The sequence below is a fragment of the Clostridium sp. CTA-1 genome, assembly GCF_054768215.1.
Genome location: NZ_BAAAAP010000006.1, coordinates 1 through 57,671, shown reverse-complemented (window position 1 = coordinate 57,671; position 57,671 = coordinate 1). Strand labels below are relative to the sequence as shown.

Here is a 57,671-nt window from a genome sequence, read left to right as displayed (position 1 = left end):
CCTTTTTAAAAATCATTACAGTTTTTTATCCATAATCAATAATATATTATCGAATTACAATAATATATTATTGACATACAATAAAATTTATTGTATGTTATAATTAATAAATACAAATATTTCCAATTTATCCATATAAGAATATAGATAGGAGTGATTCATTCATGAAAGAAAATTTTTCATTAAATTTCATTAAAATACTTTTAGTTCTTATAGTATTTGTTTGTGGAATTATGCTCTTCCACTTTGTCCTTATGGTATTATTTGCTCCAAAAGAACTCTTCCATAATATTAGTAGTATTCTAGCTTCTCTACTTATAATTGCAGTTTATCTTGTTATTGCATGGAATCTTCTAAAAATAGTATACAGCATAGAATCTAATCCCTTTACTTTAAAAAATGTTAAAAGTTTTAAAATAATAGGTTATTTTATGATATTCTTATCAATTATAGATGGTATCGTTAATTTAAAAAAACCAAGTAATTTTATAATTATGGGTACGGAAAACATCTCCATTAAACCAAGTTGTATTTTATATTTAGTATTAGGTCTTATGGCCTTAGTTTTAGCTGAAATTTTTAAAAAAGCTGTCCAGATAAAAGATGAAAATGATCTAACGATATAACATAGAATAGGAGTTTTATTATGTCAATTGTAGTTAATTTAGATGTTATGATGGCAAAACGAAAAATGTCTCTTAAAGAATTAGCTGAAAAAATTAATTTAACTAATGCTAATTTATCAATTCTAAAAAATAATAAAGCAAAGGCTATAAGATTTTCCACTTTAGAAGCAATATGCAAGGAATTGAATTGTCAACCTGGAGATATTTTAGAATACAAAGAAGATCAAAGGGGAAATGAAAAAGAGGATGAATTAAATTAAATAAGAGTGTAGAGTAAAAATATAAAATTTACTCCACACTCTTATTTTGGTTAATCATGCATAAAATTTATCTAATCAAATTATTTGTTTCTTGCACCTATATAAATATAATATTCTTCATTATCCTCTGTATATATAGTTTTAAAATTATGTTTTTCCATTAATTCTGCAGTATATTTCACCTTAGGTAATATGTGAGACTTTATCTTATGATCTACATCTTTATGTCTAGAGTTTATCTTCTCCTTACTTTCACTATGAGCTATAACTAATCTACCACCTTCTTCAAGTAGTTCATAAGCTCTATCTGCTAACTTATCCTTGTCCTTAAAATGAGGATAACAGGAATATGCTGTTATACAATCAAAAGTTTTTTTAGATTTATACCCTAAAAAATCTCCTACTATAAAATCTAAATTAGAGTATGTATTTTTTCCTTTTGATACCTTTAACATATTTTCTGCTATATCCATAGCAGTTATATGCCCAATATTACAAATTATATTTTCTAAATAAGGTATAAGCACCCCTGTACCACTACCTATATCTAAAACTTTATCTCCTTCTTTCAAATTTGCTTTTGAAAGAATATATTCTATTTTTTCTTTAGGGTGGGAACACATACTATCCCACTTTTCTGCTAAATTATTAAAAAACTCTTTATCATCCATATTATACAGCCTTTCCTAATTCTACTTTCCCTAGTGATTTAACTAATATAGGTATAAGTATTAATTGAATAATTATACCCGGCAAACCTTTTACAAATAATCCTGCTAATACAACTGGAAATTTAAAAGGTTTTGTCATTATTAAATGTAAAACTAAATAATTACATAATATATTAGCCAATCTTCCACTTAACATTCCAATTATTAATGATGGGTATATTCCCATTTTCTTTTTATTATATAATATTGATATAACCACTCCATAAGTTAATAATTCAACTACCATTACATAAACAAATGGGAATGGTGGCATACCTGTAAATAAATGACTTAATAAAGGGGTTAATACTCCTACTGCTAAAGCAAAATAAGGACTTAATATAAAACCTCCTATAAGAATAGGAATATGCATTGGTAAAAATATTGATCCTGCATTTTTTATTCCATGAAACAAATAAGGCAATAATAACCCTATTGCTATTAATAATGCACCTCTAACTAATTGTTTATTTTTTGATTGTACCATATAAATACCTCCTGCTAAAAATAATGCCTATTATTAAATAATAGCAAGAAGTATACCATGGCTTTAAAACAGGAAAATAGATATCCCTTAAATTAAGATTCTCAAATTTATACATATTAATGTTTTATTTTGAAACCTAATCTCAAATTAATACTATCTTGTAATGTCTATATTCCTTAAGAAACCTGAGCTATCTTTTTATTTATTATTTTAAAAACTTGTTCTTGTTCCTCTTTTTTGATCCTTAGTTTTATAGTATTAAATCTTCTTAAATAATCCACATCTTCCTTTCCCCTTATTATTAAAGTATGATCTAGTCTCTCATGCCATTTACATGATTCTATATCTTCCCATTTTTTAAAGTTTCCCTCTACAAAAATTCCATTTTCCATTATTTCAAATCTTTCTACACCATTATATAATATAACTATACCTATTATTATTTCTATATAAGTATTAGGATTATCATTTAAAAGAGAAAATAAGATTATTATTAAAGACATAAGTATCATAATATTTCGCTCTATACCTCGTTTTATATTTAAAACAACTTTTCCACCTTCTTTACTCTTATACCAAAGATTTATAAAAGTTAACACAATCCAAAATATAAAGGTTACCCCTACTAATATTAATAATATCCCTTCTAACACATCCATTTAATTACCTCCTAATTACTTTAAATTGCTTTCCCTTAAATTCTTCTATAAAAAAAGGCTTTTTCCTTTTTATGGAATAGCATCTTTAATATGTGTTTTTCCCCATCATTAATATTAGTTTTACAAACTTATTTATATATTATCCTTGATAAATGTAAATATTCTAACTAAATCTTCTGAATTTTTTTCTTTTAATACATCTTCTTCTTTTATAAAACTGTGTTCTTTATAAATTTTTTCTTCTTTTTTCAACGGAATCAGGGTAATATTTCTTTTGAAAAAATTATTATTTTTTTTATACAAAAATATGCCTAATTTTTTTTGCCCTATTACATTTTTTAATTTAATACCTAATATTTCTTGTAAATATACTTCTGCACTACAGCGTTTTGAATTTAAACTACAATTATCTCCACAGAAAGTATATTCATTGTCTTTATTTAAACATAAGAATTTTATTTTATTATCACTTACACTTTTATTTATATTGGATGAGATACACTGCTCCTTTATGCTATTAATATTATTTAAAACTAGATACTCCCTTATACTATCCTTCTGTCTATATATTAAAAAAATTTTTTCCTCTTTTATATCTTCTATTTCAAACTTATCTAATATCCCCTCTACATCTCTTATAGTTACATCTGTTAATCCTTCTTTATCTCCTAAGTCTTGCCACTTTATATCTACTAATCCATAAAGATTTTTTAGCTCTTCCTCTGGATCATATCCTACCTTTGCTTCTCCCTTTACTGGATATCCAATAAAAGTTACCATATTTTTATACATAGAATTTTTTATTGGTGGTAACGATTCATATGTTAAGGGGAAAAGCTCTATATCTAATCCTGTTTCTTCTTTAGCTTCCCTTATAGCTGCTTCTTCTAAGCTTTCACCCTTTTCTCTTCCGCCACCAGGTAAAGCCCAAAAATATCTATTTTCTAATTTAACCCAGTGCTTTATTAGTATATACTTACCATTCTCCACAATAACGATTTGAACTCTAGTATCTCTTTTAAGCATATTGTCATCTCCTATTTTCCTAAAAAATTAGTATTATTCTTTATTATAAAATTAAAGAGTCTTTGCCCTAAAGCAAAAACTCCTTATTAAAACTATACTTTTGTAATCTATAAAATGCAGGCTACCATCCGCCAGAAGAACCTCCTCCACCGGAACTTCCGCCGCCAAAACCGCCAAAACCTCCGCCACCAGAGGATCCTCCACCGCCGAAGCCTCCAAAACCTCCAAAGCCTCCGCCGCCGAATGGGTCATCATCATCGTCATCCCATCTATTTCTTCTATTAGAGAAAAGTGAATTTAGGAATATAAGATCCCAAATGGAAGTTCTTCTTCCTCGTCTTCCACCTCTTCCACCAAAAATACTTAATAAAATTATAATGAAAATTATAGCGGGTATAACGCCTCCTCCGCTCTTCTTCTTTTGTGGCACTTTAACTTTTTCATTCTTTTCTAAAGTAACATTGTATTCTTTAGCTACATCATCTGCAAATACAGAATAGACCTTCTTCATGGCTTCACCATATTTTTCTTCTTTAAGTAAAGGTTTAGCTACTTCTTCCATTACTCTAGAAGAATAAATATCCGTTATTCTTCCTTCTAAGCCTCTTCCTACTTCTACTCTCCACTTTTTATCCTTTACAGATAGAAGTATCATAACTCCATTATCTTTACCTTTTTGTCCTAGTCCCCACTGTCTAAACAAAGTATTAGCATAGGATTCTACATCAGATCCTTCCAGTGAATCTATTACAACCACTGACATTTGTGCTCCGGTTTTTTTCTCTAACTCATTTCCTACTGAAACAATATACTCTTTAGTTTCACCATCTATAACTCCAACATAATCATTTACATATTTTAAATTTGTAGGTTTAGGAAAATTCTTTTCCGCCTTTACTAATACTGGTGAAGATATAATTAAGGTTATTATTAATATAAAAGCTAAACCTAGTTTATTGAAATTTCTATTTATAAATTTTTTCATATTTTTTCACCTACTTTAAAAATCTATTTTAGGTGTTTCTCCTATAAAATTAAAGAGTTTTTGCAAAAAACAAAAACTCCTAATTAAACTATCAAGCATCAATCTAAAACTCTAAAATCTACCATTCACCTGAAGATCCTCCTCCACCGGAACTTCCACCGCCAAAGCCGCCAGAGTCTCCACCAGAAGAACCACCTCCGCCGAATCCTCCAAAGCCTCCGCCATGGTGGAAGTGATCATCGTCCCAATGGTCTCTTCTATAACGATCCCTTCCATAGTAGTCTCTTCTATTGCTTCCGCTAGCTGCTACAGCAATAATAACCACTATAACTATAATAAAAATTATAAAACACATTATAAGCCCAAACCAACTAATCCCTTCTGAATCTTGTTGTGAAACCTGAATTGCATCATTTTGTTCTAAGGTAACATTACGCTCCGTACCAATATCACCTGCAAACGTAGAATACGCAGCTCTAATAGCTTCTCCATATTTTCCTTCTTTAAGTAAAGGCTTAGCTACATCATCCATTACTCTAGAAGAGTAGGTATCTGTTATTACCCCTTCTAATCCTTTTCCTACCTCTACTCTCCATTTTTTATCATTTACAGACAAAAGTATCATAAGTCCATTATTTTTATTCTTTTCCCCTATTCCCCACTGTCTAAACAAATTATTAGCATAAGATTCTATATCTGATCCTTCTAGTGAATTTATTACAACAACTGTAGCTTGTGCTCCTGTCTTTTTCTCTAGCTCATTTCCTATTGTAACAATTTCACCTCTAGTTGCATCATCCATAACTCCAACATAATCATTAACATATTTTAAATTTGTAGGCTGAGGAAAATTTTTTTGTGCCTTTGTAAGCATTGGGAAGGATATAATTAAGGTCATTATTAATATAAAAGTTAATCCCATCTTACTTAGATTTTTTTTCAAAAATTTTTCCACTTTTTTCACCTACTTTGAGAAATCTACTTTGGGTGCTTTACTTGCTCCTGCTTCTGCTTTAAAATATGGTTTTTCACTAAATCTAAACATACCAGCTATAATAGAATTTGGAAACTTCCTTATACCAGTATTATAATTATTTACTGATTCATTATAATCTTGCCTTGCAATAGCTATTCTATTTTCAGTTCCTTCTATAGCTACTGATAAATCTTTAAAATTTTGACTAGATTTTAAGTCTGGATATCTTTCTACTACCACTAATAATCTTGATAAAGCTCCTGATAACTCTTCATTAGCTTGAGCTTTTTCATCTATTTTTTGTGCTCCTGCCAATTTTGATCTTGCATCTGCTACACCTTTAAAAATATCTTTTTCCTGTGCAGCATAACCTTTAACTGTTTCTACTAAATTTGATATAAGATCAGATCTTCTTTGAAGATTAGTATCAATATTAGAAGCTGCTCTGTTAACATTTTGCTCCATAGATACTAATTTGTTATATGTTCCTATTAAAGGAAATAGTATTAATAAAATTATCCCTACTACTATAAGGGTATTTCTCAATCCTTTTTTCATAAAATCACCACCATTTTAATATTTTTATTAATATTATACATTAATTTAACAAAATTTTCACTAAATATAATTATTTATAAGTTTTTTTGCTGAATTTCCTATAATTTTAAAACCTTTTTCTATTTCTTCTAAAGAAACTCTAGATATACCTAATCTAAAAGTGTCTTCTCCTTTGTTATCTACATAAAATATGTCTCCTGGAGTAAAAATTACTCCTCTTTTGCAACACTCTTTTAATAATTCTCTTGATTTTATATTTTTTAATTTTACAAATATATGAAGACCACCTTCTCCTGTTATATATTGTGCAGGTATATATTTTTTAGCACATTTTAAAGCAAATTCATATTTTTCTTTATATATTTTCCTAGCTTTTTTAATATATTTTTCAAAATTTCCACTCTTTAAATATTCATATAATATAGCCTGATCTAAAAAGGATGTATGGATATTTCTACTTCTTTTTACACTTTCTAAATAGTCTATGAGCTTTTCATCTCCTAATACCCAACCTATTCTTATTCCAGGGAAAAGTACCTTTGAAAAGCTTCCTATATAGATAATACTATTACCCTTACCAGAAAAAGCAATCATAGGAGATACATGATCACCAGAATATCTTAGTTCTTCGTTAAAACCATCCTCTACTATAGGTATGTTATTATCTTTTAATATATTGTATATTTTTATTCTTTTTTCTGGACTCATAACTATACCTGTAGGGTTATGATAAGAGGGTACCAAATAAGCTAATTTTATATTGTTTTTACATATAGTCTCTTTTAATTTATCTATATTTATACCGTCTTTGTCCATATCAATACCTACAATTTCAATATCATGCATTTTCATTATTTTTATAGCTGTATTATGAGTAGGATTTTCACATAATACTTTATCTCCTTTTTGTATTAGAGAAGATAATACGATATCAAAGCCTTCTGTAAAACCATTAGTTATCAATATCTTTTTATTTGATGTATCCACTCCTTTATTTTTCATATATTTCATAATATAATTTATTAAATCCCTATATCCTATAGCATAACCGTAATTTAATATTTTTTCTCCTTCTAAAGAAAATCTATTTAAAAAAGCTTTTTTAAATTCCTCTAAATCAAATAAATTCTCATCTGGAGAAATACTTTTAAAAGATATCATTCCCTTTTCCCAGGGGATTTCATGTTTTATAATATCTAAACTTTCAGCTTTCTTAGCATAATCGTTTATATTCTTTTCCCAATTAACTGTCCATTTTTCTTCAACATGAATGTTAACATTGGAAACAAAAGCGCCCTTTCCCTTTTTTATATATATAAATCCATCATCCTCTAAAAACTCATAAGCAGATATAATAGTATTCCTACTAACCTTAAGCATAGAAGCTAACTCTCTAGTAGATGGCAATTTTTCATCTTTTCTTATCATTCCCTTTAGTATCATAGATTTTATATAATCACTTATCTGAATATATACTGGTGAATTTTTATCTAATTTTATATCAAATAACATAAAATTCCTCCCAAAAGCTTATTGTACAGATCAAATCTGAAAATATATTTAATTTTAATTCCACAAATATAAAAATTCCCTTATAAATCAACTCATTTCGCTAAGAAATTCTAAATTGGGCTACATTAAAAATTTTCTACCCGCTAGAGGCGCCATCCGTAGCTTCACCATCGGCTCCTCACGTCCTGTGAGGAATTACGCAAATTTTAAATTCCGCCAAATTAAGAACTTCTAAAGCTTATTCGCATGGTTTATTGCGCATATTTTTTATATTTGTTACATTAAAATTAAATATGCTTTATTTCACTCTTTTAGTTTGTGTTATTTTCGTAATAAACCTAACAGTAGTGGAAGAAAGCATTATGCCAAAAGCAATTGCTCCACCTACAGCTACAGTTTGAAATCCCTTAGAATAGGCTAAAGAATAATTTTGCTCAACTATAGAATTTATAGCATAATAAGCAGTAATTCCTGGTACCAATGGGAATATACCTGGTATAGAAAACTGCATAGCAGGTGTTTTAAGCTTTCTTGCCATAAATTCACTATATAACCCTACCATAAAAGCTCCAACAAAGGATGCCATAACAGGGCTATATATATAATTATATACTATAAGATATGCCGTCCAACCAATGGAACCTGCAAAACCAGTCCATATTATTTTTTTTCTATCAATATTAAAGAGTACAACGGGAAACACACTTCCGAAAAACGCTAATATAATTTGTTTTATCACCACTTAACACCTACTCCCAATGTCAATGCTGTAGCAATTCCTGCTCCCATAGCAGTTACTACTAGCATTGCCTCTCCAAACTTTACTATACCAGACATAAAATCATCATAGATAATATCTTTTATACCATTTGTAAGTGGCACTCCTGGAACTAATATCATTATTCCTCCAGTTATAATGTTTCCTCTACTTACAAGTGGGAATATATTTTCCGCAACTAAACTTGATATTCCTATGATAAAGCCTGCAAAGAAAAATTGAAAAAATTGAAAAAATCCAACCTTAGATACCCTATCTAACATGTAATAAATCCCCATACTAATAAAAGTTGAAACAATGGCATCGTAAATTGTACCATTAAAAAATAAGGAATAAACAAAAGAAGTCATGCCTGCAGCTACAATCCTTACTGGCAAACTGAAAAATGGCAGAGAATCTATTTCTTTTAAAGTTTCTTTAGCCTCATTATAAGAAATAGGATTATCTTGAAGGCTTCTAGAAAAAGAATTAAGGCGATCTATTCTAGCTAAGTCTACTCCTCTTGTTTTTACTTTTTTAAGTGAAGTTACCTTTTCATTATTATCATCTATAATAGACAAAAAAACACCCTTAGCAGTAACCATACACTCACATTGTAAATTATATGCCCTGCAAATTCTCTCAATTGTCTCTTCAACTCTATAGGATTCTGCTCCATTACTTAGAAGCATTTTTCCTACAGAAAGTGAAATCTCTAAAACCTGCTTAGCTTCCATATTTATACCCCTTCACCTATTTATTTTACACACCCACTTCAAATAAATAATGTATTTAATACCATATTCTATTTATAAATAATATATCAAATTTTTTGTACAATTGTAATATGTTTAATTAAATAATTTCTAATTACATTAAATACTATAAAAATTCTACTTATTATCATTAAAAATGATGAAATTCCTACTATTTAAACACAATAAAACATTACAAAATAAATATAATAAAAGCTTAACTATACTTATTATAATCTACAATTTATAATCTACAATAAATATAAAATAAGCACTATATAAATTATTCACTCTAAAATAATCTACATAGTGCTTTATGTTATGCAATACTAATTCTTTAATAAAAATTTTAAAATAAAGCCAATATAATGAAAATTTATTTTTTAAGTTTAATTCTAGCATTATTTATAATTAACAAAATAGTTTTCATTATACTTTACATCAATATTATTCTCTATATTTTTAGTCTTTAATTCTATCTCTTTTTTCTTATGATTTGGCTCGGTTGGATTTAATGTTTTTAATATTCCATTTTCAATGTCTTTAAGCTTATTAAATGGAAATCCTACCCCCATATCACTTTCATCCCATTTACAAAAAAATCTTGTTCCAGAACACAAAGTTGATATATTAATATCATTGTTTTCGTAAGGAACTGCTGTACATTCAGAACATATTCCTTGATTGCCGCCTAAAGTTATATTTTTATGTACTCCATATTTATAAGTATATGCCTGAACTATTCTCATTACACTATATGGATTAGTTATAATAACAACTACATCTGGCTCTTCTACAAAATTTTCTAAAGGTCTAATTTCTATACCATATATTGAATGATTTATAAATGTAATATCCTTTTGTACCTTTTTAGCCGTAGCTAAGCTATCATATAGGCCATGTTTTCCATAGTGCTGTCCTGAGTCTACATAATTATTACTAGAAATTATACCTAAAGCTCTTGCAGAGGCTAAACATTTAAAATTTTCTTCATTAGCTTTAAATTCTCTTCCATTAGAAGCCATTTTAACCATGTAGCAATAATTCACTTTGCTATTTAATTTAGGAATGTCTAATTTTTCAAAATGCTCTTTTGTAAATATAAATTTAATCCCTACCATTTTTCTCTCTAAATTTAATGTAGCATATAAATTCTGGCATATGTTTTTTATATCCATAAAACTAACCTCTCTTTTAATATGAACTCTATCTTCCAAGATAAATTTTTTTAATAAAATTGCTTTTAATCAACTCTTCTGTACTACCCTCTAATACTATTTTCCCGTTTTCTAAAGCATATCCTCTATTACATACTTTTAAAGCCATAGAAGCATTTTGCTCAATTAAAAGTATAGATGTTCCTTCCTTATTTATAGATTTTATAGTTTCAAAAACTTCCTCCACCATAATAGGAGCTAATCCCATAGAAGGTTCATCTAGTAATATCAACTTAGCGCTAGATAGGATAGCTCGTCCTATAGCAAGCATTTGTTGTTCTCCTCCACTTAAACTACCTGCCAATTGGGTTCTTCTTTCTTTTAATCTTGGAAATCTTGTATAAACCTCTTGTAATTTTTCATCTTTAGTACCTTTATTTATCTTGTTACAAAAGGCCAAAAGTAAATTTTCCTCTACTGTAATCAAAGGAAATATGCCTCTACCTTCCGGAACTAAGCATATCCCCTTTTGAGCTATTTTATGAGTGCTCATCCCTTTTAAAGATTCCCCATAAAAAGAAATATCTCCAGTATATTTTAATTGTGCTGTTAATGCTTTTAATAATGTAGATTTTCCAGAACCATTATTACCTATTATAGTTACTATTTCCCCTTCATTAACGTTTATAGATATTTGCTTTAGAGCAGGAATAACCCCATAATTTACATTAATATCTTTAACTATTAACATGTTAAATCTCCTTTATACCTTTACCCATATAAGCTTTTATTACATTATCATCATTGCTTATTTCCTCTGGGCTACCTTCAGCAATTTTTTTCCCGTAATCTAATACTAGAATTCTGTCACATAACTCCATTATAACTCCCATGTCATGCTCTATGATAAGTACTGTTATATTCAAATCTTCTCTAAGTATATTGATTAAATTTTTCAAATCCCGTTTTTCATAATTATTCATACCCGCGGCTGGTTCATCTAAAAGTAATACCTTAGGTGAAATAGCCAAAGCCCTAGCTATTTCTACCTTTCTTTGCTGTCCATAGGGTAAATCAGAAGCCATATTGTTAATTACGTTTTCTAATCCTACAACTTTTAAAATATCACAGGTTTCTTCCATATAAGGATTTAATTTAACAAGTTTTTTTAATTCACTTACCCTACCTACTAAAATATTCTCAAGAACCGTTAAAGAATTAAATAGCCTTATATTTTGAAAGGTTCTTGCAATACCTAATCTACTTATTTTATAAGGTTTCATTCCCGTTATTTTTTTATTATTTAAAAATATATCCCCTTTACTTGGTTTATATATTCCTGTAATAGTATTATATAATGTAGTTTTACCAGCTCCATTTGGACCTATAACCCCTAATATCTCTCCTTTTTTCACTGAAAAATTCAAATTATCTACTGCAGTTATTCCCCCAAAATTTATATTTAAATCTTTTACTTCTAATATGTTCATATATACCCCTTCTATGATTTATACGTAAATTTCTTTCTATATTTCAATCCATAAATTCCATCAGGTCTAAATACAATCATCAATACTAAACCTAACCCATAAAATAACATTCTGTAATCATTAAATTCTCTTAAAAACTCTGGAATAATAGCTAGCACTATGGCTCCAATAATTGATCCAACTATATTTCCTTTTCCTCCTATTATAACCATAGCTAAAATAGTTATAGATTCTTTAAACATAAAAGACTCTGGACTTATAAAGGAAACATAAGTTGCATAAAATCCTCCAGCTATACCTGCTATAAAGGAGCTTATTATAAAAGCAAAAAATTTTATGCTAGTTATATTTACTCCTAATGATGTAGCCGCTATTTCATTTTCTCTAACAGCTAACATAAGCAATCCATAATTAGAATAAGTTAATTTATATAATATAACAAAGAAAATCACAAATAAAAATAATATTAGATAATAAAATCCTAAGTTTTTATCCTTAAATATGTTTAAAAATTCTGGATTAGGTATAGAGGAAATACCCATAGGTCCACCGGTTACTTTATCCCAATTTAACAATATTAATTTTACTATTTCTCCAAATCCAAGAGTTATTATGCAAAGGTAGTTCCCTTTTACACGTAAAGATGGTATCCCTAAAAATATTCCACATATGCCTGCTAGCACTCCACCTAATAACATAGCATTTATAAAAGAGAGGTGAGCATTAATCATAAGTATACTAGTTGTATAAGCTCCTATCCCATAGAAAGCGGCATGTCCTACAGAAATTTGCCCTGCATTACCACTAACAAAATTAAGACTCATACTTAATATGCTATATAAAAGTATAGTTATAATAATATGTAGAATATATTGATTTGTAATCATAAAAGGTACTATAAACAATATTGCCAAAATTATTAAAAATATAATTTTGTTATTATTAAATAACTTCATCTATACTTTCTCCTTAATTTCTTCACCAAATATTCCATTAGGTTTAATAATTAATACTAGAACTAATATTATAAAGGCTATTCCATCTACATAGGATGTAGAAATATAAGCTCCAACTAAACTCTCAGATACTCCTAATATATATCCTCCAACCAAGGCTCCTGGAATACTCCCAATACCACCTAAAATAGCAGCAGCAAAAGCTTTAATCATTACGCCACTTCCCATAGTGACATAAAGGGCATCGTAATACATACTACTTAATATTCCTGAAACCATAGCTAATATAGTAGCTAAAGAAAAAACTATCATAGTAATTTTATCTGTTTCTATTCCCATAAGTTCTGCATATTTTCTATTATAAGACAGTGCTCTTATCTGTAATCCAATATTACTTTTCATTATAAATTTGTATAAAATTATCATTAAAGTTATAGAAAATAAGAAAATAAATATTTGTATATTAGACAGCTTTATTGAAGCAATAGAATATGTTCCTTTAGGTATATTTATTGGAAAAGGTATTATTTCCGTTCCCCATATAAGTTGTCCTAAAGCTTCTAACATTATAGAAACTCCTAATGAACTTAAAAGGGGAGCCATTGTATCTCCTTTTAATACTGGTTTATAAGCTATAAAATATAATAAAACCCCTATAAGTCCAGTAATAACTATAGTTAAAATAATAGCTAAAATTAATGGTATTTTAAATATGCTTACCATGGTAAAAAAAACAAAAGTTCCAAACATTAATATTTCACCATGAGCAAAGTTTAACATTTTTAATACACCAAAAATCATATTAAAACCCAGGGCAGCCAAACAATATATGCTGCCTAGGGTAATTCCATTTACTAATACTTCTATAATCATATGTTATTTCTTCCATTCAACAAATTTTCCATCTTTAACTATGAATCTTATTAGATTCTTTTCTGCATCTCCACTTTTTTCAAACTTAGTATTTCCTGTCACTCCAGTATAAGTTCCCATATTTTTTAATGCCTCATTGATTTTTTCTCTATCATTTCCACCCTTTTTAATTCCTTCTATTAATATCTTAGTTGCATCATAAGAATAAGCTGCAAAACTACTTGGAGCTTGGTTATATTTCTTTTTATATTTTTCTGTAAATTCTTTTACTTTTTCATTTTCAAGATTAGTAGAAAAAGATCCTATAGTAAATATTCCTTCTGCATCTTTACCTGCTAAATCTACTAATGATTTTGAAAGTAATGGAGTAGGGCCTGCTACTTTAGGATTGTATCCTACATTATGAGCTTGTTTAAGAAAAGCACCTGCATCACCATAAAAAGATCCCATTATAATTATATCTGGATTTTTACTTTTTACTTTTGTTATTATACTTCCAAAGTCTTGAGTTTTAGGCATGTAACTTTCTTTAGCTACAACTTGTCCTCCATTTTCTTTATAAAAATTATCTACACTTTCCGCAACACCTTTACCATAATCGTTGTTTACATATATAATAGCAACTTTTTTATAATTCATATCTTTTAACATCCATTTTGATAATTCTTTTCCTGTTGTTAAATCTGATGGAGTTACTTTTCTATAATATTCACTGCTACCACTTAAAGCTGGTGCTGAACCACAAGGTCCCATCATTGGAATTTTAGCTTTAGTATAAATAGGTATTCCAGCTAAAGTACATGGTGCAGAAAAGCTTCCCATAACCGCCATAATATCTTTATCTGATGAATATTTATTTGCAATGGATGCAGCCTCCTTTGGCTCTCCCTTATCATCTTCGTAAACTAATTCTATTTTTTTCTTGTTAATTCCCCCTTCTTTATTAACTTCATCAACTGCTAATTGAGCTGCATTTAATATACTTTTACCATCCTGTGCCATAGCTCCAGATAATGGTGCTACTAATCCAATCTTTATAGTTCCATCTTTCTCACTTGAGTTTGATTGGCAACCAACTAAACTACTTAATACTAATATGCTAGATAGTGCAATTAAAGATTTTTTCTTAAATTTTGCAAATTTCACTATAATTCTCTCCCCTTTTTATTGTTTTTTAACTATTTTTTAATTATTTTTTAATTATTCTTTAACAGAATATCATGTAAAAAAACTTCATTCAAATAAAAAATACTTATAGATCACTTACCATCTATAAGTATTTTTTATCCTAATTTATTTTATTATCTTTCTACTTCTAATGAATATTTAACTATTAAATCTAATAATTCTGCAAAGGATATTCCTACTGCATTAGCACTCTTAGGGAACAAACTATTTTTTGTCATACCAGGTAATGTATTTAATTCTAATACATAAGGTACTCCCTCTTTAACTATCATATCTACCCTTACATATACTTCACATTTCAATTCTTTCCAACAAGCTAAGGCCATTTCTTCTACCTTTTTATGAAGATTTTCTTCTAATTCTATAACCACTTCATCTGATCCACCATCTGCATATTTTGCTGTGTAGTCAAAGAATTCTGCATGTGGTCTTATAGCTAATACTGGTAGCATTTTGCCATTTAGCATACAGCAAGTTATTTCTTCACCTTTTGTATAATTTTCTATCATAACTTCTTTATCATATTTTAATGCAAGTTCTACTGCTTCTTTTATTCCCTCTTTATTTTTTACTAAGTTTGTAGCTACACTAGAACCACCGCTATTAGGTTTTACGAACACTGGATACCCTATTTTTTCTATAGCTTCGTAATCTATATTCTCTACACTAGATACATTTACCCAATCTGCTGTATTTATATTAGCATATTTTAAAATTTTCTTAGTCATATCTTTATCCATACATATAGCACTTGTTAAAGGACCACATCCTGAATAAGGTATATCTAAAGTTTGAAGAACTGATTGAACTGTTCCATCTTCACCAAACTCACCATGCAATGCTAGGAAAGCAAAATCTATACCCTTAGCTTTTTCCATAACATCTTCTTTTTTATCTATAATAATAGGAATAATTTCATGTTCTAAAAGCTCTAAATATTTTATAACTTCTCTACCAGAATTTAAGGAAACCTCTCTTTCTGTAGATATTCCACCCATTATAACTCCAATTTTCATTATTTACTCCTCCAATATCTATATATTAATGTTATTGATATTAACTTTAAGATAAATATTTTTTATGTTTACTATTTCTTTATTTATAATAAATCCTATCATCCTAATCTTATTAATTAAGAGTATATACAATATATAATAAACTTTTATTATATATTACCACAGATTTTATTTACCCTCTTACTATATTCTATACATTTTTTAAGTATAATAAAGTACCACCTAACTTGTTTTTTACTTTGCAGGTGGTCCCTCAGGATGAACACCTTGCCGCTAAGCAGTGATTCCCACTACCAAGGCTATAACGGACTTTCACTCTCAAGTTGCTACCCATGCTGGGCACACCAACAAAAATATACTGTCTAATGGAGCATTACTTTTAATAATTTAATTAATTCTTATATTAAAAATTTTAGGACTGTTACATAATGATTAAAAATCACCATGTAACAGTCCCTAGCTTTTTAATTAACCTGTATAAATATTATCTATATAATACTTATCTTTATATTTTACTATATCAATGTATTGAAATTTACCTATTATCCAATTATTTTCTCTATCTTGTCCATTACCTGCACGCCAATAATTACTTTCATCTGTACATTTAATATCATATGTCATTAAAAATGTGAATCTATTTCCTTCTTGTTTTTCAAACTTTGCCTCTGTTATCCTATAATCAGTAAGGGTTAGTACAACTGTACCTCCACCATTATTTTTAACATACTGCCAGTTCGTTCTCATACTGTTTATATATTCATCAAATAAACTTATAGCAATCTTTTTTTTCTCTTTTTCAGGAATATTACGAACAGAATATATTTCGCTAACAAGTTTGTCTTTTTCATCTTTATTTAGCTTATCTATCATATTATATATTTTACTATTATCCTCTTCTTGTTTTTCTGATTGTTTTATAAAATATTGATACGGAGATTTATTTTCATTTTTATAAAATAAATATATTATTAGACATGTAGCGAAAATAGTAATAATTATTAATAATCTTTTTTTATTTTTCATAATTTCTCCTAATAAATAATATAAAACTAATTATAATTTTATTATAGATTTAGTATTAAATCAACAAATATTGGAAAGAACCATTTTTATTCTAGCATTAATATTTAAATATTGAAAATTAAACCTATTAAGTATAAAATGAAACTATAAAATCAAATGTCCTTTATGTTGTGGGGGTGCCTTGGGGCTGAGAAGATTTAAACATCTAACTCTAATAACCTGATCCAGATAATACTGGCGTAGGGAAGCAACTTATCTAATAATAGATTTTTATAAGATTTATTAAAAAGATGTATTGCTTTTCAATACATCTTTTTTTATTTATTACATAGGAGGTTTTTTATTATGAAAAAAGTTTTAACTATAGCTGGCTCTGATAGTTGTGGAGGAGCTGGTATTCAAGCAGACATAAAAACTATGAGTTCCTTAGGGGTATACGCTATGAGCATTATAACTGCTGTAACTGCTCAGAATTCCATAGGTGTACAAGATGTTCATGAAGTACCAAAGAATATGGTTGAAGCCCAAATCAAATCTATATTTGATGATATAGATGTAGACGCTATAAAAATAGGCATGCTTTCCAATTCTGAAACTATAAAATCTATAAAAAAATACTTAGAAAAATATAAGGCTAAAAACATAGTTTTAGATCCAGTTATGGTTTCTAAAAGTGGTTATTTTCTCCTGAAACCAGAGGCTGTAGAAGAACTTAAAAATTTAATTTCTATATCTTACATTGTAACTCCTAATATACCAGAGGCTGAAGTTCTAAGTGGAATGAAAATCAATTCAGAAGATGATATGAAAAAAGCCGCCACTATAATCCAATCCATGGGAGTTAAAAACGTTTTAGTTAAAGGTGGCCATAGATGTAATGATGCAAATGACATACTTCTTTATAAAGATAACTTCATAACAATTCCTGGCAACAGAATAGAAACTAAAAATACTCATGGTACTGGTTGTACATTATCCTCTGCTATAGCTTCTTATCTAGCTAAAGGATTTAATATAGAAAAATCAGTATCTCTATCTAAAGAATATATTACAAAAGCTATTGAAAATTCCTTCCCTATTGGTGAAGGGGTAGGTCCTGTTGGGCATTTTATAGATCTTTATAAAAAATCTCACTTAGATTATTAAAAAATCCTGCTGTGCTATTATTAAATGTTAACTATAATAATCTATAAATTAAATAAAAGGAGCGATCTATATGAAAAATAAAAATGTTATACAAAAAATGAGAGAAAAAACCCCACTTATTCACTGCATAACTAACTATGTTACTATAAACGATTGTGCTAATATACTTCTTTCCTTTGGGGCTTCCCCTGCTATGTGTGAAGCCTATGATGAAGTTTATGAATTTGCATCTATATCATCAGCCTTATATATAAATTTAGGAACTCTAACTAAAGAACAAGAAACCTCAGCGGTACTTGCTTCCATATCTGCCAAAAATCATAATGTACCTGTGGTTATAGACCCTGTAGGATGCCCTGCTATAAAAAGAAAAATTCAAGTTATAAATAGAATAGCTGAAGTTGGCAAAATAGATATTATCAAAGGAAACATAGGAGAAATTAAATTTTTAGCAGGAATGAATTCTGAAACTAGAGGTGTGGATTCTTTAGATAATGGTGAAAATGCTTTAGAAGCTTGTACACAATTAGCAAAAAAATATAATTGTGTTGTGGCTGCTACTGGTGAAAAAGATTTTGTATCCGATGGAAAAAGCGGTGCTATAATAAAAAATGGTACAGAAATGCTAACTAAAGTAACTGGAGCTGGTTGTATGCTTGGTGCCCTATGTGCTGCTACCTGTGCAAATTTTGAAGATAAATTAGTATCTACTACAGCCGCCATATTATCTATGAATATTGCTGGAGAAAAAGCATACGAAAAAGCACAGCTACCAGGTAGTTTTAGAATTGCTTTAATAGATAATATATATACACTATCTGATGAAGAAATTTGGAAAAGAGGTAATGTAGAATGGATTTAAATTATGAACTTTATTTAATTACAGATAGAAGATTTTTAAAGGGACGTGAATTAAAAAAAGTTGTAGAAGACGCTATCCTCGGAGGAGTAACTATAGTACAGGTTAGAGAAAAAGACGTATCTACTAGAGAATTTTATAATGTAGCTAAAGAAGTAAAAGAAGTAACAGACCATTACAAAGTTCCTATAATTATAAATGATAGATTAGATATTGCTCAAGCTATAAATGCTCATGGTGTTCATTTAGGTCAAAAAGATATGCATCTTAATATAGCTAGAAGAATTTTAGGTAAGGATAAAATAATAGGCATATCTGTAGGAAATATTAAAGAAGCCTTAGAAGCTGAAAATAATGGTGCAGATTATCTAGGAATAGGAACTATATTCCCTACAGGTAGTAAGAAAGATGTGGATGCAATTATTGGTATTGATGGATTATCAAAAATAAAAAATAATATATCTATCCCTTCTGTAGCCATAGGTGGCATAAATAAAACTAACTTTAAAGATGTTTTAAACACTGGTATAGAAGGAATTTCTGTAATTTCAGCCATATTAGATGAAGATGATATAAACATTGCTGCAAATAATCTTTTAATAAATAAATAACTTCCTTAATTTAATACTGTAACTTAAAATAGATTTAATTTTAATACATTAATGATAAAATATCAGCATACTTTTTATCTTAGTAGTATTAGAATTAAATCTATTATTTTTTAGCATGTCCATTTTTCTACTCTAATATATTTAATATAAAAAATTAAGTTTTTACACTAAAATTAAAGTTTACCCTTAGTATTTACTTAATTTAGTAGACTTCTGTTTATTATATATATTAGAATATACTTAAAATAAACTTTTATTGGGGGAATTTTTTTGGATACATTTGTTGCTAGACAACCTATTTTTGACATAAATGAAAATGTAGTAGCCTATGAATTGTTATTTAGAACTAATAATGAAGATAATAAATTTAATAATATAGATGGAGATATAGCAACCTCTAAAGTAATAATTAACAGTTTTCTATTAATAGGAATAAAAAACTTAACTGATGGCAAAAAAGCTTTTATCAATTTTACAGAAAATCTTATTTTAAATGATATAGCCTCACTTCTCCCAAAAGAATACGTAACAATAGAAATCTTAGAAAATGTAACTCCCTCTAAAGCTATAATATGCTCCTGTAAAAAATTAAAACAAGAAGGATATACTATAGCATTAGATGATTTTGTTTTAATGGATAATTTAAAAGAACTAATAAGATTAGCAGATATTATAAAAATAGATTTTACTATTACTAAAGGTGCTGAAAGAAAAAAAATTATAGATAAGATACTTAAAATAAATAACAAAATAAAATTTCTAGCTGAAAAGATTGAGACTAGAGAAGAATTTACTGCCGCTGCCTCTATGGGATATTCTCTATTTCAAGGATATTTTTTTAGCAAGCCTACCATATTTAACGAAAAGGATATTCCTATACATAGCACTACTAAATATAAAATCTTAAAAGAAATAAATAAGGAAAGTATAGATTTTAACTATCTAGAAGAATTAATTAAAACAGACTTATCCTTATATTACAAACTACTTAAATTTATAAATTCATCTTTTTCTTTTAAGAAAAATATAACCTCTGTAAAAAAAGCTATAGCTTTAATTGGTGAAAAACAAACTATAAGATTTATTTCATTTATATTAGTATACGATATAACAAGTAACAACAAAGAATATGTAAAGACAACCTTAGTAAGGGCAAAATTTCTAGATCTTCTATCTAAGAAAACAAATTATATAAACAAATCAGATGAATTATTTTTTATGGGATTATTTTATGGAATAGAAGACTTTTTAAATAAACCCTTAAAAGATATTTTACATGATCTTCCTATATCTGAAGATACCAAATCCGCTCTTCTTGGTAAAAAAAATAGGCTAAATTATATACTTAATCTTGTATTAAACTATGAAAAAGGTAAATGGAAAAAAGTTAATGCTATATGTAAACATCTGAATTTATCTCCTAATGAATTAACTACTATTTATATAAATGCTCTAAATTGGACAAATAAATTCAATCTTTAAATAATCTATATAATTTAATTTTATAAATAAAAAGTATAAGATAGAATCTTTGTAATGAAATTTTTATCTTATACTTTTTTATATTAATCTATTATACTGTTTTATATAAATTAACATTAACCCTATTTTTAAAATAAATTTTAAAATATAATAGTTACTTTTTAGTAACTTCTAATATACTTGAGGCAGGATAGGTATCTAAAAAATACTTTGGAGATATATTTACCTTCAATCCTTTGTCCAACAATATTTTTTCATATTCATCTATATACATAGAATCTGAAATTATTAATTTCCCACCTGATTTTAAAACTCTTAACATTTCTTCTATGGCCATTTTTCTCTCTTGTACATCTTCTATATTGTGAATACATTGTTTGCTTACAATTACATCAAAAGTTTCATCTTTAAAGGATAATGCTGAGGCATTTTGAGTTTTTGTTTTAACCTTATCTGCTACACCTTCTAATTCTATATTTTGATTCACATAATATTTAGTTTTATCCAATATACCTTCACTATTCCATATATCTATACCAGTTACTTTTCCTGATCCATTCTTTAGTTTTTTAGCCACCGCTATAGCTAAAATACCTTTTCCAATACCTACATCTAATACATTTTCATTCCCTGTCCAATTAACCTTAGAAATTATTCTATTTATGTGTTTAAATCTTCCTACAAATATAAAATTTATTATTCTTAAACCATTAACTATAAATAATATGGATATGAATAATATAAAATAAGCTATATAACTTTTTATTTCTTTATGTTGAAGAAGAAACATAAAAGTTATCAAACCTAGAATTCCTGCAGAGAAAAACTTAATAGCACTAAAATAATTATTTGGACCATAATATGGCTTTGTATATTTCTTCATATTATATAACACTCCCTTCTTAATTTTCTCCCATTGATAATTGTAGATTTTATCATTAATAAAAAAAATTTTCAAGAAAAAATTTTTAGTTTATTTCTGTTACAACTATTATATATATGAAAAACTATAAATTATGTTACAATCTTTAATTTTATTACTTTACAAATTCATCATGCTAAAGTATAATATAATAAAATAAAACAAGGGGGATTTTTTATATGAAGAAAAAGAATATATTATTTTCAATTTTAATAATGGGGTTAATCTTTATGCTAACAGGCTGTGGTAACAAATCAAAAGAAGATACTTCCCTTAAGGATATCAAAAACAAAGGTGAATTTGTTGTAGGTTTAGATGATAGCTTCCCTCCTATGGGATTTAAAAATGATAAAGGTGAAATAGTTGGATTCGATATTGATTTAGCTAAAGAAGTAGCTAAAAAAATGGGAGTTAAAGTGGTATTTAAGCCAGTTCAATGGGATGGTGTAGTTCTTAGTTTAAATAATAAAGATATTGATGTTATTTGGAATGGACTTACTATAACTGAAAAAAGAAAAGAACAAATAAATTTTTCAAAACCTTATGTAGAAAATAAACAAATAATAGTTGTTAATAATGACTCTAATATAAAGTCAAAAAAGGATTTAAATAAAAAAACTGTAGCTATACAATTAGGTAGTAGTAGTGAAGTTGCTTTAGACTCAGATAAAGACTTTGTAAAATCATTAAAAGAATTAAAAAAATACTCAAATAACACTGAAGCACTTATGGATTTACAAGCAAAAAGAGTTGATGCTGTTGTAGTAGATGAAGTAGTTGGTAGATATTATATTAGTAAAAAGCCTAATGTATTCAAAGTATTAGATGAAGACTTTGGAGGAGAATCTTATGGAGTAGGTTTTAGAAAAACCGACAATAGCTTTAGAGAAGCAGTAGATAAAGCTTTAGATGAGGTTATAAAAGATGGAACCGCAGATAAAATATCTAAAAAATGGTTTGGTAAAGGAATCTTAAAAAAATAGGATGTGATGAATGTGTCTAATTTCTCAGATATAACTATATTTATATTAAAAGGCAGTATTATTTCTTTTAAATTATTCATAGTAACAATAATATTTTCTATTCCACTAGGTATTTTAGTAGCTATGGGAAAAAACTCTAAAATGAAACTTCTAAAAATCATACTAAGTCTTTATACTTGGGTATTTAGAGGAACTCCTTTAATGCTACAATTGTTCTTTGCTTATTTTGGTCTTCCTGTAATAGGAATAAGATTAGAACCATTAACCGCAGCTTATTTAACATTTATAATTAACTACGGAGCATATCTAGCAGAAACCTTTAGAGCAGGTATAGAATCCATTGATAAGGGTCAAGTAGAAGCTGCTAAAGTATTAGGATTTACTTACAATCAAACTATGTTCAAAATAGTTATACCGCAGGCTATAAGAAATGTTATCCCACCAATATGTAACGAAAGTATAAATTTAATTAAAGATTCTGCATTAGTAGCTGCCATAGGAATAGGAGATATGCTAAGAGCTGCAAAAGAAGTAGTAACTAGAGATTTCACTATAACACCTTTCTTTATAGCTGCAGCTATATATTTACTAATAACCGCACTTTTAGTACTCATATTTAGGACTTTAGAAAAAAAATGTGCATATTAAGGAAATTATAGCTTAAAAGGTAGTTATACCAACAGCCTATTAAAAAGGGATATGTGTCTAGAAAGGCGCCTCAATTCACTAAAAGATTCTAATTTGTTTTTCATAAAATATATTGGTAAAAAATGAAACTCGCTAAACGCTCAAACAATCATTTTTTACCTAATATATTTTCAAAAAACGAATAAGAATCTCTAAACTTTTTCGAATGCCTTTTACGACACATATCCCTCTTTTTAATAGGCTGAAGTTAGCATAACTCTTTAAAGATAATTTCCTATAGACAAGAGAGGTATAAAAGGGATGAGTTTTAATTAGTATTATATTAAATTTATAACCAAGATAATAACTCTATTATTGCTGGAATTAAATCTTTTTTTATCTTCTTAATATCTGTTTCAGGGCCACTAACTTCTAATGCTTTTAAATTATCTATTAATTTTTTAATTACACCTTTTTTATCGCTATCTTTATCATATTTATTCTCTAATTCTTCAAGTTTTTCTAATACTTCTTTATCTTGATCATTGCTACTGTTATGTGAAGAATTCAGAATTATTACCCCCTTAAACTTTCAATTATACCTTTTAAAACTATTGAACAATATAAAAAATATATAATTATACTTACTTCCCATAAACAAGAGATTGCTGTTTTTATTTCTTTCTCCATACTCCACCATGGCATGGATTAAAGCCACAACTCATATAAAAAGGCATATTTTTTTCCTCAAATGTTACTGTTACAATAGAAATCCCTCGCTTCTGAGATTCTTTTAATAACTTTTGTACTAAAGCCCTTCCGATGCCTTCCCCTTGATAATTGGGATGTACAATAATATCCTCCATATATCCATGCTCTATACCTGAGCCTACAATATACCCAAATGCAATCAAACTACCATTCTTATCGCGTAAACCTGCCCAAAACAAACAGTGCTTAAACAAAGCTGGATAATCGTTATCTCTCCGCTCCCACCCTACTGATTGACGGAGGTTTGGAACCTCATGATTTAGAATTTTAGGATTAATTAAAATATGATATACATTCCTCATTTAATTACCTTCCTTTTATTATACAATATCATACTAATACTCATTATCCTTATTTACACATTTCAACAAATTCAATAGGATGTTGAATAATTTTTGACGTTTCCTCTATGGAATACCCCTCATCAAGATAACGCTTTGCTATAATCGACATAGATTCACCTATCTCTATAATATGATGATCTGGGTCATAAATACGAACGACTCGTTGTTGCCACTCATATTTCTTAGGCTGATGAACGTATTCAATATTTCCATACTCTTGTATCTTTTGCATAAATGCTTCAAAGTCATCTACCTCAAAATATAATTCCATATTATTTGACTTCTCTATAACAGAATCACTAGGCAAGTCTGTAAGCCATGCAAAATCCTCTTGTATTGCAAATCCACCACTAAATGTTACATTTTTACCTAAATCAAGAATAACTTTTTGGTCAAACAATTCTTCATAGAACTGTTTAGAAACATTAACATTTTTAACTGCTAATAATGCCAATTTAAATTCCATATAAAATTCCCCTTTATATAAATAATATTTTATGATAATCTATATTTTTTTCATATTTAAGCAGAAAATCAGAATCTTTGATCTTGTATTAGTTGCTTACTCCACCTATGTAAAAAAGCAGAGTTTCATTAAATATTGTTTCTTCATAAGCCGAATAAATCTTTAAAGTATGTTCCATATATCAAGCTTTCCATTCTATTCCATAAATGTAACTATAAATATACACATCTACTCTATTTTAAATTTCTGTAAGCTTTCCTTGTAAATACTCTAATAATTCAGCTTTGTCTGTATGCTCATTATGACCTTCTATAACAATACCAAATTTAATTTCTGATAAAATACTAATAACCTTTTTTAGCTTATCTTTATCATAACTTTCTCCATGGTATAAATCTTCACATACAGCATCTCCAATAAATAATATCTTTTCTTCTGGCAAATAAAAAATTGTTGAATCATCACTATGACATCCACCTATTTTTATCATCTGGCAAGTAATTCCACCTAAATCAAGCATAAGATAATCATTAAATATCATGTCTGCACTAATAACTTCAATTTTATCTTTTTCAGGATATTCTTTCTTAATCATACTATTACAAAATTCAATTTCTTCACCTATCTCCACCCGCTTGTCCATAGATTCTTCATCCCATTTCCATCCTCTCATCTTACATAGCTGCTTATTTGTTAATGAATTTGCAATAATAACAGCATTTGTTGCTGAAAGACCAAAGGTGTGATCCCAATGCCAATGCGTAATAGCCACAAATTTAGGATGTGATAATTGCCTTTTATCCAGCTCCTCCATATAAATTGTCACATGATTAGCTGAATTACCTCCATCTATCATTAGAGAAAATTTATCTCCCTTAATATATCCCAAAACAGGCCTATCTGTATCTTCATTATGTTCCAAATAATAAACTCTTTCAGTTAATTGTTTAAACATATATTCACCCCATTTTTTATCTTTATTATTTTTTATTGCGATATAATTATTTTATATTTATAAAAATTACCTATGTTTATTTATATTTTTCGTTTTGAAATTTCTTTTTCCGTGCATATTTTCTAAATCCCAATATATTCCCTATAATATTTGTGATACTTTACTATTATTAACAAATAAACTTTTACAAATATATACTAAATAATAATTTAATTTTATACATTTTAAGGATTAAATTCAATACAATATATATTTTTACTTATGTACTTTATTTTTATAGCTATCTATTGAACAAAAGTATTTCTTGGTTTAATTCTCCACCTTTAAATGTGTTAAATCATAATTTCCTTATATTGTATTTTTATTGTATAATCTATATAAAGATTGTTAAGATTAACTTATACATAGTTAAAAACTAATTTTATTTGATTTATGTATGCGTTTTTATATTAAATTAACTTATGCGCAATTAAAAACTAAGGGGGGTTTCTATAATTGAAGTGTAATGCTGTATTAGATAGTGGTGGCATTAGAGGTATTGGCACAATTGGCGCTTTAAACCATATGGAAAGTAAAGGATTTACTTGGAATAATATTGCTGGAACTTCTGTTGGAGCTTTAATAGGAGCATTACTAATTTCTGGATATACTGCAAAAGATTTAAAACATATAACTGTAAATACAGACTTTATGGAGCTTCTTAATAAAGAAGGCATTCAAAAATCTACATTTGTTGGTAAAGCAATAAATTTCTTTAAGTTTAATGGAGTTTATTCTGGAGATTTTATAGAAAAATGGATTGATGATATGCTTAAAGTTAAGGGAATAAATACTTTTAGCGACCTTATGAATAACGGTACTTGTAAACTAAAAATAATAGCTTCAGATATCACTGAAAAAAGAATGATTACCTTCCCTGATGACCTTTATATTTATGGATTTAGCTTAAGCAATTTTAGAGTTTCTAAAGCCATTAGAATGAGTATAAGTATACCATTTTTCTTTAAACCTGTAGAATTTATTCATGGTGATGGTTTAAGTTATATAGTAGATGGTGGTGTTTGCTGTGCTTATCCAATTTCTATATTTGATAGCTACAATGATAAGGAAAATGTGCCTACAATAGGTTTTAAATTTGATAATATTGAATTAAGTAATACTAAACAAGGTAAAAATGATCCTCTATCCTTTCTATTTGACATAGCCGATACCATGAATAAAAAAGACTCTAAAGAATGGATGACAAATAAAAATATAGATAGAACTATACTAATTCCTACCCTAGGAATTAGTTCCACAGACTTTGATTTATCCAAAGAAAAAACTTTAAAACTATATAAATCCGGATATAAATCCGCGGAAAAATTTATTAAAATCTGGGATTTTGAAGAATATAAAAATAAGTATAAAAAAGAAGGTAGTGCTTAAATTTAAAAGGCTGTTGACAAAATATATTTATCAACAGCCTAAACATAATCTTATATTGATTTTTAAATAAAAAAATTATTTTCATATTTATTTTTTAGAGTTTATCCACATATACATCTTTATGTTTTTTTATAGCTTCAAATACCACTTCAAAATGAGAATCCGTTGAACTATTAACAAAAACAGCATCACATTTATGGAGTAAATCTATTAAATTTGAAAATTCATTAATTCTATACCAATTGCAGATTTTTCTTGGTTTAATTTTGTTAGGCGAATAAACACCTACTAAGGACCAATTTTCTTCTTTACAAAGAATACACCTTATGAGATATATTCCCAAGTCCAACTATACCTATTTTAACATTAGACATAAACATCCGCCTTAAAGTAATTGTATGACTTTTAAAACTATTTTTCATAATTACTTAATGCAACCATAAATATATGAAAATTATAGCATTAACTTTCATAATTATCAAAATTAATACATGCTCTATCACAATATATGCTAAATAAAAAAAATGCAGATAAATTTGTTTTTACACAAATATACCTACATCTTTTATTAATCTATCTAAATATCATATAATTTTTTATTATATATTATACTTTTATATTCTATATAACAAAAGTTACTCTTTCTGATTAATAAATTTTATACACTAAATTATGTTATATTGGATTGAATAAACATACCCTGATGTATATTTTATTTCCAATATTTAAATTACTGACTAACGTTATGCAAATTTATTAAAAAGCTTTATTATCTATTAGCATATAGTTCAGCTATTTTAACTACAAGTTCTGCTGCTTTTTCCATTGATAGCACTGGAACAAACTCAAATCTTCCGTGGAAATTATGTCCACCTGCAAATAAATTTGGAGTTGGTAATCCCATAAAAGATAGTCTTGAACCATCTGTACCACCTCTTATAGGCACTAATATTGGCTCAATATCAATAGCTTTCATAGCATCATGAGCTATATCTACCACATATTTTACTTCATCTATTTTTTCTTTCATATTGTAATACTGGTCTTCTACTTCTACACATACTATTTCTTTATTGTATTCTTCATTTATTTTTTTACCAACTTCTTTTATTTGTTCTTTTCTTTCTTCAAATTTTTTTCTATCAAAATCTCTTATAATATAATTTAGTTCTGCTGTTTCTACTTCACTCTTTACAGATAGTAGATGGAAAAATCCTTCATATCCTTCTGTTCTTTCTGGCACTTCATTTTCTGGAAGCATACTTATGAACTTATTAGCTACTAATACTGCATTTGTCATTTTATTTTTTGCAGAACCTGGATGAACATTTCTTCCTTCTATAATAACTTTAGCTTTTGCAGCATTAAAAGTTTCACATTCTAATTCTCCGATACCGCCACCATCTAAAGTATAGGCTAAATCTGCTCCAAATTTTTTAACATCAAAGTGATCTGCTCCTTTACCCACTTCTTCATCTGGAGTAAATCCAACTTTTATAGTTCCATGTTTTATTTCTGGATGATTTATTAAATATTCCATAGCTGTAACTATTTCTGCTATTCCAGCTTTATCATCTGCTCCTAAAAGAGTATTTCCATCTGTTACAACTATATCTTGACCTTTATATTCTAGTATTTCTGGGAATTCATCAACTTTTAATACTATATTTTTTTCTTTATTTAAAACTATATCTTGCCCCTCATATTTTTCTACAATTCTAGGATTAATATTAGTTCCTGATAAATCTGGACTTGTATCCATATGTGCTATAAAACCAACTGTTTGAACTTCTTTTTCTATGTTTGATTCTAAAGTAGCCATAACGTATCCATTTTCATCTACAGATACATCCTTAAGTCCTATTGTCTTTAATTCTTCTCCTAATTTTTTTGCAAACTCTAATTGAGTTTTAGTAGTTGGCACAGTTTCTGATTCCTCTGATGATTGGGTATCTATTTTTATATACCCTAAAAATCTTTCTAATACATCTTTCATTAATAGTCCCCCTCTAAAACAAATTTTGGTTTTTATTCTTATTTTTGTAATTGTTTACTTATATTTTACAATATACTATTGTTCTATGCAAACATCTCCCATTACTACAGCTTGAATATTTCCCTCTTTATCTTTTAATGGAATAGCTATAGCTATACAATAGTTGTAACTAACACTAGATATATATGGTTTGCTGGCATATTTTTCTCCTAAAATAGCCTTTTTAAAATAAGGTCTATGGGAAAAATTATCATTTCCTTTTGTTATAGGTACATTAGCAGATTTCATTATGCCCTCTTTATTTATTACCCCAATATATTCAAATTGATTATTTGCCTCTACATACTTTTTACATATGTTAGAACAGGCATCTACACTTAATCCATTAGAACTTATTTCTCTACTTACTTTTTCTAATATATTAAATCCTTCATTAACTAGTTGTTTTTGCTCTTCTTTTATAGTTATATTGGTTACAAAAGCTTTTAATTCACTATCTATTTCATCTGTACATCCATTCATTTCTTTTATTAATTGAGTTATTTCATTTATTGATGCAGATTGTTCTTCTACTGCTGCAGAAATTTCTTCTGTCATAGAAGCACTTTGCTGAGCTCCTGAAGATATAGTTTCCATCATTTGATCTACTTCTTTAGATATTGTAGTATTAGTATCTGATAAATCATATATCTGTTCCACTGAATTATATGTTTCATCTGTTGAAGATATTATTTCATTAAATGATTCTTTAGACTCATCTGCATAAACTATATCCTCTTCTACTTCTCTACTTTGCTTTTCTGCTTCTTCAGTTATATTAATTATTTGAGAAGTAATTTTTTCTATTAATTTTCTTATTTCTCCAGCAGATTCTGAGGATTGCTCTGCAAGCTTTCTTACTTCATCCGCTACTACTGAGAAACCTTTACCATGCTCCCCTGCCCTAGCAGCTTCAATGGCTGCATTTAATGCAAGTAAATTAGTTCTCTCACTTATTTCTGTTACTACATCTGTTATTTTACTTATTTCTTCTGCTTCGTTTTCTAATATTTTCACATTTTTAGCTAATTTTTTACTAACATCCCCTGTAGCTTTTATTTTGTGTATCATGGTTTCAAATGTCTTTTGATTTTCTTTTATTATTTTAACCATTTCTTCAGCTATATTTTTAGTATTCTGTGCTTTTTCTGCTATTACAGCTGAATTTTCTGCCATTTCACTTGTATTATCTCTTGTAAATGTTGTTGAATCTGCTTGGGCTGTCGCTGTTTCTGCTACAGAAACTACAGAAGATGCTATATTTTCTGTAGCTTGATTACTGTCTAATGCATTTTCATGTAAGGTTTTTGATATAATCCTATTTTTTTGTGATATTTGTAATAAATCTGATAATATCTTTTTAGTATTTTTAACTATAGCATTTACACTTACTCCAATAGGTGCTAAAGCTCCCTTTTCTGGCACCCTAGTTGCAAATTCCCCCTTAGATACTCTATCTATTATTTCCGCTACTTCTTCTATGGATCTGTATGCTTTAGTCACAAAAACCTTAACCATTATATAAGAAACCGCCAGCATTACTATAAACATTATAACTATAAATTTTAAGTAGGAACTGCTAAAACTTGCTAATAAATTAGAATCATTATTTCCTAACCCTTTTAAAATAGATCTAGTCCCAACAAAAAAAGTGGCACATAATATAAGTATTAATGCATTAAACAAAAGAGCTATCTGTCTTATAAGCTTATTTTTCAAGCCACTCACCAACCTTCCCTAAATTTATGAAAATTTTAATTTTACATAATATATATAATTTTCTACAATATTATTTTTTTCCCTTCTTATTTGTTAATTTTTTTACAAACTATATATATTAACAAATTACAATTAGCATCATCTTAAATCAATTAATTTTTATATAAWTATCTATAGAAAATAAATATAAATATTTATCTTTTACAGTTTTTCCCGTTATTCTCTTTAAGGCTTCTTCATAATATTTAATCTGTATTTTATATCTATTCTTTATCTCCTCTATATCATTAACATAGTCTGTTTTATAATCTAATAATACTAGTCCCTCTTCCTCTTCAAAATAACAGTCTATTATTCCTTGGATTATTAGCTTTTCATCTTTATATATTTCTTTATCTAAATCTTTATAAATTTCTAATACAGGTATTTCAATAGAAAAAGGCATTTCTCTATTTATATTATTAGAATTAATCATTCTTTTTCCTAGTTCACTTCTACAAAATTTTAATATTTTATATGGATTTATAACCTTGGACTGCTCATAGGTTATAAATTCTTTTTCTATTAGTCTATTTATTTGCTCTTTTATGCTATCTTCATTTTCTACCTTTTTTAAATCTAAATGCTGCATAAATAAATGTATAATAGTCCCTCTCTCTGAAGGAGATATTTTCTTTTTTTCTTCCATAAACATAGGTTTTCTAAGCTCTACTTTTTTAAATAATTCTTCTGTATTTTCTTCATTATCTAATATAAATTGTTTTTTCACATCTGAAACTGATAATTTTGTTGGTATGTTTGAGGCATTATCATATTTGTATTTAAAGGAAAGTCTTTTATATATTTCTTCTTTATAATTACTTTCTTCTAAATTCATTAGTGTTTCCTTTATTTTTTCACTAACTTCCACTTCATCCTCTTCAACTTTTTCCTTCAATAATTCTTTTTTATTCCATAATTCTATTTTCCATTTTGACTTATCATCTACTATATTAGAAAGCTCTGATGTCATTTTTAACTCTTCTCTAAAACTTACAGCATCTTTATGTTTTATAACAGCTGGCCCTATCCAATCTAAATATGTTTTCCCACTCATAACAGCATATTCTGGTACTTTATTTTTTTCTTCTGATAAATTGAACCAATTTTCCACGGTTTTATCTACATTATTTATTAATCCTGTTATTATGAGTTTTTCTCTCGCCCTTGTTAAAGCTACATATAATATTCTAATTTCTTCTGATAAAGTTTCTAACCTTATTTTATTTTTTATGATATTCTTAACTAAAGATGGATAAGCTATTCTTCTTTCTATATCTACATAATCTGGACCATATCCTAAATCTCTATGAAATAATATATTTTTATTAAGGTCTGTCATATTAAAATTCTTACCGATACCACTTAATATAACTACTGGGAACTCTAGCCCTTTACTCTTATGAATACTCATTATTCTTACTACATTTTCATTTTCTCCAAGTATTTTTGCACTTCCCATATCTCCACTACTGAATTTTAATTTATTTATAAAGTTTATAAAATTGAATAATCCTTTATAACTAGTCTTTTCATATTGCTTTGCCCTTTGGAAAAGTATCCTTAAATTTGCCTGCCTTTGCTCTCCTGCTGGAAGAGCTCCTACATAGCCATAGTAGCCTGTTTCTACATATAAAAACCATATAAATTCATCTATATCTATATGAATAGATTTTTTTCTCCATAAATTTAACTTTTCTATAAAACTACATATTTTATTTTTTAATTCTTCTTTCATATCCTTTACTATTTTATTTATTTTATCTTCATCTTCTACATAAAAGCTATAATAAGAATCTAACTTTTCATTTTTATACAATCTATATATTATTTCCATACATTCATAAAAAGCTATATTTTTATTTACCATTCTTATATCAATAAGATCATCATCTGTAAAAGAAGCTATGGGCGATCTTAATACTGAAAGTAATGGTATATCTTGAAGAGGATTATCTATTATTTGCAGTAAGGATATAATAGTTTTTATTTCTGTTGTATCAAAATATCCTGAATTTGTATCTGCAAAAACTGGTATTCCTTCCTTTGCAAGCTCTTCTACGAATACTGGTGCCCAGTTAGATGTAGCTCTCATAAGTATTACTATATCCCTATATTGGATTCCTCTATATTCACCAAGCTTTTTATCAAATACCTTTAATCCACCTTTTAAATTATTTCCTATTACTTCCTGTATCTTTTTGGCTACCAATCTTCCCTCTAATTGTATATTATCTAGAGCTTCTTCTTCATCCATATTATATTCTTTTAATACTTCTTCACTTATTTCATATTTTTTATCCATTAAACATAATTCTATAGGTTCACCTTTTACCTCTTCCCCGTAGCTAGCTCCAACAGTTAAAGCCTCTTTTTCTGTATAATCTAATTCACCTATAGTTTTAGACATTATTTGTTTAAATAAATAATTTACACCATTGATTACTTCTTCCCTGCTTCTAAAGTTTTTAAAGAGCTTTATTTTTCTATATTTTGAACCTTCTTCTTCGCTATATTGATTATATTTATCTAAAAATATCTCAGGTTTTGCCTGTCTAAATCTATATATACTTTGTTTTACGTCCCCCACCATAAATCTATTAGGAATATCTAGCCCTACTTGAGGTTCTTCAAAATTTATTTCTTCTTCATTAAACACTAATTGACTATTAAAAAAACTCCAATAACCTTTTACCCTAGATACCATACTCATAATAACTTCTTGTACCAAATTACTATCTTGGTATTCATCTATAAGTACTTCTGCAAATTTTTTTCTATAATCTAAAGCAGTATTTGAAGGAATTATATGTCCCTCATCAGTTTTATCTGTTAATATAGATAAACATAAATGCTCTATATCATTAAAATCAATTAAATCTCGTTCTCTTTTTTTAGCCTCATATTTTTTATCAAATAGTATTACTAAATTGGATAATGCTTTCATTGATGGATATAAAAATATAAATTCCTTCCTTATAAATTCATTTTCATAGGAATCTAGTATATTTTTAAGCTCTACTATCTTTTTCTTTACCTTATCCCTTAATTTTTTAACCCTTTCCTTAGCCTCTTTATCCGCATCTTTGTTTCTTTTTACTGGCAACTTAGGAAAGTCATAAACTATTATTTCATTTCTAAATTCTTTAAAACTTGATTTTTGAAGTAAATTATTTATAAAATTCAAATCCATTTTGAAAGGTTCATAATAATAGTCTATGCCCTCTGAATTTAATATTACATCTATAGATTGCTGTAGCATATTTTTAAATCCATGTAATAATACTTTCATATCCTCCATAATCATATCTGCCCACAATGTTTCTTCAAAATTAAACTCTTCTCCCACATTGAATTCCTCTGCCATATTTAAAAGCCAATCATAAGGAAGAGGTGCACTTTTAGCAAATCTATGTAATTCTAAAACCACTTCTTGTAATCTAGTATCCTTTCTACTAGCGTAGCTTTCTACTAAATTAATAAAATCTTCATTCTCTATTTCATATAATTCATCAAAAAGCTCATCCATTGCCTCTTGTTTCATAAGTATTCCTTCTGTTTCATCACATATTCTAAAATTAGGATCTATTTCTATAGTATGAAAATTATTTTTTATGACTTGAAGACAAAAGGAGTGAATGGTCATTATATTTGACTTATTTAATAAAGTAAGTTGTTTTCTTAATACCTTTGACTCTGGGTCTTCATCTAACCCTTTAGAAATAGCATCTCCTATTCTCTCTCTCATTTCTGCCGCCGCTGCATTAGTAAAAGTAACTACTAATAATTTATCTATATCTATAGGTTCCTCTTTATCTAATATTTTTTCAATTATTCTCTGAACCAAAACAGCAGTCTTACCAGCCCCTGCCCCTGCTGCTACAAGCAAGTTACAATTCTTAGTAAAAATAGCCTGCCTTTGTTCATCTGTCCACTTAGTGCTACTCATTTTTTCACCTCGTTTTAAATACTACTCTATAACTACATATATATTATAACCCGTATTTTAAAAATAGAGTACAAAACATGAAAAGAGTACAATATTAGAAAATAAAGATTATAATGTACACAACCTCTATACTACACAATTAAAAATTTTTATTCTTCTGATACTATAACAAAATCTCTATCCATATCTACTTCATCTTCCTGCATTATTAAATCAACAACCCATAAATCATTTTTCTTAATAAATTTCCAATACTCAACAAAACTGCTGTTTCTAGTGTTTCCATCGACAACTTGTGTGCTTGTTTCATCTATTGTATAATCTATCATTGCTCCATGAATGTAAAACCAAATAAAATCTTTTGAGTTATCTTCATAATGCTCTAATCCTACTGGTTTTGCATTTAGAAGCTTTATATTTTTTAAAACATTTCTTTGATTTCTAATTTCCATCCAGGCTAACTTAGAATTATGTAGTTTATAGATGTCTTCACTCATATATTCCTTGGATATTTCAAGATTGAGGCTTGTCCACGCTTCTTGCATCTTAAAATAAGTTTTTTCAACTCTATTTTGTAGCATATCTTTTGAATAGCTCATATCTACTTTTTTTAATCTCCTAATAACTTCTTCTGCCTCTTTACTCTTTCTTGAAATTTTAGTTCTACAAATTATAGTATCTTTTTTCCAAATTAGTATTATAAATAAAGGCACTATCAAAAATTCTATTAAATGGCCAACATTAGATTCTCTTGATTCATAATATCCTCTAGAAGAACTTCCTCTGCTTCTATGGATACCACTACCATGTCCACCGCTACTGCTATGACTGCTACTACTATGTCCCCCTCCGCTACTATGTCCACCACCAGATCTAGCTGATACTGTAATAGATAAGTTAAATATACAAAATATACTAAATAAAAATATAAAAATTAAATTCTTTCTCTTCTTCATGTTTCACCTCTTTTTAAATACTATTAACTCTATCTATATTATAAGCTTTATTTCTAAAATAGAACACGAATTTCAGATTACAGAGTATAGAGAAAAGAGTACAGATCCAAAAATAAAAAAGTCAATATTATATAATAAAGTAAAAAACGCAGAATAGCGATGAAAGAGTAATAAATGCAAATTTCAGAGTATAGAAGATTATAGATTTAAAAATAAAAAAGCGAATATCATAGAGTAAAGTAAAAATATAAAATAATAACATGAATAACTTTATTCAACTTATTTATATAAAATATTTAATTATAATATTTACATATTCCAAATTATATATTATATTGTAATTAATAGTCAAAAAGTTAATTTTTTAATAAGGAGTTATTATGAAAAAGCTATCTTTTAAATATATATGGAATATTATGGTGTTCATACTTTTAATTGATTCCTTCTTTGGTTTAGTTCCTATTAAATATAACAAATCTACAAAAGAATATAATGGATATTACTATTCATATCAATCAAAAAAAATACAAACTAAAGATCCTATTAAAGTAAAATTAGTTTTTAAATCTTATACTAAATTTCATTTATTTAAATTGACCAAATCAGATGAGTTTAAAGGAGAATTGTTCATAAATAATACTAAATATGATATAAAAAGACTTAACTTTATAAACGATAAGTCCGTGCACAACAAATACATAGGTCAAATTAAAAATAGTAAATCAAGCTATAATTTTAGTACTATTTTTATATCTAAAGATTTAAATATGGCTTCTATCAGTAATTATAATAAAAATTTTGATATTTTGTGCGCCACTAAAAATTTAAATGATATGAAAAACTTAGATATGAAATTTTTCAAAGAATAAAAATTTATAGAAAGAGCCGTAATTAGTTATTATTTCTTGACTAGAGATTAGTTTTTTTGTTCTAAAATTACTATAACAGCTTTTAAATGTATTAAAATAAGAAATACTTTTAGGAAAAATAGATATCTAAAAAAATAATAAGAATACTTTATTTGTGAACTAATATTTAAGCGTGAAGTAAATAGTAAACAGGACGTGATATTAGGGCACAAATATTAGTATTCTTTATTTTTATAGCTATCTATGGACCAAAAGTATTTCTTATTTTAATTCTCAAGCTTTAAAGGCTGTTAAGTCGTAATTTCATTATATAAAGTCACACTCTATATTATTTTCTTTTATAAATTCTATTTTATCTTTTAGTATAAGATTTCTTTCTTCTATTATAGCTTCCATAGGAGTTTTACCTTCACAAATATCATTTTTATTAAGCTGCCAAGTTCTTAATACATCTATGCAATTCATAAAAGCTGCTCCTTTTGCAGTAAATTGCTTTCCATTCATTAACTCTGTAAGCTTGTTTAAAAAATCCATTAGTAAAACTTTTTCTACCTTTCCTCCACCTGCCCATATTTGTGCTGGTGTTAATCCGCTCCATAATTCTGAAGGTTCATTTTGCCATTTCTTTATAGCTTCATTTTTATCTTTAGATTTACTACTTAACTCTTTAAATTGTATATCTATGTTTTTAGAAATTTTTTCATTAAATAAATTAAGTACTCCACCAGTTTTAGAGTAAACTGAAGCATATATTAAATCCCCGTTAGTAAGTGGTAACATTCTTTCATATAAACCTAATATATTAGTATTTTTTAATTTAGGTGCTACATCTAATACTGGTGAATTATCTTTTCTTTTCATTGCTTCAATAAATATAGTATTGTTTTCTAATTTTTCGTATTTTTCATTTAAAGAACATTCTATTTGTATTGATATTATTTTTTCTGCTACCTCATCATTAGGTATCCATAACTCCTTTTGTTTTGGCATCATTACTATTTTTCACCTCTTAATTTTTCTAATAAATCATTTGCTTCCTTATAATGTGGATTTAATTTTAAACTTCTTTTAAGCAACTTTTCCCCTTCTTTATAATTATCGTTATAATTAATCTCACAAACTGCTATGTTATATAAACATTTAGATTTTATAAATTCTTTATTATCCATCTTATTTATGTAGTTTAAACTCTTATTATAAAAATCCATGCTCTTTTGAAACATACCTAACAAATAATATATTAATCCTAAGTTATAGTACACAAGAGCATCTCTATCATATAAACTTAAAGCATTTAAATATTTATCTCTAGCTTTAAACAAATTCCCATAAAATCTTAAATCAATATCTGCCATTACGGACTCTGTAAAATAATTATCTGGATATTTCTTTAATGATTTATAACAAACCTCTGCTAGTTCCAGATCCTTTTCATTAAAAGAAATTATAAACAAAAGCATTTGCTTTCCCCAATTTAAATCCAAGACTTCTTTGTTATTTTTTATATAATCTTTTAAATATCTATGTATAGCTTTATGATTACTTATTCCTTCTAATATTAAATCTTTATAATTAGAATTATCTATATTTTGTCTATAATTATCTAAAAGAAGTTTTTCGTACTTCTTACTTAAGTTTTTTTTCATTCCTGCCCATTATTCTCCCTTCAAAATAAATAATATAACACATATAAGTATACAATATTTTTTCATTTACATGCAAAATTTTATATATTTTTGTAATTAATTTTATATAAATATATAGGAAATTTGTCCTATTTGATTTTTATCTACTTAATTTACACTTAGAAAATATAAATATTTGTATTACTAAATAAGTATAAGGTTATATTTTTATCCTAACTATATTAAAGTTAAATCTATTCTTATTTTCAAAGAAAATCCTTTCATTAACACTTATTTATTTTCTGCATAGAATAAAGTGTGTTTATTTTATAGGAGGTTCATAAATGTTTAATTATTATAATCCTTGTTCTATGTGCATGCCTATTCCTATTTATCTTAAAGCCCCTTATCCAATGATGCCTATGGGATATGGCTGCGATCATGTGAATGAAACTAAAGAAAATGATGATGACTTAAAATGCTTATATCCAAGAATTTATTTTAAAGTCTATCCTTTAGTAAAAAGACACTGTGACATGATGGAAAGAGAAAAGGGTAAGAACTATTGTCCTTGTGAAAAGGAAATGGCTGATGCTTGTAAAGAAATCTACAAAAGAATAAAACATGAATTAGATGATGATGATGATGATTACACTAGACAACGCCGTTATAGAAGACGTCATGCTATAAATGATCTTATAAGAATAATACTTATAGGTGAACTTTTTGGTAGACGAAGAAGGAGAAGAAGAAGACATTCTGATCATAATCCTAATTATAATTATTATGCTTTTGATGATGACAACGACTATTATGATTTTGATGATGACTATGATGACTAATATTTTTCACTAATTATCCTTTTTAAGAAACATAAAAATATTTTCTACAAATTTACAAAGAGTTTATTAATAAAACTATACTATTAATAAACTCTTTGTTTATAGTTATAAAAAATGATTTTTTAGCATTCTAATTTTGTCTTAATAGATTCCCATACCTCTTCATCTTTTTTATCTATTAATATATTATATTTGTTTCCTCTTATTTCTGTATCAAATTTACAAACTGAAGAATATATACAATAATCACAAGAGGATCCATCCTTCTTTTTATATGGCTTTATTTCTATGTTTCCCTCTAACATTTCCTCACAAATTTCAATTATTGTATACCTTACATATTTTCTTAATGTTTCAAACTCTTCTTTTGTAGCTACAGAGGATTTACCTTCTGATACTCCTCCATCTTTTTTAAGCATAACAGGTATGATATCCGATATACCAGATATTATATTATCCATATCTTTTATAACATTAGGATCATTTAATATTAGTCCTTTCATTTTTAAATTTTTTATTATATTTTTTTCAATTTCCTCATCACTGATATCTACAGTATTTTTTACTATAGGATCATCTAATTTTAAATATAAAAGTGCCCCTGGTTCTCCATTTACGCCAGATCTTTCAGCTAATTCTGTAAGTATAGCATCTAAATATATTAATAGTTGTAATTGTAATCCATAATAGACATCAGATAATTTAAATTCCTTTGTACCGGATTTATAATCTATTATTTTTAAATAAGTAGCGCCATCCTTTTGCAAGAGATCTACTCTATCTACTCTACCTATTAAATTTACAACTTCCCCTGAATGAAGTTCCATTGCTATAGGAGGATAGTCTCCATCTACATCAAAGGATAATTCATAATAACTTGGTTTAAAATTTCCTCTTTTTATATGTTCTCCTATAAGCCATATAGATCTTTTTAAAATCTTCTTTACACTTTTCGTTACATATTCATATCTTTTTGAACTATTTAATATGTCTAAGGATTTATTATCTAATTCCTCATTAATTAGTTTATCAATTTCTTCTTCTGCCCAATTTAAATCCATGGTATTCCACTCTAGCCCTTCCTTTTCTAGCTCATGTGAAAACTTCTCCAATATGCTATGCATGAATATTCCTAAATCTGGATAACTTAAATTAAATATTTTTCTATCTTTAGCCTTTAATCCATATTGTACAAAGTAGGCAAAGGGACATTGAGAAAATTTTTCTACTCTAGATACACTTATTTTCAATGGTTTACCATATAAATTCCTTATTTTTTTTGTTTCTATATATTTGCTTTGATTTGTATAATCAAAACCTTTTATTAATCTATTTAATTTTTCAATCCAAAATTCATTTTCTAAATACCATTTATATGTATCTCCCCATATATTATCTATTTTTACCCCCTCTACATCTTTTCTTAAATTAGATATTAGATAATTAAAAGTTGGCTTTGCAGAGGATATATTTTTTAGTTCTTCTTCTTCACCATTGAGTCTTACTATATCATTTTCTTCACATATATTAGTAAATATTTTCTTTATCCTTGATATAATTATAGATGGTCTTAAAGTTTTTCCCTCTCCATCTGCTATAGGGTAGCTCAATCTTAAATATTTACTTGGGGTAGTTAATGTAGAATATACTAAAAATTGTTCCTCAAAGGCTATACTTTTAGTATCTTTAGCTATTTCTAAGCCCTTTTCTCCTAAAAATTGCCTATCCTCATCGCTTAAAATTCCTTCTTCTTTTAATGGGGCTGGGAATATTCCATCATTTACCCCTACTATATATAAGATATTTATATTGTGACTTCTAAGTCTTGTTATACTTCCCACTATTACTTGATCTAAGGTAGGTGGTATAAGCCCTATTTCATATTCTGAAAATCCTGTTTGAAGTATCTTAAAAAATTCTTTTAAGGATATTTTTTCTTCACCTATAACCTCCGCTATTTGATCTAAAACTTCCATCACTATATTCCATATTTGATTGTATTCACTAGCTTTTTCTACTTCACCTTCTACTTTAAAATTTTCTATCATATTCTGTATTTTATCTGGTAGGTTTATACTACATAAAAATTCATATAATACTTCACAAAACTCTTTTGCCCTATCTTTACTTTTAAAACTTTTATTAAGAGATACAATAGGATCCATAGCTTCATATCTTATATCATTTATTTTATCTAATAGCTCTTTTTCAACCTGCTCTTGTAATTCATAATTGCTAAAAGATTTATGTTCCCAAGGCTTATCATTAGTCCATTGATATCCTTTAATGCCATTAGCAAGCACATAATTTTCTAAAATATCCATTTCTTCATTATTAATATCTAAAAGTCCAGTTTTTAAATATCTAAATACTGATTCATAAGTCCAATTTTTAGATAAAACCTCTAGGGCAGAGAGTATTAATACTATTATTGGATTATTATTTATTTCTCTCTTTTTATCTATAAAAAATGGAATATTATATTGCAAAAAGACAGAACTTATTATATTTTCATATCCTTCCAAATCTCCCGTAATTACTGCTATATCCTTAAATCTACAACCTTTATCTCTACAAAGTTTTATAATATCCTTTGCGGTGTTTTCTATTTCTGTAAATTGATTTAAAGTTTTAAGCATGCAAATATCTTTTGTTTCATTTTTATACTCTTTATAAGGAAAAGAAAACATATTTTTCTCTAAATGCTGAAGTTCTATACTATTCTTGAACCTTACACAAGGGTCACATTTAAGTGCTATTGGTTTATCTAATTTTATATTATTATCTTCTATTATTTCTAGCAATTTATTTTCTGTATTTTTAATAGGAGAAAACACATCTGTAGTATCAACAAATCTACCTTGATTTAAATAATCTGTACACAAAGTTATATTTATTCTATAGGATTTTAAAAGTAATTTTTCTAGTACAGAATATTCTTGAGGAGAAAAACTTGAAAATTCATCTATCCATATTTCTGCATTATCAAACTGCTTACTTTTATTTAATTTTTCTACCAATATAGTTAAATCATCTTCATTATCTATATAGTTTTTATGTAATCTTCTTTCAAACTCAGAAAATATCAAAGACAAATCTTCCATTTTATATTTTAAATTATCCTCTTCAATACTATCTAAATTATTTATTATAATTTCAGGAGTTACATTATATCTTTTAAATTCTGTTATAATATCTGAAATTGTGGTAATGAATCCTTGCCTTTTAGCAGCTTTTTTAAATACTTTTAAATTATTTTTATTATCTTCAATTATATTATATAAAAGCATGCTTTTACCGGATTCATTCATATGTTTAGCAGTTATACCTCCCACTTCATTAAAGACCCTATAAGCCATTCTTTTAAAACTTAATACCTGTGTTTTAAACCCGGTTTTTTCACCTAATACTTCTATTAAATTTTTTTCTGCTTGGAAAGAAAATTGTTCTGGTACCAATAATATAAGTGGCCTATCTACATCTTCTTCTATTCTTTTTTTTATACTATTTAAACAATATTGACTTTTTCCACTGCCAGCCCTTCCATATATAAATCTTAGACTCATAAAATCCACTCCCTAAATTCTATACATTTAAATAAATTGAATATAGTATATACATATTTAAAATTTTATCTCATTACTATCATCGTTAATACTCTTTAGAGGTCAAGATATAATTATTCTAAGAACTTTATCTGGACCTAAAAATCATTTCTTTAAATAAGTTACACTTAAATTTCATCTATATACATTCTACCAAATTTAAATCTGTAATGTAGAAAATTTTTAATAGAGCTCAGTTTAGAACTTTTTAGCAAAATAAGTCACTTTATAAGTATATTTTATATATTTGTGGTGTTAAAATTAAATCTATTATATTTATTATCATTATTATTTGTGCTAAAATAAATTTGGGTAGTATCCAATTTGGAACTGCACCTGATTGTTTTTATTTTTAAATTTGTATAAAAACTGCTCACATCAATAAAATTAAGACAAACTATTATCTTAATGTCTTAAATTATAATACTAATGCAACTGTATTTGAAAATTTTTTCTCAAAACAGTATGTTTATCTCAAATTTTTTCTATTCATATATACTTTAGATATCCTTATTTAAAGTATTTTGTCTAATCTTTTTATAAAAACAATTCGGATGCTCATTGGTATTCTATCCATCCTAATAAATTTTTACAAAATTATTTACAATATAATATTAATATTTTAGGAGGGATACAATGCGTAATACTGTATCAACTTTTCAAGAATTAAAAAACAAAGGTGAAAAAATAACTATGTTAACTGCCTATGATTATTCTATGGCAAAACTTATAGACTCCTCTGGAATTAATGGAATACTAGTTGGAGACTCCTTAGGAATGGTGTGTCTAGGATACGAAAATACACTTAGTGTAACTATGGAAGATATGCTTCATCATACCAAAGCAGTTGTAAGAGGAACTTCTAATGCTTTAGTTGTAGGAGATATGCCTTTTATGTCTTACCAAACTTCTATTTATGATGCGGTGTATAATGCAGGAAGATTTATAAAAGAAGCTGGCGCTCACGCTGTAAAATTAGAGGGTGGTGCCACTGTAGCTGAAGAAGTTAAAGCTATAGTTAAAGCCCAAATTCCTGTAATGGGACACATAGGTTTAACCCCTCAATCTGTAAATATGTTTGGAGGATTTAAAGTTCAAGGGAAAAATGAAAAAATAGCAAAAAAACTAATAGAAGATGCTAAAATTTTAGAAGATGCGGGAGCTTTTTCTATAGTTTTGGAATGTATTCCAGAAAAATTATCAAAAATAATATCAGAATCCATATCTATTCCAACTATAGGCATAGGCGCAGGAAAATATTGTGATGGCCAAATTCTGGTTTATCAAGATATGCTTTCTATGTTTTCAGATTTCAAACCTAAATTTGTTAAATCCTTTGGAAATATAGGTAAATCTATAAAAGATGGTGTATCTCAATATATAGAAGAAGTTAAAGAAGTTACATTTCCTGAAGAAAAACATACTTTTAAAATAGATGATGATGTAATAAATAAATTATATTAATAAAGAAACTAATAAATGTTATTAAATACTTATTTAATAACTAAAGGGAGGGTAAAAGCTGATTATATCAGCTAAACAATATGAATATAGTTCACACAATAAAAGATGTTAAAGAAATTATAAAAAAATGGAAAGACGAAAATTTATCTATAGGCTATGTACCTACTATGGGCTATTTACATGAAGGTCATGCCTCTCTTATAAAAAAAGCTAGAGAAGAAAATGATAAAGTTGTGGTTTCAATTTTTGTAAATCCAATTCAATTTGGACCAAAGGAGGATTATTCTACTTATCCTAGAGATTTAGATAAAGATTCATCCTTATGTTACGAATTTGGAGCAAATTTAATTTTTAATCCTGAAGCTTCAGAAATGTATCCTAATAAAATATATAGCCATGTAAATGTGGGTACACTTACAGAAAATTTATGTGGAGAAAAAAGGCCTGGTCATTTCCAAGGGGTATGCACAGTTTTAACAAAATTTTTTAATATAATAGTCCCTACAAAAGCTTATTTTGGTGAAAAAGACGCTCAGCAATTGGCTGTAGTAAAAAAGATGGTTCAAGATTTAAATTTCCCTATAGAAATAATAGGTTGTCCTATTATTAGAGAATCTGATGGTTTAGCTAAAAGTTCAAGAAATGCTTACTTAAATATAAAAGAAAGAAAATCTGCATTAGTATTAAATAAAAGTCTAAAAGAAGCCATAAATGCATTAGAATCTGGTGAAACAAAATCAAATACTATAAAAAATATTATAGTAAACAGGCTAAATAAAGAGCCTCTAGCAAAAATAGATTATGTAAGTATAGTAGATAGCGATAGCTTACAACCTGTTGAAGAAATAAAATCTTCAATATTAGTAGCCATAGCAGTTTATATAGGTAAAACAAGACTTATAGATAATTTTACTTTTATAAAATAATTTTATCATGGTTTTAAGATAAAATTCATGGTGAAATATAGACTATGTTTATTATATATAATAACAACTAATATATACTCCATATAGTACATGTTGTGCTACTCAAGATATTATAAGTGAGGTATAAATAAATGACAATAACTATGTTAAAATCAAAAATTCATAGAGCTACTATAACAGAAGCTAATCTTAACTATGTAGGAAGTATAACTATAGATAAAAATCTAATGGATAAAGCTAATATTTTAGAATATGAAAAAGTTCAGATAGTAGATATAGATAATGGAAGTAGGTTTGAAACCTATGTAATAGCTGGTGAAAAAAATAGTGGTGTAATCTGTTTAAATGGAGCCGCTGCACGTATGGTTCAAAAAGGCGACAAAATTATAATAATGAGTTACTGTGATTTAACTATAGATGAAGCTAAAAAATTTAATCCTACAGTATTATTTGTAGATAATAAAAATAGCATAGAAAAACTAACTAATTATGAAAGACATGGTGAAATAATATAATTATTTTTTATTAATGTTTTCCTAATACTTATATTTTATTAAATTTTGGAAATACTAACATTATAGAACTAATAAAGGAGATGTAAATATGAGAACATTAGATATTATTTCACTTACATTAGTAGTAATTGGCGCTATAAACTGGGGACTTATTGGTTTTTTTAGATTTGATTTAGTTGCGGCTTTATTTGGAGATATGTCTGCATTTACAAGAGTTATATATGCTCTTGTAGGAATAGCAGGTTTATATGCAATTTCATTCTATGGTAGGGACAGAAACGAAGAACCTAGAGAAGAAAAATAAGGAAAGTGCTTAGCACTTTCCTTATTTTATGCATTCATTTCTAATGTCTCTTCTTTTAAACTTTCTTCCTCTACTATATCGTTTGGTTTACCTACAAATCTAATTACTACTGCAACTAATCCTATTGATAATGGTAAAACTATATATATTGGTAACCCTAATCCTGCTGGAATGTATCCGAATAATATTGTACATGCTGCTATAGTTAAAGCATATACCATTTGCGTTGATGTATGATCCAAATGATCACAAGCAGATCCCATAGAAGACATTATAGTTGTATCTGATATTGGAGAGCAATGATCTCCAAATATTGCTCCAGTTAAAACCGCGCTTACATTTATTACTACATAAGTTGGATCTGGTGATATGGCATAGGCTAATGGAATTGTTAAAGGCATCAATATACCCATTGTTCCATAAGCTGACCCTGTAGCAAAAGATATAACAGATCCAAATATGAATATTATGCTTGGTAATAAAAATTTTGGTATAGAGTTGGACAAAATTGAAACTAAAAAAGTAGCTGTTCCAAGTTCTTTTATAACTGCACTTAAAGACCAAGCAAGAAGTAATATAACTGCTGTTATAATTAAAGATTTCATTCCTGTAATCCAAACATCTATAGCTTCTCCCACTTTAAAAATCTTTTGTGATGCTCCCATTATTATTGCTACTATGCTTGCAAGTAATGCGGATTGGAATAAAACTACACTGGCATCTGATGCACTGAAGGTTTCTCTTAAAGCATCAAAGGATGCAGGTGATGTTTGTAGCATTTGTATTAAAGCCTTATCTTCTCCTCCCATTATAGCTTGATAACCATTATAATAAAAACCTGCAAAGGCTCCAATTATTAATATTCCTATTGGAATTATAGCATTCCAAATACTTAACTTTATTCCTTCTCTTGGTTCAAGTTCTGTAGTTTCATCAGAAACCATTGGTTTTGCTGTATCTGATAAAAGCTTACCTGTAGTTCTTGCTCTTCTTTCAGCTTTAAGCATTGGACCAAAGTCTCTTCCCATTAAAGCTATTAATACTATAAATACTAATATTAATATGTTATAAAATCTATAAGGTATAGTTGATAAGAACAATCCATATGCATTTACACTTTGGCCAATACTTGCATAAGCATCTTTTATTAAGCTTATTTCATACCCTATCCATGTAGATATAACTGCTATACCAGCTATTGGTGCTGCTGTACCATCTATTATAAAGGCTAATTTTTCCCTTGATATTTTCATTTTATCTGCAACAGGCCTCATGATAGGTCCTACTATAAGAGCATTAGCATAATCATCAAAGAAAACTAATAAACCTAAAAACCAAGTTATAATTTGAGCACTCTTTGGAGTTTTAGCTTTTTTAGCTAAGGATTCCGCAACAGCTTTAGCCCCACCCATTTTAGAAATTACTGCTATAAGTCCACCTATAACCATACATTGAAGTATTATTCCTGCATTCCAAGGATCTGCAAGAGAATTTAATATTCTATTTATTAAATCTAAAAAAGCTTTGAAAATAGCACCGAAAATATTGTTTCCATTTAGCTGTAATAAAAAGCTTCCACTAAAAACACCTAGTGCTAAAGAAATAACTACATTTTTCGTAATAAAGGCTAATACAATAGCTATTACTGGCGGTAAAATAGTCCATATTCCCAATCTGCTAGCATTTTGTGCTACAACCTTTGGGTCTAAGTCTGCTGCTAATACTGACATGTTACTAAATAATAAAATCATTAAAACAAATGAAAAAGTTAATAATATTCCCCTATTTTTTTTCATAAAAATCTCCTCCTCTATTTATAAATTTCAAGCCCTATAAGCTTTAAAATTTAAGTGAATATGGGGAGGAAAACCATCATCAAAAACAAAAAAGCCTTAAGCTTTACACTCAAGGCATATAGACGTACTTGTGCGCACATAAATAAAACAGTACGAATACTTTGAATGATAGCTCTCCACAAAATAAATTTGTGACAGTGTTACACATATTCTATGTAACCCCAGCATACAACCTTAAAGCCTCAATTGTATACTTCGGCGATATTCCCTTTCCTCTTACTTCATAGTGCTTATCTCTGTAAAAGTACTAATTAACACCGCACCTCTATCTACTTGTTATTCACTTTTAGTTAATTATAGTATTTATATCATATATAGTCAAGTTATTTTCTAAAGGATTTTAACACTTTCATAATATTATATAAATTTTTCTGTAAAAAATCCATTAAAAATTATTAAAATTAAAATTTTTAAAAAGTTTATATATTACTAAAAATATTTGATACCTTAAATTTTATTTTATTTCTATAGTACTTTTTTTAAAAATTCCTTAGTTCTTTCTTCTTTGGGCCATGTAAAAAATACCTGTGGACTAGCCTCTTCTACAAATTTACCTCCATCCATAAAAATAACTCTATCTGCAACTTCCTTGGCAAATCCCATTTCATGAGTTACAACTACCATAGTTATACCTTCTTCTGCCAACTTTTTCATAACAGATAAAACTTCTCCTACTAGCTCTGGATCTAAGGCAGAAGTTGGTTCATCAAAAAGCATTATATCTGGATTCATAGCTAATGCCCTTGCTATGGCTACCCTTTGCTTTTGTCCTCCAGATAATTTACTAGGATAATAATCCATTTTATCCTCTAATCCAACCTTTTTAAGAAGATCTTTAGATCTTTCTAAAACTTCTTCTTTATTCTCCTTTTTAGAAACTAATGGCCCTATCATTACATTATCTAATGCAGTCATATGAGGAAATAAGTTAAAATTTTGAAATACCATTCCCATTTTAGAACATGCTTCTTTCATGGATTTTTTATCCTTGGAGTTTAAAATTTTTCCTTCTATTTCTATAATTCCACCATTTATTTCTTCTAAACCGTTTAAGCACCTTAAAAAAGTACTTTTTCCTGATCCAGAAGACCCTATTATTACTACCACTTCACCCTTTTTAACTTTCAAATTTAAATTTTCAAAAACTATTAACTCACCAAAAATTTTTTTAATATTTTTAGTTTCTATCATAACCTCTTCTTTATCTATCATCTTATTGTAGTTATCTATAATTAAGGATTTTTCCATCATTACTCCTCCAATGTATTTAATTTTTATCTTTGTAATTTTATCGCTTTATCTTAATACAGTAATAAATTCTATATTAATACTTTATCATATTAATTTGTTTTTGAAAATAATAAAATAATTTTTTATAAAAAAAGTTTTTCTTATAATCTTAAAATCATAAGAAAAACTTTAATATAATTGTAAAATATGACTTGAAAATTTATCCGATAACTAACCACTCTAATACTCCCATCTTCTTCAAAGTTGGAGTAAAGAGCGGCTACGTTTCTGGATAACCATTTTCTCCTAAAGAGGATAACGACTTCTAAGGAGTAAAACTCCTTAGAAGTCTGTTAATAAGCTTTAGAGGGAATAAAAACTCCCTCTAAAGACAAGAACTCTATTTATATATCTAATTAAAGGGTAATAGGGAATTAAAAATTATATATTAATTTAAAAATTTTCTATAATTGCCGCTGTAAATTCTTCTGTTGTAGAATTTCCGCCTAAATCCTCTGTAAGGTATTTTCCCTCTACAAATACTTTTTCTATAGCATTTTCTATTTTTTTAGCTTTTTCATTTTCTCCGATATACTTTAACATCATAGCACCACTTAGTATGCAAGCTGTTGGGTTAGCTTTATTTTTACCTGCAATATCAGGAGCAGCACCATGGGCAGCTTCAAATACAGCTCCTTTATGTCCTATATTAGCTCCTGGAAGTAATCCCAATCCACCAACTAAACCAGCTGCCATATCTGATAAAATATCACCATATAAATTAGGCATTACTAAAACATCATATTTTTCTGGATCTAAAACTAATTTCATAGCCATAGCATCTACTATTACATCTTCAAAATTTATATCCTTATTTCTACTAGCAACTTCCTTTGCACATTTTAAAAATAATCCATCTGATAATTTCATTATGTTAGCTTTATGCACTGCAGTTACCTTATTTCTATTTTCTTTTCTTGCTAGATTAAAAGCATAATCAACTATTCTATCACTAGCTTTTTTAGTAATTACCTTTATACTTTCTGCTATATCATCACCAATCATATGCTCAATACCTGCATATAAATCCTCTGTGTTTTCTCTTACAATTATTAAATCCACATTTTCATATCTAGATTTTATTCCTTTATAACTTTTTACAGGTCTTATATTTGCATATAAATTTAAACTTTTTCTTAAAGTAACATTTACACTTCTAAAGCCTTTTCCTACAGGAGTAGTTACAGGCCCTTTTAATGCTACTTTATTCTCCTTTATACTATCTAAAACATAGTCTGGAAGAGGGGTTCCATATTGGTCTAAAACTTTTTCTCCCGCCTCTACTACATGCCAATTAATATCTACTCCCACTGCATCTATAACTTTTCTTGCAGCTTCAGTTACTTCTGGGCCTATACCATCTCCTGGTATTAAAGTTATATTGTGTTTCATCATATCCCTCCGAAAATCTATAAGTAGAATACTTTTAAGTATTTACTATATTTGTAAATTATCAATTTAATTTATAATTATAATATTTTTTATTATTTTTACTATTATTATATATAATATTCCCTATAAATTATATTTATTTAAACATGTTAATAATAATTTGTTACTATCCATATTTATTCTAATTCTAAATTTTTGTAGCTATTGTTGAGAACTTTTTATTAAATTTAATAATCCGCCCTTTAAAATCATCTTCTTTTGTCTATCTGTTGCTTCTAATAAAGTTTTATATTTTATGCCCTTAGTTTTATTTATTATATCTATTTTACCTATTTCCACTTGATTTAGTACATTTTCTATTACTAATTCATCCATTTCACCTATAGAATCATAATCTTCTTCTCTTTCAAAAACTAAAGGTAATATACCATTATTTATTAGATTTGCTTTATGAATTCTAGCAAAAGATTTTGCTAAAACTGCTTTTATTCCTAAATAAACAGGGGCTAAAGCTGCATGTTCTCTACTAGAACCTTGGCCGTAATTTGTTCCTGCAACTATTATACCTCCTCCATTTTCTTTAGCTTTTTCAGGGAATTTTTCATCACATGGAGTTAAGCAAAAGTTTGATAAATAAGGCACATTAGATCTATAAGGCAAAAGTTTAGCATTAGATGGCATTATATGATCCGTTGTAATATTATCTCCCACCTTAGTTAATACCTTTCCAGTCACTAATTCTTTTAAAGCTTCTGATTTAGGAAAAGGCTTTATATTTGGTCCTCTTTTAACCTCTATAACTTCTCCTTCTTTGGCTGGCTCCATTATTAAATTATCATTTATCAAAAATTTATTAGGCATTTTTATATCTTCAAAATCAGTTAACTCAGTAGGATCTGTTATATATCCTGTTAAAGCTGAAACTGCTGCCACTTCTGGACTTACTAAATATACATTAGCGGATTTTGTTCCAGACCTACCCTCAAAATTTCTATTAAAAGTTCTTAAAGATACAGCATCTGTACAAGGAGATTGCCCCATTCCTATACATGGTCCACAAGCACATTCTAGTATTCTCGCTCCTGCCATAACTAAATCTGTTAAAGCTCCATTGTTAGCCATCATGTTCAGAACCTGTTTAGAACCCGGTGCTATAACCAAAGATACATTTTCTGATACAGTTTTTCCCTTTAATATACTAGCAGTTCTTAACATATCTCTATAAGAGGAATTTGTGCAACTACCTATAGCTACTTGATTTACTTTTATATTTTTAAGTTCTGATACTGGCACTATATTATCAGGACTATGTGGACAGGCTGCTAAAGGTTTTAGCTCTGATAAATTTATTTCTAATTCTTCATCATAAATAGCATCCTCATCTGCTATTAAATACTTATAATCTTCCTCTCTTTCTTGAGCTTGTAAAAACTCCTTAGTAATTTCATCTGATGGAAAGATTGATGTAGTAGCTCCAAGTTCTGCTCCCATATTAGTTATAGTTGCTCTCTCTGGAACTGTAAGAGTTTTTACTCCTTCTCCTGTATATTCAAATATTTTTCCTACTCCACCCTTTACAGATAATCTTCTTAAAACTTCTAATATAACATCTTTAGCAGATACAAATGGTCTTAATTTTCCTATTAAATTTACCTTAACTACTTTAGGCATATTTATATAATATTCTCCACCTGCCATAGCTACTGCTACATCCAATCCACCAGCACCTATAGCTAACATTCCTATACCTCCTCCTGTTGGAGTATGGCTATCGGATCCTAATAAAGTTTCTCCAGGCACACCAAATCTTTCTAAATTAACTTGATGGCATATTCCATTACCTGGTTTTGAAAAATAAATTCCGTGTTTTTTAGCTACTGTTTGTATATATAAATGGTCATCCGCATTCTCTGGTCCACTTTGCAACATATTGTGGTCTATATAAGCCACTGATCTTTTAGTCTTTACTCTATCTATACCTAAGGCTTCAAACTGAAGATAAGCCATAGTTCCTGTAGAATCCTGAGTTAAAGTATTATCTATTTTAATAGCAATTTCTTCTCCTTTAGTCATATTTCCTTTTACTAAATGGGATTTTATTATTTTTTCTGTTAATGTTAAACCCAACTGTTATTCCCCCAATCAATTTGTACTTTAATATTTATCTTTTGTTTTTTCTTACTAACCTTTGATTTATCCTAGTTTTTACTTTTCAGATACTGATCTTTCACCAATTTTAACTTTGGAATTTTGTAAAATTATATATTAATCACTAACTAGCTCTTTGAAATAAGTCTGGTATAAGCTGTTTTACTATAATTTCTAATTCATTATTTCCTATTATTGTTGTTCTACCATTTTCATATTGATTATCTACCCATTCTTTTATTGCCAGAATTCTTTCATCTTTTTTATCTATCTTATTTTCACCCTTTAATTTAAAGTAAGTGTTTATCCAAGCCGCAATACCAGCTAATCCTGAATATTGATTTACAGCAACCACAACTGGTCTGTCTAAAATCTTTTCTGTATTGAAAATATTATATATTTCCTCATTTTTTAATATACCATCTGCATGTATACCAGCCCTTGTAACATTAAACTCACTTCCTACAAAAGGTGTTCTTGGTGGTATATTATAATTCATTTCCTGTTGGAAATATTCTGCTATTTCATTTATGACATGTAAATTCATATTAGCGGTATTGCCTTTTAATTGTCCATATTCTATAATCATAGCCTCTAGTGGACAATTTCCTGTTCTTTCTCCTATACCTAAAAGAGAAGTGTTTACAGATGAGCAACCATAAAGCCATGATGTGGAAGCATTGGCTACTACACCATAAAAATCATTGTGTCCATGCCACTCTATTCTCTCTGAAGGAACATTACAACAATATCTAAGTCCATGAATAATTCCTTGAACACTTCTTGGTAGTGATGCTCCACTATAAGGAACCCCTAATCCTAAAGTATCGCAGGCTCTTATTTTAACAGGAATATTAGCTTTATTAGAAAGTTCCATTAATTTATTTACAAAAGGAACTACAAAACCATAAAAGTCTGCTCTTGTTATATCTTCTAAATGGCATCTTGGAACAATCCCATTAGCTAAAGCTTCTTCAGCAATTTCTAAATACATATTCATAGCCTTTTCCCTTGTTGTATTAAGTTTCTTAAATATATGATAATCTGAACAAGACATAAGCATGCCAGTTTCTTTTATTCCCATTTCTTTAACTAATTTAAAATCTTCTTTGCTTGCTCTTATCCATGAAGTAACTTCTGGGAACTTATAACCTCTATCTAAACATATTTCCGCTGCCTTTCTATCCTTCTCAGAATACAAGAAAAATTCTGTTTGTCTTATTATCCCAGATTCGTTATCTAATTTATGAAGATAGTCATATATTTTTACTATTTGTTCTGTAGTATATGGTGGCATCGATTGTTGTCCATCCCTAAATGTTGTATCAGTAATCCATATATCCTTTGGTAAATCCATTGGAACCTGTATATCATTGAATGTTACCTTTGGTATTTCATCATATGGAAATAAATCCTTATACAAATTAGCACTTGATATATTTTGAAGCACATGATTATATGAAGATTTAACTATTTTAACCATCATAATTCCCCCTAAATTTATTTATTGTTCTTACCCCACATTTTTTTCAAAAACCGTATTATGCATTTTTTAATTTTTTTCCTTCATTTTTAGATAGTATTTAACTTTTATCCATCATATTATAATTGTTAAATATATTTAATATGTATTAATTTATATTACTGTTTAACTTGTATTTTAATATTATATATGCTTTATAATTGGTATTCTATCACCCTAATAAAAATTAATCAACTATCTTTTCGCTCTATTTTTGCAATTTCAAATAAATATATTGCAATTGTTTGCTTTTGCTTTAAAAATCATACAATTGATATTTTTTTTTATCATCTTGCATAGAACCTTGTTTATCTCAAAGAAAAATACTTAAAATAGACTAAATCTACTTTTTTTAACACATTAAATATAAAAAAATACACTTAATAAACATATGATATGATTTATTAAGTGTATTCTCTATATCACCCAATCTGTTTTGGGATATCATTTATTGATTTCTTACTTTCTCTAATTCCTTTTGTATAATTTCTTTAATAGTCTCAGATAAATTATTTTGTTCTTCTTTAGAAAGTTCTTTAGGATATATCGGTGGACATACTATTAAATCTACATCTGCAGCTTTTATCTTTCCACCATTAGCTTCTCTCACCTTGTAGGTACCATTAATAGCTATAGGCACTATAGGTACTCCCGCTTTTATGCCTAATTTCATACTTCCCTTCTTAAATTCCCCTAAATTTTCTCCCCTACTTCTTGTACCTTCTGGAAATATCAACATACTATATCCATTTTTTAGATTTTCTACACCTTCATTTATTGTTTTTACTGCTGCTCTAACGTTTTGTCTATCCATAAAAACACATTTCATTTCTTTCATCCAATAAGTCAATATTCTAAGCTTTAGCATTTCTTTTTTAGCTACAAAACCTACATATCTATCTAAAGATGAAACTATAACAGGTACATCTAATAATCCTTGATGGTTTCCAACAAATAAACAAGGCCCATCAGGCACATTCTCTAATCCTTTTTTATTTATTCTTATGCCTATACCCTTAACTATGAAATTTGCCCACCCTAAAACACTTTTATTAATATACTTTTCTATTTCTTCTTTATTGCCTTTTCTCTTTAAATATTTTAATTTTATTATTCTTAAAAGAGATAGCATCATATAAAATGCAAAACCTAAATATAAAATAAATGATTTCATTATAAATTCTCTCCTTTTGTTATGTAACTTCACTTTACTATTATAATATATATAAAAAAACTTATCTACTTTTGGTTAATTTATGTTAGAATTAAATAATGTATACTTTATTTAACATAACACAGGGAGTTGAATTTATGAAACTTAAGAAAAAAAATTTAATAATAGCTTGTTTATTGATATGTTTATCAATTATATTTACGGCTTGTTCTCAGCAGTCCTCTAACGCTATTAATACTTCTAACAAATCTAATGAGTTAAAAGTTCATTATATAGATGTTGGACAAGGAGATAGTATTCTGGTTCAAACAAAGGACAAAAATATATTAATAGATGCTGGAACTCGTAAAAGTTCTGATAATCTAATAAATTATTTAAAAAAACAACATATAAAAAAGTTAGATTATGTAATAGCCACTCATCCTCATGAAGATCATATAGGTGGAATGCCAAAGGTTATTGATGAGTTTGAAATTAGTAACTTTTATGCTCCTAAAAAGACTGCCAATACTAAAATTTTCAAGGATATGATATTACAACTTAAAAAGAAAAATTTAAAAATCAATGTAGCTAAAAAAGGGATATCTTTAGATCTATCTAATGATAGCTCCTTAGATTTTTTAGCTCCAGTTAAAGATAATTATGAAAATACAAATGACTATTCTGCAGTAATAAAATTAACCCATGGAAATACAAAGTTCTTATTTACAGGGGATGCAGAAAAAACAAGTGAAAAAGATATTTTAAACTCAAATGTTGATCTATCTTCTAATATCCTTAAGGTTGGTCATCATGGTAGCCATTCTTCCTCCTCTAAAGAATTTTTAGATAAAGTTAACCCTAAAATGGCTATAATAAGTTGTGGTAAAAACAATGATTATGGGCATCCACACAAGGAAACTATGAAAGAATTGAAAAAAAGAAATATTGAAGTTTATAGAACAGATATAGATGGAAATATACTTTTAACAAGTGATGGAGAAAACATTAAAAAGAACTAGAAAATAGATTTAATTTTAATATAGCAAAAATAAAAAAATATATGAAATAAACATATGAAAGAGCTTTAGTAGTTCTTAATTTGGCGGAATTAAAAATTTACGTAATTCCTCACAGGACGTGAGGAGCCAGTAGTGAAGCCAAGGATGGCGCCTCTACTGGGTAGAAAATTTTTAATGTAGCCATATTTAGAACTACTTAGCAAAATGAATAGTTTATGAATGTATTTTTTATTTTTGCGGTATTAAAATTAAATCTATTTTAAGTTAAACTTTGATACGCAAATAAGGATATTGGAATAAAATATACCAACATCCTTTTTATATTCATATTATATTTATCAAAAAATAAAAATGGCTCCGCGAAAAGGATTCGAACCTTCAACCTATCGGTTAACAGCCGAGTGCTCCACCGTTGAGCTATCGCGGAATATTTTTATCTGGCAACGACTTACTCTTCCACAGGGCCTCCCCTGCAGTACCATCAGCGCTTTGAAGCTTAACCTTCGTGTTCGGCATGGGAACGGGTGTTACCTTCAAGCCATAATCACCAGATGCTGATTTACAGAAATCTTTGATTTCGTTTTAAATCAGTACTCCTCAGCCTTGCTGAGTGAGTTACCTTTTAAAAAGTTAATATCTTTTCTGAAAGAATGTTCTCTCAAAATTGCACAGTGAATTTTATTTGGTCAAGCCCTCGACTTATTAGTATCAGTCAACTTAACATGTTGCCATGCTTACATCTCTGACCTATCAACCTGGTGTTCTTCCAGGAGTCTTACTAGCTTACGCTATGGGAAATCTCATCTTGAGGTTGGCTTCACGCTTAGAT

At 27.8% G+C, this 57,671-nt stretch carries 53 protein-coding genes, 1 tRNA gene, 2 rRNA genes and 2 riboswitches; of the genes, 16 read left to right on the top strand and 40 right to left on the bottom strand.

The window, feature by feature from the left end:
• Nucleotides 1-164: 164 nt before the first annotated feature.
• Nucleotides 165-626: a DUF2975 domain-containing protein gene (locus ACYUEW_RS06270; protein WP_003488358.1), complete on the top strand. Its 462-nt coding sequence runs from the start codon at nt 165-167 to the stop codon at nt 624-626.
• Between the two features lie 20 nt (nt 627-646).
• Complete coding sequence (locus ACYUEW_RS06265) at nt 647-886, top strand: helix-turn-helix domain-containing protein (protein WP_003488356.1); 240 nt, start codon at nt 647-649, stop codon at nt 884-886.
• Between the two features lie 80 nt (nt 887-966).
• Here the strand turns inward: ACYUEW_RS06265 and ACYUEW_RS06260 are convergent, their stop codons facing one another.
• From ACYUEW_RS06260 to ACYUEW_RS06175, 18 genes are all read right to left on the bottom strand, one after another.
• The gene (locus ACYUEW_RS06260) at nt 967-1,557 is read right to left on the bottom strand and encodes a class I SAM-dependent DNA methyltransferase (RefSeq protein ID WP_460276449.1); all 591 of its coding nucleotides are present in this window, start codon (nt 1,555-1,557) and stop codon (nt 967-969) included.
• Between the two features lies 1 nt (nt 1,558).
• A complete protein-coding gene (locus tag ACYUEW_RS06255) occupies nt 1,559-2,083 on the bottom strand; it encodes an ECF transporter S component (protein WP_003488353.1) in 525 nt (174 codons plus the stop codon).
• A 176-nt stretch (nt 2,084-2,259) separates the two neighbouring features.
• Entirely contained in the window at nt 2,260-2,742 is a 483-nt protein-coding gene (locus ACYUEW_RS06250; RefSeq protein WP_003488351.1) for a DUF5673 domain-containing protein, read from the bottom strand.
• Between the two features lie 132 nt (nt 2,743-2,874).
• Nucleotides 2,875-3,768: an NUDIX domain-containing protein gene (locus tag ACYUEW_RS06245; RefSeq protein ID WP_460276448.1), complete on the bottom strand. Its 894-nt coding sequence runs from the start codon at nt 3,766-3,768 to the stop codon at nt 2,875-2,877.
• A gap of 121 nt (nt 3,769-3,889) precedes the next feature.
• Nucleotides 3,890-4,753 (bottom strand): TPM domain-containing protein, encoded by an 864-nt coding sequence (locus ACYUEW_RS06240; RefSeq protein WP_460276447.1) that lies wholly within the window; start codon nt 4,751-4,753, stop codon nt 3,890-3,892.
• Nucleotides 4,754-4,871: 118 nt separating this feature from the next.
• Nucleotides 4,872-5,708 carry a TPM domain-containing protein gene (locus tag ACYUEW_RS06235; RefSeq protein WP_460276445.1) on the bottom strand — a complete coding sequence of 279 codons (837 nt, stop codon included), beginning with the start codon at nt 5,706-5,708 and terminating at the stop codon, nt 4,872-4,874.
• Between the two features lie 9 nt (nt 5,709-5,717).
• On the bottom strand, nt 5,718-6,287 hold the full coding sequence (locus ACYUEW_RS06230) for a LemA family protein (protein ID WP_003488346.1): 570 nt from the start codon (nt 6,285-6,287) through the stop codon (nt 5,718-5,720).
• A gap of 60 nt (nt 6,288-6,347) precedes the next feature.
• Nucleotides 6,348-7,799 (bottom strand): MocR-like pyridoxine biosynthesis transcription factor PdxR, encoded by a 1,452-nt coding sequence (gene pdxR / locus ACYUEW_RS06225; RefSeq protein ID WP_460276444.1) that lies wholly within the window; start codon nt 7,797-7,799, stop codon nt 6,348-6,350.
• Between the two features lie 298 nt (nt 7,800-8,097).
• The gene (locus ACYUEW_RS06220) at nt 8,098-8,541 is read right to left on the bottom strand and encodes a threonine/serine exporter family protein (RefSeq protein WP_030033359.1); all 444 of its coding nucleotides are present in this window, start codon (nt 8,539-8,541) and stop codon (nt 8,098-8,100) included.
• Nucleotides 8,535-9,293: a threonine/serine exporter family protein gene (locus tag ACYUEW_RS06215; protein WP_030033357.1), complete on the bottom strand. Its 759-nt coding sequence runs from the start codon at nt 9,291-9,293 to the stop codon at nt 8,535-8,537. Before ACYUEW_RS06215 ends, ACYUEW_RS06220 begins: the two co-directional genes overlap by 7 nt.
• 419 nt (nt 9,294-9,712) lie before the next feature.
• Entirely contained in the window at nt 9,713-10,489 is a 777-nt protein-coding gene (locus ACYUEW_RS06210) for a DUF169 domain-containing protein (RefSeq protein WP_460276443.1), read from the bottom strand.
• A 28-nt stretch (nt 10,490-10,517) separates the two neighbouring features.
• Nucleotides 10,518-11,219, bottom strand: coding sequence for an ABC transporter ATP-binding protein (locus ACYUEW_RS06205; RefSeq protein WP_030033355.1), 702 nt, complete (start codon nt 11,217-11,219; stop codon nt 10,518-10,520).
• Between the two features lies 1 nt (nt 11,220).
• Nucleotides 11,221-11,958 carry an ABC transporter ATP-binding protein gene (locus ACYUEW_RS06200; RefSeq protein WP_460276442.1) on the bottom strand — a complete coding sequence of 246 codons (738 nt, stop codon included), beginning with the start codon at nt 11,956-11,958 and terminating at the stop codon, nt 11,221-11,223.
• Between the two features lie 11 nt (nt 11,959-11,969).
• Nucleotides 11,970-12,914, bottom strand: coding sequence for a branched-chain amino acid ABC transporter permease (locus tag ACYUEW_RS06195; protein ID WP_460276441.1), 945 nt, complete (start codon nt 12,912-12,914; stop codon nt 11,970-11,972).
• Nucleotides 12,915-13,787: a branched-chain amino acid ABC transporter permease gene (locus tag ACYUEW_RS06190; RefSeq protein WP_043031246.1), complete on the bottom strand. Its 873-nt coding sequence runs from the start codon at nt 13,785-13,787 to the stop codon at nt 12,915-12,917.
• Nucleotides 13,788-13,790: 3 nt separating this feature from the next.
• Entirely contained in the window at nt 13,791-14,933 is a 1,143-nt protein-coding gene (locus ACYUEW_RS06185; RefSeq protein ID WP_003488334.1) for an ABC transporter substrate-binding protein, read from the bottom strand.
• 155 nt (nt 14,934-15,088) lie between these two features.
• The gene (locus tag ACYUEW_RS06180; protein WP_003488332.1) at nt 15,089-15,991 is read right to left on the bottom strand and encodes a D-alanine--D-alanine ligase; all 903 of its coding nucleotides are present in this window, start codon (nt 15,989-15,991) and stop codon (nt 15,089-15,091) included.
• Between the two features lie 468 nt (nt 15,992-16,459).
• On the bottom strand, nt 16,460-17,017 hold the full coding sequence (locus ACYUEW_RS06175) for a hypothetical protein (protein ID WP_460276440.1): 558 nt from the start codon (nt 17,015-17,017) through the stop codon (nt 16,460-16,462).
• A gap of 162 nt (nt 17,018-17,179) precedes the next feature.
• Nucleotides 17,180-17,281: riboswitch (TPP riboswitch) on the top strand.
• Nucleotides 17,282-17,362: 81 nt separating this feature from the next.
• On the opposite strand from ACYUEW_RS06175, the gene thiD reads away from it, so the two are divergent.
• The 4 genes from thiD (at nt 17,363) to ACYUEW_RS06155 (ending at nt 21,115) form a co-directional block, all read left to right on the top strand.
• Nucleotides 17,363-18,163: a bifunctional hydroxymethylpyrimidine kinase/phosphomethylpyrimidine kinase gene (gene thiD / locus ACYUEW_RS06170; protein WP_043031242.1), complete on the top strand. Its 801-nt coding sequence runs from the start codon at nt 17,363-17,365 to the stop codon at nt 18,161-18,163.
• Between the two features lie 70 nt (nt 18,164-18,233).
• On the top strand, nt 18,234-19,025 hold the full coding sequence (gene thiM, locus ACYUEW_RS06165; protein ID WP_003488325.1) for a hydroxyethylthiazole kinase: 792 nt from the start codon (nt 18,234-18,236) through the stop codon (nt 19,023-19,025).
• Nucleotides 19,016-19,633, top strand: coding sequence for a thiamine phosphate synthase (gene thiE / locus ACYUEW_RS06160; protein WP_045516528.1), 618 nt, complete (start codon nt 19,016-19,018; stop codon nt 19,631-19,633). The genes thiM and thiE overlap by 10 nt, the downstream gene beginning before the upstream one ends.
• 270 nt (nt 19,634-19,903) lie before the next feature.
• Nucleotides 19,904-21,115, top strand: coding sequence for an EAL and HDOD domain-containing protein (locus tag ACYUEW_RS06155; protein ID WP_459566472.1), 1,212 nt, complete (start codon nt 19,904-19,906; stop codon nt 21,113-21,115).
• A gap of 154 nt (nt 21,116-21,269) precedes the next feature.
• Here ACYUEW_RS06155 and ACYUEW_RS06150 read toward each other — a convergent pair whose 3' ends face one another.
• The gene (locus tag ACYUEW_RS06150) at nt 21,270-21,998 is read right to left on the bottom strand and encodes a class I SAM-dependent methyltransferase (protein WP_042386094.1); all 729 of its coding nucleotides are present in this window, start codon (nt 21,996-21,998) and stop codon (nt 21,270-21,272) included.
• Between the two features lie 218 nt (nt 21,999-22,216).
• Between ACYUEW_RS06150 and ACYUEW_RS06145 the strand changes: the two genes are divergently transcribed.
• The gene (locus ACYUEW_RS06145) at nt 22,217-23,020 is read left to right on the top strand and encodes an amino acid ABC transporter substrate-binding protein (protein WP_045516523.1); all 804 of its coding nucleotides are present in this window, start codon (nt 22,217-22,219) and stop codon (nt 23,018-23,020) included.
• A gap of 12 nt (nt 23,021-23,032) precedes the next feature.
• The gene (locus ACYUEW_RS06140; RefSeq protein WP_460276438.1) at nt 23,033-23,668 is read left to right on the top strand and encodes an amino acid ABC transporter permease; all 636 of its coding nucleotides are present in this window, start codon (nt 23,033-23,035) and stop codon (nt 23,666-23,668) included.
• A gap of 328 nt (nt 23,669-23,996) precedes the next feature.
• Here ACYUEW_RS06140 and ACYUEW_RS06135 read toward each other — a convergent pair whose 3' ends face one another.
• The 4 genes from ACYUEW_RS06135 to ACYUEW_RS06120 all read right to left on the bottom strand — a co-directional run bounded on the left by ACYUEW_RS06135 (nt 23,997) and on the right by ACYUEW_RS06120 (nt 26,183).
• Nucleotides 23,997-24,218, bottom strand: coding sequence for a hypothetical protein (locus ACYUEW_RS06135; RefSeq protein ID WP_045516541.1), 222 nt, complete (start codon nt 24,216-24,218; stop codon nt 23,997-23,999).
• Between the two features lie 103 nt (nt 24,219-24,321).
• Entirely contained in the window at nt 24,322-24,720 is a 399-nt protein-coding gene (locus ACYUEW_RS06130) for a GNAT family N-acetyltransferase (protein ID WP_460276437.1), read from the bottom strand.
• Between the two features lie 49 nt (nt 24,721-24,769).
• Entirely contained in the window at nt 24,770-25,228 is a 459-nt protein-coding gene (locus ACYUEW_RS06125; RefSeq protein WP_265203104.1) for a glyoxalase/bleomycin resistance/dioxygenase family protein, read from the bottom strand.
• Between the two features lie 238 nt (nt 25,229-25,466).
• Entirely contained in the window at nt 25,467-26,183 is a 717-nt protein-coding gene (locus tag ACYUEW_RS06120; protein ID WP_460276436.1) for an MBL fold metallo-hydrolase, read from the bottom strand.
• Between the two features lie 495 nt (nt 26,184-26,678).
• Between ACYUEW_RS06120 and ACYUEW_RS06115 the strand changes: the two genes are divergently transcribed.
• Complete coding sequence (locus ACYUEW_RS06115) at nt 26,679-27,611, top strand: patatin-like phospholipase family protein (RefSeq protein WP_460276435.1); 933 nt, start codon at nt 26,679-26,681, stop codon at nt 27,609-27,611.
• Between the two features lie 94 nt (nt 27,612-27,705).
• Here ACYUEW_RS06115 and ACYUEW_RS06110 read toward each other — a convergent pair whose 3' ends face one another.
• The 5 genes from ACYUEW_RS06110 to ACYUEW_RS06090 form a co-directional block, all read right to left on the bottom strand.
• Nucleotides 27,706-27,960, bottom strand: a complete 255-nt coding sequence (locus ACYUEW_RS06110) for a Gfo/Idh/MocA family oxidoreductase (protein ID WP_096044766.1) — start codon at nt 27,958-27,960, stop codon at nt 27,706-27,708.
• A 420-nt stretch (nt 27,961-28,380) separates the two neighbouring features.
• Nucleotides 28,381-29,607, bottom strand: coding sequence for a peptidase T (pepT, locus tag ACYUEW_RS06105; RefSeq protein WP_003488294.1), 1,227 nt, complete (start codon nt 29,605-29,607; stop codon nt 28,381-28,383).
• Nucleotides 29,608-29,682: 75 nt separating this feature from the next.
• Entirely contained in the window at nt 29,683-31,374 is a 1,692-nt protein-coding gene (locus ACYUEW_RS06100; RefSeq protein ID WP_163225341.1) for a methyl-accepting chemotaxis protein, read from the bottom strand.
• 139 nt (nt 31,375-31,513) lie between these two features.
• A complete protein-coding gene (gene addA / locus ACYUEW_RS06095; RefSeq protein WP_460276434.1) occupies nt 31,514-35,353 on the bottom strand; it encodes a helicase-exonuclease AddAB subunit AddA in 3,840 nt (1,279 codons plus the stop codon).
• A 149-nt stretch (nt 35,354-35,502) separates the two neighbouring features.
• The gene (locus tag ACYUEW_RS06090) at nt 35,503-36,309 is read right to left on the bottom strand and encodes a Tim44 domain-containing protein (protein ID WP_460276433.1); all 807 of its coding nucleotides are present in this window, start codon (nt 36,307-36,309) and stop codon (nt 35,503-35,505) included.
• Between the two features lie 380 nt (nt 36,310-36,689).
• Between ACYUEW_RS06090 and ACYUEW_RS06085 the strand changes: the two genes are divergently transcribed.
• Nucleotides 36,690-37,178 carry a hypothetical protein gene (locus tag ACYUEW_RS06085; RefSeq protein WP_216472069.1) on the top strand — a complete coding sequence of 163 codons (489 nt, stop codon included), beginning with the start codon at nt 36,690-36,692 and terminating at the stop codon, nt 37,176-37,178.
• A gap of 306 nt (nt 37,179-37,484) precedes the next feature.
• On the opposite strand, the gene ACYUEW_RS06080 is transcribed toward ACYUEW_RS06085, so the two are convergent.
• Nucleotides 37,485-38,171 carry a hypothetical protein gene (locus ACYUEW_RS06080; RefSeq protein ID WP_163225337.1) on the bottom strand — a complete coding sequence of 229 codons (687 nt, stop codon included), beginning with the start codon at nt 38,169-38,171 and terminating at the stop codon, nt 37,485-37,487.
• A 2-nt stretch (nt 38,172-38,173) separates the two neighbouring features.
• Nucleotides 38,174-38,824 carry a tetratricopeptide repeat protein gene (locus tag ACYUEW_RS06075; RefSeq protein ID WP_061326474.1) on the bottom strand — a complete coding sequence of 217 codons (651 nt, stop codon included), beginning with the start codon at nt 38,822-38,824 and terminating at the stop codon, nt 38,174-38,176.
• A 323-nt stretch (nt 38,825-39,147) separates the two neighbouring features.
• Here ACYUEW_RS06075 and ACYUEW_RS06070 point away from each other — a divergent pair, with 323 nt between their 5' ends.
• Entirely contained in the window at nt 39,148-39,645 is a 498-nt protein-coding gene (locus ACYUEW_RS06070; RefSeq protein WP_460276432.1) for a hypothetical protein, read from the top strand.
• 122 nt (nt 39,646-39,767) lie between these two features.
• Here ACYUEW_RS06070 and addB read toward each other — a convergent pair whose 3' ends face one another.
• Nucleotides 39,768-43,211: a helicase-exonuclease AddAB subunit AddB gene (gene addB, locus ACYUEW_RS06065; RefSeq protein WP_460276431.1), complete on the bottom strand. Its 3,444-nt coding sequence runs from the start codon at nt 43,209-43,211 to the stop codon at nt 39,768-39,770.
• 675 nt (nt 43,212-43,886) lie between these two features.
• Here addB and panB point away from each other — a divergent pair.
• The 4 genes from panB to ACYUEW_RS06045 all read left to right on the top strand — a co-directional run bounded on the left by panB (nt 43,887) and on the right by ACYUEW_RS06045 (nt 46,459).
• Nucleotides 43,887-44,714: a 3-methyl-2-oxobutanoate hydroxymethyltransferase gene (panB, locus tag ACYUEW_RS06060; RefSeq protein WP_460276430.1), complete on the top strand. Its 828-nt coding sequence runs from the start codon at nt 43,887-43,889 to the stop codon at nt 44,712-44,714.
• An 80-nt stretch (nt 44,715-44,794) separates the two neighbouring features.
• Nucleotides 44,795-45,640 (top strand): pantoate--beta-alanine ligase, encoded by an 846-nt coding sequence (gene panC, locus ACYUEW_RS06055; RefSeq protein WP_460276429.1) that lies wholly within the window; start codon nt 44,795-44,797, stop codon nt 45,638-45,640.
• Between the two features lie 131 nt (nt 45,641-45,771).
• Entirely contained in the window at nt 45,772-46,155 is a 384-nt protein-coding gene (gene panD / locus ACYUEW_RS06050) for an aspartate 1-decarboxylase (protein ID WP_045896449.1), read from the top strand.
• Between the two features lie 88 nt (nt 46,156-46,243).
• The gene (locus ACYUEW_RS06045) at nt 46,244-46,459 is read left to right on the top strand and encodes a DUF378 domain-containing protein (protein ID WP_030033312.1); all 216 of its coding nucleotides are present in this window, start codon (nt 46,244-46,246) and stop codon (nt 46,457-46,459) included.
• A 26-nt stretch (nt 46,460-46,485) separates the two neighbouring features.
• Here the strand turns inward: ACYUEW_RS06045 and ACYUEW_RS06040 are convergent, their stop codons facing one another.
• From ACYUEW_RS06040 to ACYUEW_RS06015, 6 genes are all read right to left on the bottom strand, one after another.
• Nucleotides 46,486-48,255 carry a Na+/H+ antiporter NhaC family protein gene (locus ACYUEW_RS06040; RefSeq protein WP_003488272.1) on the bottom strand — a complete coding sequence of 590 codons (1,770 nt, stop codon included), beginning with the start codon at nt 48,253-48,255 and terminating at the stop codon, nt 46,486-46,488.
• 161 nt (nt 48,256-48,416) lie between these two features.
• Nucleotides 48,417-48,591: riboswitch (Lysine riboswitch) on the bottom strand.
• A 189-nt stretch (nt 48,592-48,780) separates the two neighbouring features.
• The gene (locus tag ACYUEW_RS06035) at nt 48,781-49,563 is read right to left on the bottom strand and encodes an amino acid ABC transporter ATP-binding protein (RefSeq protein ID WP_460276428.1); all 783 of its coding nucleotides are present in this window, start codon (nt 49,561-49,563) and stop codon (nt 48,781-48,783) included.
• Between the two features lie 435 nt (nt 49,564-49,998).
• Nucleotides 49,999-50,997 carry an isocitrate/isopropylmalate dehydrogenase family protein gene (locus tag ACYUEW_RS06030; RefSeq protein ID WP_003488270.1) on the bottom strand — a complete coding sequence of 333 codons (999 nt, stop codon included), beginning with the start codon at nt 50,995-50,997 and terminating at the stop codon, nt 49,999-50,001.
• A 201-nt stretch (nt 50,998-51,198) separates the two neighbouring features.
• The gene (locus ACYUEW_RS06025; protein ID WP_460276427.1) at nt 51,199-53,124 is read right to left on the bottom strand and encodes an aconitate hydratase; all 1,926 of its coding nucleotides are present in this window, start codon (nt 53,122-53,124) and stop codon (nt 51,199-51,201) included.
• Nucleotides 53,125-53,269: 145 nt separating this feature from the next.
• Nucleotides 53,270-54,631: a beta/alpha barrel domain-containing protein gene (locus tag ACYUEW_RS06020; RefSeq protein WP_003488268.1), complete on the bottom strand. Its 1,362-nt coding sequence runs from the start codon at nt 54,629-54,631 to the stop codon at nt 53,270-53,272.
• A 484-nt stretch (nt 54,632-55,115) separates the two neighbouring features.
• Complete coding sequence (locus tag ACYUEW_RS06015; RefSeq protein ID WP_003488267.1) at nt 55,116-55,841, bottom strand: lysophospholipid acyltransferase family protein; 726 nt, start codon at nt 55,839-55,841, stop codon at nt 55,116-55,118.
• A gap of 137 nt (nt 55,842-55,978) precedes the next feature.
• On the opposite strand from ACYUEW_RS06015, the gene ACYUEW_RS06010 reads away from it, so the two are divergent.
• Nucleotides 55,979-56,842: a ComEC/Rec2 family competence protein gene (locus ACYUEW_RS06010; protein ID WP_042386074.1), complete on the top strand. Its 864-nt coding sequence runs from the start codon at nt 55,979-55,981 to the stop codon at nt 56,840-56,842.
• A gap of 352 nt (nt 56,843-57,194) precedes the next feature.
• Here the strand turns inward: ACYUEW_RS06010 and ACYUEW_RS06005 are convergent.
• From ACYUEW_RS06005 to ACYUEW_RS05995, 3 genes are all read right to left on the bottom strand, one after another.
• A tRNA-Asn gene (locus ACYUEW_RS06005) sits at nt 57,195-57,269 on the bottom strand.
• A gap of 8 nt (nt 57,270-57,277) precedes the next feature.
• A 5S ribosomal RNA gene (gene rrf / locus ACYUEW_RS06000) occupies nt 57,278-57,394 on the bottom strand.
• Nucleotides 57,395-57,524: 130 nt separating this feature from the next.
• A 23S ribosomal RNA gene (locus ACYUEW_RS05995) occupies nt 57,525-57,671 on the bottom strand; the annotation flags it as partial.

What these genes read in the sequence shown, in the direction of transcription:
- ACYUEW_RS06270 (WP_003488358.1), top strand. Translation starts at nt 165, where the DNA reads ATGAAAGAAAATTTTTCATTAAATTTCATTAAAATACTTTTAGTTCTT.
- ACYUEW_RS06265 (WP_003488356.1), top strand. Translation starts at nt 647, where the DNA reads ATGTCAATTGTAGTTAATTTAGATGTTATGATGGCAAAACGAAAAATG.
- ACYUEW_RS06260 (WP_460276449.1), bottom strand. Translation starts at nt 1,557, where the DNA reads ATGGATGATAAAGAGTTTTTTAATAATTTAGCAGAAAAGTGGGATAGT.
- ACYUEW_RS06255 (WP_003488353.1), bottom strand. Translation starts at nt 2,083, where the DNA reads ATGGTACAATCAAAAAATAAACAATTAGTTAGAGGTGCATTATTAATA.
- ACYUEW_RS06250 (WP_003488351.1), bottom strand. Translation starts at nt 2,742, where the DNA reads ATGGATGTGTTAGAAGGGATATTATTAATATTAGTAGGGGTAACCTTT.
- ACYUEW_RS06245 (WP_460276448.1), bottom strand. Translation starts at nt 3,768, where the DNA reads ATGCTTAAAAGAGATACTAGAGTTCAAATCGTTATTGTGGAGAATGGT.
- ACYUEW_RS06240 (WP_460276447.1), bottom strand. Translation starts at nt 4,753, where the DNA reads ATGAAAAAATTTATAAATAGAAATTTCAATAAACTAGGTTTAGCTTTT.
- ACYUEW_RS06230 (WP_003488346.1), bottom strand. Translation starts at nt 6,287, where the DNA reads ATGAAAAAAGGATTGAGAAATACCCTTATAGTAGTAGGGATAATTTTA.
- pdxR (WP_460276444.1), bottom strand. Translation starts at nt 7,799, where the DNA reads ATGTTATTTGATATAAAATTAGATAAAAATTCACCAGTATATATTCAG.
- ACYUEW_RS06215 (WP_030033357.1), bottom strand. Translation starts at nt 9,293, where the DNA reads ATGGAAGCTAAGCAGGTTTTAGAGATTTCACTTTCTGTAGGAAAAATG.
- ACYUEW_RS06210 (WP_460276443.1), bottom strand. Translation starts at nt 10,489, where the DNA reads ATGGATATAAAAAACATATGCCAGAATTTATATGCTACATTAAATTTA.
- ACYUEW_RS06205 (WP_030033355.1), bottom strand. Translation starts at nt 11,219, where the DNA reads ATGTTAATAGTTAAAGATATTAATGTAAATTATGGGGTTATTCCTGCT.
- ACYUEW_RS06200 (WP_460276442.1), bottom strand. Translation starts at nt 11,958, where the DNA reads ATGAACATATTAGAAGTAAAAGATTTAAATATAAATTTTGGGGGAATA.
- ACYUEW_RS06195 (WP_460276441.1), bottom strand. Translation starts at nt 12,914, where the DNA reads ATGAAGTTATTTAATAATAACAAAATTATATTTTTAATAATTTTGGCA.
- ACYUEW_RS06190 (WP_043031246.1), bottom strand. Translation starts at nt 13,787, where the DNA reads ATGATTATAGAAGTATTAGTAAATGGAATTACCCTAGGCAGCATATAT.
- ACYUEW_RS06180 (WP_003488332.1), bottom strand. Translation starts at nt 15,991, where the DNA reads ATGAAAATTGGAGTTATAATGGGTGGAATATCTACAGAAAGAGAGGTT.
- ACYUEW_RS06175 (WP_460276440.1), bottom strand. Translation starts at nt 17,017, where the DNA reads ATGAAAAATAAAAAAAGATTATTAATAATTATTACTATTTTCGCTACA.
- thiD (WP_043031242.1), top strand. Translation starts at nt 17,363, where the DNA reads ATGAAAAAAGTTTTAACTATAGCTGGCTCTGATAGTTGTGGAGGAGCT.
- thiM (WP_003488325.1), top strand. Translation starts at nt 18,234, where the DNA reads ATGAAAAATAAAAATGTTATACAAAAAATGAGAGAAAAAACCCCACTT.
- thiE (WP_045516528.1), top strand. Translation starts at nt 19,016, where the DNA reads ATGGATTTAAATTATGAACTTTATTTAATTACAGATAGAAGATTTTTA.
- ACYUEW_RS06150 (WP_042386094.1), bottom strand. Translation starts at nt 21,998, where the DNA reads ATGAAGAAATATACAAAGCCATATTATGGTCCAAATAATTATTTTAGT.
- ACYUEW_RS06145 (WP_045516523.1), top strand. Translation starts at nt 22,217, where the DNA reads ATGAAGAAAAAGAATATATTATTTTCAATTTTAATAATGGGGTTAATC.
- ACYUEW_RS06130 (WP_460276437.1), bottom strand. Translation starts at nt 24,720, where the DNA reads ATGAGGAATGTATATCATATTTTAATTAATCCTAAAATTCTAAATCAT.
- ACYUEW_RS06125 (WP_265203104.1), bottom strand. Translation starts at nt 25,228, where the DNA reads ATGGAATTTAAATTGGCATTATTAGCAGTTAAAAATGTTAATGTTTCT.
- ACYUEW_RS06120 (WP_460276436.1), bottom strand. Translation starts at nt 26,183, where the DNA reads ATGTTTAAACAATTAACTGAAAGAGTTTATTATTTGGAACATAATGAA.
- pepT (WP_003488294.1), bottom strand. Translation starts at nt 29,607, where the DNA reads ATGAAAGATGTATTAGAAAGATTTTTAGGGTATATAAAAATAGATACC.
- ACYUEW_RS06090 (WP_460276433.1), bottom strand. Translation starts at nt 36,309, where the DNA reads ATGAAGAAGAGAAAGAATTTAATTTTTATATTTTTATTTAGTATATTT.
- ACYUEW_RS06085 (WP_216472069.1), top strand. Translation starts at nt 36,690, where the DNA reads ATGAAAAAGCTATCTTTTAAATATATATGGAATATTATGGTGTTCATA.
- ACYUEW_RS06080 (WP_163225337.1), bottom strand. Translation starts at nt 38,171, where the DNA reads ATGATGCCAAAACAAAAGGAGTTATGGATACCTAATGATGAGGTAGCA.
- ACYUEW_RS06075 (WP_061326474.1), bottom strand. Translation starts at nt 38,824, where the DNA reads ATGAAAAAAAACTTAAGTAAGAAGTACGAAAAACTTCTTTTAGATAAT.
- ACYUEW_RS06070 (WP_460276432.1), top strand. Translation starts at nt 39,148, where the DNA reads ATGTTTAATTATTATAATCCTTGTTCTATGTGCATGCCTATTCCTATT.
- addB (WP_460276431.1), bottom strand. Translation starts at nt 43,211, where the DNA reads ATGAGTCTAAGATTTATATATGGAAGGGCTGGCAGTGGAAAAAGTCAA.
- panB (WP_460276430.1), top strand. Translation starts at nt 43,887, where the DNA reads ATGCGTAATACTGTATCAACTTTTCAAGAATTAAAAAACAAAGGTGAA.
- panC (WP_460276429.1), top strand. Translation starts at nt 44,795, where the DNA reads ATGAATATAGTTCACACAATAAAAGATGTTAAAGAAATTATAAAAAAA.
- panD (WP_045896449.1), top strand. Translation starts at nt 45,772, where the DNA reads ATGACAATAACTATGTTAAAATCAAAAATTCATAGAGCTACTATAACA.
- ACYUEW_RS06045 (WP_030033312.1), top strand. Translation starts at nt 46,244, where the DNA reads ATGAGAACATTAGATATTATTTCACTTACATTAGTAGTAATTGGCGCT.
- ACYUEW_RS06040 (WP_003488272.1), bottom strand. Translation starts at nt 48,255, where the DNA reads ATGAAAAAAAATAGGGGAATATTATTAACTTTTTCATTTGTTTTAATG.
- ACYUEW_RS06035 (WP_460276428.1), bottom strand. Translation starts at nt 49,563, where the DNA reads ATGGAAAAATCCTTAATTATAGATAACTACAATAAGATGATAGATAAA.
- ACYUEW_RS06030 (WP_003488270.1), bottom strand. Translation starts at nt 50,997, where the DNA reads ATGAAACACAATATAACTTTAATACCAGGAGATGGTATAGGCCCAGAA.
- ACYUEW_RS06020 (WP_003488268.1), bottom strand. Translation starts at nt 54,631, where the DNA reads ATGATGGTTAAAATAGTTAAATCTTCATATAATCATGTGCTTCAAAAT.
- ACYUEW_RS06015 (WP_003488267.1), bottom strand. Translation starts at nt 55,841, where the DNA reads ATGAAATCATTTATTTTATATTTAGGTTTTGCATTTTATATGATGCTA.
- ACYUEW_RS06010 (WP_042386074.1), top strand. Translation starts at nt 55,979, where the DNA reads ATGAAACTTAAGAAAAAAAATTTAATAATAGCTTGTTTATTGATATGT.